This window comes from Micromonospora sonneratiae (assembly GCF_042679305.1).
Lineage (GTDB): Bacteria > Actinomycetota > Actinomycetes > Mycobacteriales > Micromonosporaceae > Micromonospora_H > Micromonospora_H sonneratiae.
The window spans coordinates 129,586-187,256 of the sequence record NZ_JBHTMP010000005.1 but is presented as its reverse complement, the minus strand read 5'-3'; the positions used below and the strand labels follow the sequence as shown (position 1 = coordinate 187,256).

At 68.2% G+C, this 57,671-nt stretch carries 43 protein-coding genes (1 of these 43 running past the window's edge); 24 read left to right on the top strand and 19 right to left on the bottom strand.

Annotated features, from left to right (window positions below; all coding sequences use genetic code 11):
* On the top strand, positions 1–91 hold the 3' end of the coding sequence (locus ACFQ4H_RS05440; RefSeq protein ID WP_377567599.1) for a M48 family metallopeptidase. It extends 1,169 nt beyond the left edge of the window; 91 of the gene's 1,260 nt are visible here — the last part of the coding sequence; its start codon lies off the left edge, out of view; the stop codon is at positions 89–91.
* On the top strand, positions 88–1,233 hold the full coding sequence (locus tag ACFQ4H_RS05435) for a glycosyltransferase family 4 protein (RefSeq protein ID WP_377567597.1): 1,146 nt from the start codon (positions 88–90) through the stop codon (positions 1,231–1,233). The genes ACFQ4H_RS05440 and ACFQ4H_RS05435 overlap by 4 nt, the downstream gene beginning before the upstream one ends.
* 119 nt (positions 1,234–1,352) lie before the next feature.
* Here ACFQ4H_RS05435 and ACFQ4H_RS05430 read toward each other — a convergent pair whose 3' ends face one another.
* The gene (locus ACFQ4H_RS05430) at positions 1,353–4,454 is read right to left on the bottom strand and encodes a DNRLRE domain-containing protein (protein ID WP_377567595.1); all 3,102 of its coding nucleotides are present in this window, start codon (positions 4,452–4,454) and stop codon (positions 1,353–1,355) included.
* A 446-nt stretch (positions 4,455–4,900) separates the two neighbouring features.
* Between ACFQ4H_RS05430 and ACFQ4H_RS05425 the strand changes: the two genes are divergently transcribed.
* From ACFQ4H_RS05425 to ACFQ4H_RS05415, 3 genes are all read left to right on the top strand, one after another.
* On the top strand, positions 4,901–12,688 hold the full coding sequence (locus ACFQ4H_RS05425; protein ID WP_377567593.1) for a ricin-type beta-trefoil lectin domain protein: 7,788 nt from the start codon (positions 4,901–4,903) through the stop codon (positions 12,686–12,688).
* Positions 12,689–12,690: 2 nt separating this feature from the next.
* Positions 12,691–13,014 (top strand): hypothetical protein, encoded by a 324-nt coding sequence (locus ACFQ4H_RS05420; RefSeq protein WP_377567591.1) that lies wholly within the window; start codon positions 12,691–12,693, stop codon positions 13,012–13,014.
* Positions 13,015–13,590: 576 nt separating this feature from the next.
* The gene (locus ACFQ4H_RS05415) at positions 13,591–14,010 is read left to right on the top strand and encodes a hypothetical protein (protein ID WP_377567589.1); all 420 of its coding nucleotides are present in this window, start codon (positions 13,591–13,593) and stop codon (positions 14,008–14,010) included.
* A 213-nt stretch (positions 14,011–14,223) separates the two neighbouring features.
* Here the strand turns inward: ACFQ4H_RS05415 and ACFQ4H_RS05410 are convergent, their stop codons facing one another.
* Positions 14,224–14,973, bottom strand: coding sequence for a protein phosphatase 2C domain-containing protein (locus ACFQ4H_RS05410; protein ID WP_377567587.1), 750 nt, complete (start codon positions 14,971–14,973; stop codon positions 14,224–14,226).
* Between the two features lie 31 nt (positions 14,974–15,004).
* On the bottom strand, positions 15,005–15,943 hold the full coding sequence (locus tag ACFQ4H_RS05405) for a hypothetical protein (protein ID WP_377567585.1): 939 nt from the start codon (positions 15,941–15,943) through the stop codon (positions 15,005–15,007).
* A 229-nt stretch (positions 15,944–16,172) separates the two neighbouring features.
* Between ACFQ4H_RS05405 and ACFQ4H_RS05400 the strand changes: the two genes are divergently transcribed.
* Genes ACFQ4H_RS05400 through ACFQ4H_RS05390 form a run of 3 tightly spaced genes read left to right on the top strand, consistent with a single transcriptional unit; the run spans position 16,173 to position 20,591 of the window.
* Positions 16,173–17,057: an AAA family ATPase gene (locus tag ACFQ4H_RS05400; protein WP_377567583.1), complete on the top strand. Its 885-nt coding sequence runs from the start codon at positions 16,173–16,175 to the stop codon at positions 17,055–17,057.
* Positions 17,058–17,106: 49 nt separating this feature from the next.
* Positions 17,107–18,219, top strand: coding sequence for a vWA domain-containing protein (locus tag ACFQ4H_RS05395; RefSeq protein WP_377567581.1), 1,113 nt, complete (start codon positions 17,107–17,109; stop codon positions 18,217–18,219).
* Positions 18,216–20,591, top strand: a complete 2,376-nt coding sequence (locus tag ACFQ4H_RS05390; RefSeq protein ID WP_377567579.1) for a CHAT domain-containing protein — start codon at positions 18,216–18,218, stop codon at positions 20,589–20,591. Before ACFQ4H_RS05395 ends, ACFQ4H_RS05390 begins: the two co-directional genes overlap by 4 nt.
* On the opposite strand, the gene ACFQ4H_RS05385 is transcribed toward ACFQ4H_RS05390, so the two are convergent.
* Together ACFQ4H_RS05385 and ACFQ4H_RS05380 are read right to left on the bottom strand one after the other, a co-directional pair.
* A complete protein-coding gene (locus ACFQ4H_RS05385) occupies positions 20,579–22,138 on the bottom strand; it encodes a CATRA conflict system CASPASE/TPR repeat-associated protein (protein WP_377567577.1) in 1,560 nt (519 codons plus the stop codon). The genes ACFQ4H_RS05390 and ACFQ4H_RS05385 overlap by 13 nt on opposite strands.
* Positions 22,128–22,487, bottom strand: a complete 360-nt coding sequence (locus ACFQ4H_RS05380) for a CATRA system-associated protein (RefSeq protein ID WP_377567575.1) — start codon at positions 22,485–22,487, stop codon at positions 22,128–22,130. Before ACFQ4H_RS05380 ends, ACFQ4H_RS05385 begins: the two co-directional genes overlap by 11 nt.
* A 192-nt stretch (positions 22,488–22,679) precedes the next feature.
* On the opposite strand from ACFQ4H_RS05380, the gene ACFQ4H_RS05375 reads away from it, so the two are divergent.
* From ACFQ4H_RS05375 to ACFQ4H_RS05365, 3 genes are all read left to right on the top strand, one after another.
* Positions 22,680–24,029 carry a hypothetical protein gene (locus tag ACFQ4H_RS05375; RefSeq protein WP_377567573.1) on the top strand — a complete coding sequence of 450 codons (1,350 nt, stop codon included), beginning with the start codon at positions 22,680–22,682 and terminating at the stop codon, positions 24,027–24,029.
* A gap of 505 nt (positions 24,030–24,534) precedes the next feature.
* Positions 24,535–25,158 carry a TetR family transcriptional regulator gene (locus ACFQ4H_RS05370; RefSeq protein ID WP_377567571.1) on the top strand — a complete coding sequence of 208 codons (624 nt, stop codon included), beginning with the start codon at positions 24,535–24,537 and terminating at the stop codon, positions 25,156–25,158.
* On the top strand, positions 25,155–26,831 hold the full coding sequence (locus tag ACFQ4H_RS05365; protein WP_377567569.1) for a carboxylesterase/lipase family protein: 1,677 nt from the start codon (positions 25,155–25,157) through the stop codon (positions 26,829–26,831). Before ACFQ4H_RS05370 ends, ACFQ4H_RS05365 begins: the two co-directional genes overlap by 4 nt.
* Here ACFQ4H_RS05365 and ACFQ4H_RS05360 read toward each other — a convergent pair.
* The 6 genes from ACFQ4H_RS05360 to ACFQ4H_RS05335 form a co-directional block, all read right to left on the bottom strand.
* On the bottom strand, positions 26,828–28,507 hold the full coding sequence (locus ACFQ4H_RS05360; protein ID WP_377567643.1) for a putative bifunctional diguanylate cyclase/phosphodiesterase: 1,680 nt from the start codon (positions 28,505–28,507) through the stop codon (positions 26,828–26,830). The genes ACFQ4H_RS05365 and ACFQ4H_RS05360 overlap by 4 nt on opposite strands.
* Before the next feature lie 94 nt (positions 28,508–28,601).
* Positions 28,602–29,411 carry an SAM-dependent methyltransferase gene (locus ACFQ4H_RS05355; RefSeq protein ID WP_377567567.1) on the bottom strand — a complete coding sequence of 270 codons (810 nt, stop codon included), beginning with the start codon at positions 29,409–29,411 and terminating at the stop codon, positions 28,602–28,604.
* A 202-nt stretch (positions 29,412–29,613) separates the two neighbouring features.
* Positions 29,614–30,186: a hypothetical protein gene (locus tag ACFQ4H_RS05350; RefSeq protein ID WP_377567565.1), complete on the bottom strand. Its 573-nt coding sequence runs from the start codon at positions 30,184–30,186 to the stop codon at positions 29,614–29,616.
* Positions 30,187–30,276: 90 nt separating this feature from the next.
* On the bottom strand, positions 30,277–30,945 hold the full coding sequence (locus ACFQ4H_RS05345; RefSeq protein ID WP_130460771.1) for a response regulator transcription factor: 669 nt from the start codon (positions 30,943–30,945) through the stop codon (positions 30,277–30,279).
* Positions 30,946–30,952: 7 nt separating this feature from the next.
* Positions 30,953–32,581: a sensor histidine kinase gene (locus ACFQ4H_RS05340; RefSeq protein WP_377567641.1), complete on the bottom strand. Its 1,629-nt coding sequence runs from the start codon at positions 32,579–32,581 to the stop codon at positions 30,953–30,955.
* Between the two features lie 71 nt (positions 32,582–32,652).
* A complete protein-coding gene (locus tag ACFQ4H_RS05335; RefSeq protein WP_377567563.1) occupies positions 32,653–34,452 on the bottom strand; it encodes an AMP-dependent synthetase/ligase in 1,800 nt (599 codons plus the stop codon).
* 227 nt (positions 34,453–34,679) lie between these two features.
* Here ACFQ4H_RS05335 and ACFQ4H_RS05330 point away from each other — a divergent pair, with 227 nt between their 5' ends.
* The 4 genes from ACFQ4H_RS05330 to ACFQ4H_RS05315 all read left to right on the top strand — a co-directional run bounded on the left by ACFQ4H_RS05330 (position 34,680) and on the right by ACFQ4H_RS05315 (position 37,845).
* On the top strand, positions 34,680–35,135 hold the full coding sequence (locus ACFQ4H_RS05330; protein ID WP_377567561.1) for an SRPBCC family protein: 456 nt from the start codon (positions 34,680–34,682) through the stop codon (positions 35,133–35,135).
* A 40-nt stretch (positions 35,136–35,175) separates the two neighbouring features.
* Positions 35,176–36,057, top strand: a complete 882-nt coding sequence (locus tag ACFQ4H_RS05325) for a hypothetical protein (RefSeq protein WP_377567559.1) — start codon at positions 35,176–35,178, stop codon at positions 36,055–36,057.
* Between the two features lie 82 nt (positions 36,058–36,139).
* On the top strand, positions 36,140–37,087 hold the full coding sequence (locus tag ACFQ4H_RS05320; protein WP_377567557.1) for an ROK family glucokinase: 948 nt from the start codon (positions 36,140–36,142) through the stop codon (positions 37,085–37,087).
* 23 nt (positions 37,088–37,110) lie between these two features.
* Positions 37,111–37,845 (top strand): endonuclease/exonuclease/phosphatase family protein, encoded by a 735-nt coding sequence (locus ACFQ4H_RS05315; protein WP_377567555.1) that lies wholly within the window; start codon positions 37,111–37,113, stop codon positions 37,843–37,845.
* A 31-nt stretch (positions 37,846–37,876) separates the two neighbouring features.
* Here ACFQ4H_RS05315 and ACFQ4H_RS05310 read toward each other — a convergent pair whose 3' ends face one another.
* Positions 37,877–38,524 (bottom strand): TetR/AcrR family transcriptional regulator, encoded by a 648-nt coding sequence (locus ACFQ4H_RS05310; protein ID WP_377567553.1) that lies wholly within the window; start codon positions 38,522–38,524, stop codon positions 37,877–37,879.
* Between the two features lie 92 nt (positions 38,525–38,616).
* Here ACFQ4H_RS05310 and ACFQ4H_RS05305 point away from each other — a divergent pair, with 92 nt between their 5' ends.
* On the top strand, positions 38,617–39,033 hold the full coding sequence (locus tag ACFQ4H_RS05305; protein WP_377567551.1) for a VOC family protein: 417 nt from the start codon (positions 38,617–38,619) through the stop codon (positions 39,031–39,033).
* Between the two features lie 105 nt (positions 39,034–39,138).
* On the opposite strand, the gene ACFQ4H_RS05300 is transcribed toward ACFQ4H_RS05305, so the two are convergent.
* Positions 39,139–40,140 (bottom strand): DMT family transporter, encoded by a 1,002-nt coding sequence (locus tag ACFQ4H_RS05300; RefSeq protein WP_377567549.1) that lies wholly within the window; start codon positions 40,138–40,140, stop codon positions 39,139–39,141.
* Positions 40,141–40,240: 100 nt separating this feature from the next.
* Here ACFQ4H_RS05300 and ACFQ4H_RS05295 point away from each other — a divergent pair, with 100 nt between their 5' ends.
* From ACFQ4H_RS05295 to ACFQ4H_RS05285, 3 genes are all read left to right on the top strand, one after another.
* Complete coding sequence (locus tag ACFQ4H_RS05295; protein ID WP_377567547.1) at positions 40,241–41,131, top strand: LysR family transcriptional regulator; 891 nt, start codon at positions 40,241–40,243, stop codon at positions 41,129–41,131.
* A 161-nt stretch (positions 41,132–41,292) separates the two neighbouring features.
* Positions 41,293–42,717, top strand: a complete 1,425-nt coding sequence (locus ACFQ4H_RS05290; RefSeq protein WP_377567545.1) for a flavin-containing monooxygenase — start codon at positions 41,293–41,295, stop codon at positions 42,715–42,717.
* 82 nt (positions 42,718–42,799) lie between these two features.
* Positions 42,800–43,591: an alpha/beta hydrolase gene (locus tag ACFQ4H_RS05285; RefSeq protein ID WP_377567639.1), complete on the top strand. Its 792-nt coding sequence runs from the start codon at positions 42,800–42,802 to the stop codon at positions 43,589–43,591.
* A gap of 61 nt (positions 43,592–43,652) precedes the next feature.
* On the opposite strand, the gene ACFQ4H_RS05280 is transcribed toward ACFQ4H_RS05285, so the two are convergent.
* Together ACFQ4H_RS05280 and ACFQ4H_RS05275 are read right to left on the bottom strand one after the other, a co-directional pair.
* The gene (locus ACFQ4H_RS05280) at positions 43,653–45,068 is read right to left on the bottom strand and encodes an alpha,alpha-trehalose-phosphate synthase (UDP-forming) (RefSeq protein ID WP_377567543.1); all 1,416 of its coding nucleotides are present in this window, start codon (positions 45,066–45,068) and stop codon (positions 43,653–43,655) included.
* A gap of 164 nt (positions 45,069–45,232) precedes the next feature.
* Positions 45,233–46,096, bottom strand: coding sequence for a DUF308 domain-containing protein (locus ACFQ4H_RS05275; RefSeq protein ID WP_377567541.1), 864 nt, complete (start codon positions 46,094–46,096; stop codon positions 45,233–45,235).
* Positions 46,097–46,346: 250 nt separating this feature from the next.
* On the opposite strand from ACFQ4H_RS05275, the gene ACFQ4H_RS05270 reads away from it, so the two are divergent.
* Positions 46,347–47,063 (top strand): lysophospholipid acyltransferase family protein, encoded by a 717-nt coding sequence (locus ACFQ4H_RS05270; RefSeq protein ID WP_377567539.1) that lies wholly within the window; start codon positions 46,347–46,349, stop codon positions 47,061–47,063.
* 85 nt (positions 47,064–47,148) lie between these two features.
* Here the strand turns inward: ACFQ4H_RS05270 and ACFQ4H_RS05265 are convergent, their stop codons facing one another.
* Positions 47,149–50,811, bottom strand: coding sequence for an adenylate/guanylate cyclase domain-containing protein (locus ACFQ4H_RS05265; protein ID WP_377567637.1), 3,663 nt, complete (start codon positions 50,809–50,811; stop codon positions 47,149–47,151).
* Between the two features lie 211 nt (positions 50,812–51,022).
* On the opposite strand from ACFQ4H_RS05265, the gene ACFQ4H_RS05260 reads away from it, so the two are divergent.
* Entirely contained in the window at positions 51,023–51,226 is a 204-nt protein-coding gene (locus ACFQ4H_RS05260) for a hypothetical protein (protein ID WP_377567537.1), read from the top strand.
* 161 nt (positions 51,227–51,387) lie between these two features.
* Here ACFQ4H_RS05260 and ACFQ4H_RS05255 read toward each other — a convergent pair whose 3' ends face one another.
* Positions 51,388–52,080, bottom strand: a complete 693-nt coding sequence (locus ACFQ4H_RS05255) for a Crp/Fnr family transcriptional regulator (RefSeq protein ID WP_377567535.1) — start codon at positions 52,078–52,080, stop codon at positions 51,388–51,390.
* A 564-nt stretch (positions 52,081–52,644) separates the two neighbouring features.
* Here ACFQ4H_RS05255 and ACFQ4H_RS05250 point away from each other — a divergent pair.
* The 3 genes from ACFQ4H_RS05250 (at position 52,645) to proC (ending at position 55,422) form a co-directional block, all read left to right on the top strand.
* Positions 52,645–53,139, top strand: a complete 495-nt coding sequence (locus ACFQ4H_RS05250) for a polyadenylate-specific 3'-exoribonuclease AS (protein WP_377567533.1) — start codon at positions 52,645–52,647, stop codon at positions 53,137–53,139.
* 256 nt (positions 53,140–53,395) lie between these two features.
* The gene (locus ACFQ4H_RS05245) at positions 53,396–54,424 is read left to right on the top strand and encodes a 6-phosphofructokinase (RefSeq protein ID WP_377567635.1); all 1,029 of its coding nucleotides are present in this window, start codon (positions 53,396–53,398) and stop codon (positions 54,422–54,424) included.
* Between the two features lie 149 nt (positions 54,425–54,573).
* Positions 54,574–55,422 carry a pyrroline-5-carboxylate reductase gene (gene proC / locus ACFQ4H_RS05240; protein ID WP_377567531.1) on the top strand — a complete coding sequence of 283 codons (849 nt, stop codon included), beginning with the start codon at positions 54,574–54,576 and terminating at the stop codon, positions 55,420–55,422.
* 17 nt (positions 55,423–55,439) lie between these two features.
* Here the strand turns inward: proC and ACFQ4H_RS05235 are convergent, their stop codons facing one another.
* On the bottom strand, positions 55,440–56,306 hold the full coding sequence (locus tag ACFQ4H_RS05235) for a DUF4397 domain-containing protein (RefSeq protein ID WP_377567528.1): 867 nt from the start codon (positions 56,304–56,306) through the stop codon (positions 55,440–55,442).
* A gap of 840 nt (positions 56,307–57,146) precedes the next feature.
* Positions 57,147–57,671, bottom strand: a 525-nt coding sequence (locus ACFQ4H_RS05230) for an Ig-like domain-containing protein (protein WP_377567526.1), incomplete at its 5' end; no start/stop codon positions are given.

Sequence of the window (57,671 nt, the reverse complement as noted above, 5' to 3'; positions counted from 1 at the left end):
ACGGTGGGAATACCTCTACTCGGCGTCACATCCGTCCACCGTGGAGCGGATGGCCGCCGCCCGCGCCCATGCCCGAGGAGGCGGCGGGTGAACCGTACGCTGCTGATCACCAACGACTTTCCGCCCCGTCCCGGTGGCATCCAGTCGTTCGTACACAACCTGGCCGTCCGTCAGCCGTCCGACTCGCTGGTGGTCTACGCCTCGACCTATCAGGGCGCGGAGAGGTTCGACGCCGAACAGCCGTTCGAGGTGGTCCGTGAGGCCACACAGATGCTGCTGCCCACGCCGGCGGTGGCTCGCCGGGCCGCCCAGTTGGCCGTCGAGTACGACTGCGACACGCTCTGGTTCGGGGCTGCCGCCCCACTCGGGTTGCTGTCCCGGGGGCTGCGTCGCCGGGCCGGCATCGAACGGGTCGTGGCGTTGACCCATGGTCACGAGGTGGGCTGGGCTGCCCTGCCCGGGGCCCGGGCACTGCTACGGCGCATCGCCCGGGATGCCGACGTGGTCACCTACCTGGGCGAATACACCCGGGTACGGCTCGACCGGGTCCTGCACGGCCTTACCGACCTGCAACGGCTGGCACCCGGCGTAGACATCGACGTCTACCACCCGGGCGTCGACGGCACCGAGGTCCGGGCCCGGTACGGCCTGACCGACCGGCCGGTGGTGGTCTGCGTGTCCCGGCTGGTCCCGCGCAAGGGGCAGGACGCCCTGATCCGGGCGCTGCCCGACATCCGTCGCCGGGTACCGGACGCGGCGCTGCTGCTCGTCGGCGGTGGGTCGTACCGGAAGGAGCTGGAGAAGCTGGCGCGACAGACCGGGGTGGTCGACGACGTGTTCTTCACCGGCGCGGTGGAATGGTCGCAGTTGCCGGCGCACTACGCGGCCGGGGACGTCTTCGCCATGCCGTGCCGGACCCGCCGGGGTGGTCTCGACGTGGAGGGGCTCGGCATGGTCTATCTCGAGGCCTCCGCGACCGGCCTACCGGTCGTCGCCGGTGACTCGGGTGGTGCTCCGGACGCGGTCGTCGAGGGCGAGACCGGTCATGTCGTCGACGGGAGGAACATCCCGCAGCTCGTGGACCGGATAGTGCCGCTGCTCGAGGATCCGGACCTGGCCAAGCGGCTCGGCGTCGCCGGTCGCGCCTGGGTGGAGCGGGAGTGGCACTGGGGGCTCCAGGCCGATCGGATGGCCAGGTTGATGGCTCGGAACCACCAACCCCCGGTTCGCTGAAGGCCAGGCAACCGGCTCCCTCATCACCACTGTGCTGACTCCCTTCGGCCAGCGGACGACCTCCACCGGTGGCGCCTCGTCATAGTTGGCGCTGCCGGTGGAGGTCGTCGCGGTCATGTTCAGCCGAAGGCCTTGACCGCCGTCAGGTCCGTCGACAGGACGACCTTCACCGGTGCCCCGACGTTGGTGGCGGATGGGTAGTAGACCCGGACTCGCCCGTCCTCCCCGGAACGGGCCCAGAGGTCGGGTACCCGGTCTCCGTTCACGTCGGGGATGCTGACGATGGCGTTGACCTTCGCCTCCGTCCAGTCTGTCCCGTAGGAGACGTCTCCGTTGCGGGAGGTGGCGGCCGACTTGAGCGAGTTCAGGTCGACGCTGCCCGCCGTCGATCCCGGCTTTCCGTGTCGGACGTACATGCCGCCGCTGTCCAGGTTGCGCCAGAGCAGGTCGGGCGTGCCGTCCAGGTCGATGTCCGCCACGTTGAGGACCTCCTGGCGGGCCCACGAGGTGCCCTCCATCAGGATTGCCTCCTGGAAGCTCGCTCCCGTGTAGCCGGTCAACGTCCAGAACTGGGTTCCAACCCGTAGGAGCAGATCCGGACGTGTATCGCCGGTGATGTCGCCGACCGCCTTGATCTGCGTCCAGGTCGTGGGATCAGGCACATTGGACGGCAGCAGGATCCGTAGCCGGTGGTCGACATTGAAACTGCCGTACCCGTCACCGGGGTAGAGCCAGAAGCCACCGTCCGGGGTACGGGCGAACAGGTCGGTCGTGCCGTCGCCCGGGTAGACGTCGGAATGCTTGGTGATCAGGGCCGCCTTGCCGCTGGCCGGGTCGTACCAGTGGCCGGGCGGGTTGAGGCGGTTGCCGGTGATGTAGGAGGCGAACAATCCGCTGTACAGGTCACCGTCCACGTCGCCGGCAAACGTTCGCAGGTTGCCGGAAGGGTCGATGACGGTCAGGTCGGGAACTCCGTCGCCGCCAGTGTCACCCGGCCCGTCGGCTACGTCGCGGGGCGGGACATAGAAGGTGTAGGTCTTTAGGGCACTTCGGTTGCCGGCTGCGTCATAGGCGTACACCTCCAGGGTGTTGGGGCCGGCATGCCGTGGTCTCAGGTCGGGCACGGTGGCGGTGCCTGCGGTGGCCGGCACGTACGTAATGCCGACGCCATCCAGGGAGTAGCTGAACTGGGTCGCATCCTCAGAGGTGAAGGCGATGGGGCCGGTTTCGCCGAACTTCACCGTCGCCCAGGTCGCCCCGTCGTTGGTGGCCTCCTTGAACACGTCGCTTTCGACAACCGGGGCCGATGGTGCCGAGGCGTCGATGGTGATGCGGCAGGACTCGCTGCCGGATGGTGGGTACAAGGCCGAGGCGTTGGAGGAATCCTCGGCCCGCACATCCCACGAGTAGGTGGTCTTGTCCTCCAGGGTGGTGGAGGGGATCGTCAGGCTGCCCCTGCCGCTGATCAGGGAGGTGATCAGGGTGCCTGCCGGAGCCGTGGTGCCGGTCTTCCAGAAGCGGAAGCGTAGGCCGTTGAGGTTGCCGTCGGGGTCGGTGGCGGTCGCCGACAACACGATGTTGGTCTTGGCGACCGTGACGCCGTTACCGGGTCCGGCCACACAGGCACCACCGGGTACCGAGTCGACGCTTGTTGGTTCGGTGGGTGGCCGGTTGTAGACGACGTTCAGTTCTGCGGAGGTGACCTTGAACTTACGCCAGGTCACCGTGTCGGACTCGTTGCTGGCGTACATGCCGAACGTAAGGTTCGACAAGCCCTGATTGGCGCCCTGCTGGGCCGCGTTCTTCACGTCGAAGCTCACGTAGTCGTCCGCGCAACTGGTGCCGTAACCATGGGCGAAGGACTGCTTCTGTTGCAGCGTTATCCAGCTAGGTTGCTTGTTCCAGGTGGTGCCCGAAGAGATCGCGCCGGTGAGCCAGAGCTGCATCTCCCGGGCGTCGCAGTTCCAGGAATGGTTGTTGAGCACCTTGAAGCTGGCCGAGCTGACCGTCGCGCCCTTGAGGCTCGCGCTGTAGCCCATCCGCCAGAAGGAGCGGGCCGTCAGTGGGGTGTTCTTCTCGTAGCCGACCCGGGCGTCCGTACTGCCGGAGTTGAAGTTGGTGCCGTTCCAGGTGTTGGTGTTGGGGTGCTGCTTGTAGACGGTTGTCCAGGCCTGCTTGCCGCTGATGAGGGGCGGGTCCAGGAAGACAGGGAAGACCGACTTCTCGTCGGTGAGTAGGCCGGTTGCCGCAGCGTCCAGGTGCAGGCGGGCGTCGCCGGTGCCGTCGCCGTCGAGGCGGGTGGGCATTCGGGCCTGTCGTGCGCCTGGCTCGATGCCGTGGAGGCCGGAGAGCCAAAGCACGTCAGCAGCGGTGGCCACCGAGGTACGGGGTGCGGCTTCCGGGGCTTCCGGGTCCTGACCGGCGGAGTCCCAGGCGTACGGGGTGGGGATCGAGCCGATCTCCTGCCCACTGCCCGGATCGACGACCAGTACGCCGTCCGTGGTGGCGTCGTGTCGGAAGACCGCCGTGTCGGACCGTAGGCCGTAGGTCGGGGCGCTGACCGCCTGGATCGTGGCCGCAGCCCGGTTCTTGACGATCAGCAACTGTCCGAATCCACCGTCCTCGCGGGCGACGACGAGCAGGTCCGTCCCGGGAAGGGCCTCGGGATAGAGGGCACGTGAGCCGTCGAGCACCGGCTCGGGTAGCGGACCGGGCCACGTGTACGCGATGGTGTGCCCGTCGATGTCCATCTCGGCCAGCACGCTGGTGCCGTCCGTACGTCCGGACGTGCCGCCCGAGAAGCGTAGGGGAGTCGGGGTGTTGACGGGCCGGATGTCGAGGCCGTCAGCGTTGTTCCCGGTGCGGGTCAGCGTGTTGTCGATCGGCGTCCACCGGCCCCTGGCGTCCTGCATCCGCTGTGGCGTGGCGTGGATCGTGCTGCGGAGTTGTCCGCTCGGGAGTGCCCAGGTCAGTGAGGTGGCGCTGGTGGCGGTCTCCACGAGCGTCTCCTTGCCGGTCCGGAGCGCTTCGGCCATGGCAGCCGCCGCGTCCCGCAGCGGTGCGACAGGCAAGGGACCGACAGCAGCCTTCCGAGACTTGTCTGCGGTCCCGGGCCACCACAGTGGCAGGACTGCGACAAGTACGGCCAGCAGGACGCCCATGGTGAGGGTCAGCCTGGTCCGCGTGCGTACGAGAGGACTGAGCAGGCGAGGCGAGGTCACGACGGTCTACTCCCGTGGGGCCGGGCGGATAGGAGGACGCGGAAAGGCAACCCTGTCCGGCGGACCGCCGGGCAGAACGCGGGCACACATTGGCACGGCCAGCGGCGCCCGTCTATCCCGAGACCGTTATGAATCCGAGACATTCACTCATTGATCATCAAGGTGGTATGTCCAAAAAGGAGGCTAGATGTAGGTGTTATGGCATTGCGAGATGTTGTATCTGGCGTGGCTTTGTCGACCTTGTGGCAACTCTTGCTATTTGGGCGTACTAGCCCCGAATGCTGTTATGGCATAGATCACTAGAGTCTCGACCCGCTCACTCTCCGTGATTTGAGAGAGATTCGGTACTGACTGAGAATGCTCGCGCACGTGCCGTAGCGGCCCGTGTCTTCGCGGATGTCCGCACCGTCTCTTTCGTCTTCGCACCTGGGTGGGAGTCGACACCAATGCGTGGTACCGGTTTGCTGTCCCGGCGGTCGCCTGGCCGAGGGACTCCGACGCAGTCAGGTCGTCGGTGGGCGCGTCCTGCACGTACCGCACTGGTCGTGGCACTGTCCATGACGCTGACGGTGACGGGTCTGCCCGGCGCGGCGTTCGCCGTACCCGGCCCCGGCATGGGGCGTGAACAGGCCCGGGTCGACCTGCCGGACATCCCGCAGAGCGAGCGGGTCGGCCAGGACGAGAGCGCCGAGACGAACCTGACCACCGCCGACCCGGTAGAGGTGGTGCCGTACGAGCCAGTGGCCGTCACCCCGTGGCAGCAGGACACCGGTGCAGTGGACCTGACCGGCGTCGTACCCGGCGACACCAGGCCGGTCGACGACCTGCCGGTCGCCCTCGGCGTACCGGTCGATGGTGACCCGACCGCCCTTGCCGGCACCTGGACCGTCGACCTCGCCGCCCCCGAGGCGTCCCAGGACGCCGGCGTGCCGGGGCTGGTTATGAAGATCACGCCGCCGGCCACCGCCGACCCGGCTGCCGAGGTCGCCCTCAGCGTGGACTACACGCCCTTCGCCGATCTGTACGGTCCGCAGGCGGCCGACCGCTTCGGCGTCATGCTGCTGCCCGACTGCGTTTACGACGACCCTGACGGCGGTGACTGTGCCACCGGTGGCGGTACGGGCACCGCCCAGGCCGTGTCCAGCGAGGTGAAGCTGGTGCCGGCCGCGAAGGCACCCGCACGCGTCACGGCCGCCCGGAACGAGTCGCAGCGCCGGATCGTTCTGGGCCGGGTGCCGGTCGGCGCACTGCTCGACGCCGGAGGCGCTCCCGCCTCGACCACCAGATCCTCCACGTCGAGCACGGGCGCGAACGTCGTGGGTGTGCTGGACACCGGGGCCTCGGCCGCCGGCGACTTCACCGCCACCCCGCTGCTCTCCTCGGGCTCCTGGGCCGCAGGCTCCTCCTCCGGCGCGTTCACCTACTCGTACCAGGTGCAGGTGCCCGAGACCGCCGGCGGGCTCATGCCGAAGGTGGCCCTGTCGTACTCCTCGCAGTCGGTGGACGGTCGCACCTCCGCCAGCAACAACCAGGCATCCTGGATCGGCGACGGCTGGGACTACAGCGCGGGCGCGATCACCCGTAGCTATGCCAACTGCCGGGAGGACTCGAAGAAGGAGGGGTCGAACAACAAGGAGCACCGGACCGCTGACCAGTGCTGGGGCTCCGAGAATGCCACGCTGTCGCTCGGCGGAATGACCACCGAGCTGGTGTGGGACGCCGCCAAGGGGGCGTGGTTCACCGCCAACGGTGACGGCTCCAAGGTCGAGTTGGTCAAGGACACCACAAAGGCCAACGGCGACGCGGACGGCGAGTACTGGATCGTCACCACCCGGGACGGTACCCGCTACCACTTCGGCCTCAACCGCCTGCCCGGATGGTCCGACAGGGGCACTGCGGACGACGACCCGGTCACCAACTCCGTGCTCACCGTCCCGGTGTACGGCAACCACCCGGGCGAGCCGTGCTACAAGGCCGGCAACTGGGCCGGCTCTGCCTGTATCCAGGCCTGGCGGTGGTCCCTCGACTACATCGAGGACGTCCACGGCAACGCGATGAGCCTGTGGTGGGCCAAGGAAACGAACTACTACGCCCGGAATTTCAACTTCAAGGACCCGGTCCCGTACGACCGTGGCGGCTACCTCACCCACATCGACTACGGGCAGCGCAAGGACAACATCTTCTCGGCAGCCGCCCCGGCGAGGATCACCTTCACCGTCGAGGAACGCTGTTTTGCCGACGGCTCCCTCACCTGCACCGAGGCCAACTTCAGCAGCAAGGATCCCAACAAGTACCGCATCTGGTACGACACCCCGGCTGACCTACGTTGCGCCGCTGGCCAGAAGTGCTGGAACGCCTCGCCGTCCTTCTTCACCCGGAAGCGCCTGGACAAGATCACCACGTCGGCGCAGCGGCGTACGGACACGACCGCCCGGCAGACCGTGGACGAGTACCAGCTCACACAGTCCTTCCCGGTCCTGCGGACCGGTCCCAACACGGCTCTTTGGCTGGAATCGATCAAGCGGACCGGCTACGGCCGCGAGGGTACGAGCGCCACGCTCAACCCGGTGCGCTTCGAGCCCAACGCCGAGGACATGCCGAACCGTGTCACGGACGACGAGCGCCCCGGCTTCTCCCGCCTGCGTATCGCCCGGGTCATCAACGAGTACGGCGGCGAGACCGTCATTACCTACAAGCAGCCCGTCGACGCCTGTGCCACCGGCGTCGGCCTGCCCGGCAAGGGTGACACCGCTGCCTTGAAGGCCAACAACCGGCTGTGCTATCCGAGCTTCTGGCACCCGGATCCGGCTGTGGAAGACATCGACTGGTTTCACAAGTACGTTGTCGACAGCGTCGAGGAACTCCCCAACGTGGACGGCGCGCTGAGCACCGTCACCCGGTACGCCTACACCAACGCGGGTTGGAAGCTCGCCGAGCAGGAGTTCACCAAGAAGTCCACCCGCACCTACTCCCAGTTCGCTGGCTTCGAGCAGGTCACCGTTCGTACCGGCACGGATGATCCGGACATCGGCGGAAAGCAGACCAAGTCCGTCACCCGCTACTTCCGTGGCATGGGCGATACCGTGCCAGTGGAGGACATCACCGGCACCGAGATCGCCATGGACGCCGAGCCCTTCGCCGGCCGCGTCGCCGAGGAGCTCACGTACGCCAGCGCCGACGACGCCGACGAGGAGTGGCTCACCCGCAGTGTCACGTATCTCGAGGCACGTGAACTCGCCAGGCGTACCCGCGACGACGGTCTTAGCCCGCTGCGCTCCTGGCGGGTCACCGAGCCGCGCCAGCTCTCGTACACCAAGTCCTCCGGCACCGGTGACGACGAGCGCACCTTGCGGATCGTCGAGACCAAGACCACCTTCGAGGCCACGTACGGGCTGCCCACGCACATCGAGTCCCTTGGCGACACCGGCAAGACCGGCGACGAGTCCTGCACGCTCATCGAATACGTTCACCAGACCGACAAGAACCTCATCGGGCTTACCAGCCAGGTCCGGACCAGTCCAACGACCTGCGCCAACGTCGACTTCAATGTCCTGACGACGTTGAGCGCCGCCGGCCGCGTCGCCTATGACGGTGCCGCGTACGGCATGCCGCTGGCCAACGACACGCGCGGCCTGGCCTCGCATACCTGGTCACTGAAGGCCGACGGCTCCGGCTTCCAGCCCGACGGCAGCACCAGCTTCGACGCGATCGGCCGCGTGGTCTCGCGTACCGACGTGGACGGCAAGATCTCCAAGATCACCTACGATCCGCCCACCGGCCAGGCCTTCAAGGTCATCGAGGAGAACTCGCTCGGTCACAAACAGATCCAGGAACTGGATCCGGGCCGCGCCGTCACGATCAAGACCACCGACCTCAACAACCGGATCAGCGAGGCCAGGTACGACCCGCTGGGCCGGCTCGTCGAAGCCTGGGCACCCGGCCGTACCCCATCCAGCACGGCTATTCCGGACTTCCGGGCAGAGTACGCCACCCCCGCCGGCAAACCTCCGTACATCACCACCTTCAGCAGGGGGCACGAGAACCGAACCGAAGTCTCCGTCACCCTCTACGACGGTCTCGGACGTGAGCGGCAGATCCAGGAACAGGCCACCGGCGGTGGCCGGCTGATCACCGACACGCTGTACAACAGCTCCGGCGAAATCTGGCAGACCAACAACGCGTACCTCGCCGACGGGTCCCCGGTCGGCACGCTGTTCACGCCACTGGCGGACAGCGTCGTACCCAACATCACCCGCTACACCTACGACGGCCTTGGCCGGGTGACCCGGGAGTTGCCCGTCCTGCGCGGTGTCGAGCAGCCGACGCGGGCCACCAACTATGCGTACGGTGCCGACCACTCCACTGTGATCAACCCAACGGGGGCGGCCTCCTACCGGCTGTACACCGACGCCGTGGGTCGTACTACCCGGGTGGACACCTTCACCGACGCGGCCCGCACCGAGTTCACCACGATGCGGTACCAGTTCGACGCACGCGGCCAGATGGTGAAGGCCACCCACTCCGCGACCCCGGCTCATCATTGGACCTGGAGCTACGACCAGCGCGGCCGATTGGTGACCACCACCGACCCGGACACCGGCACCACCAGCTTCACGTACGACCACCGGGACCGGCAGCTGACCGCCACCAACGCCCGTAACGTCACGACCTGGAACGGCTACGACGAGCTGTCCCGCCCGACGCAGCAGCGGCTCGGCGACAGCAGCGGCCGGCTCTTGGCCGAGTACTCCTACGACACCGTCCCGGGCGGCAAGGGCCTGCCGGCCACCGCGACCCGGTACAACGACGACCTGCCGTACACGCAGACCATCGGTGGCTACACCGACGACTATCAGCCAACCTCCAGCATCCTCACGCTGCCGCAGTCCGTCGCCGACACGTGGGGCCTGCAGACGTCCTACAGGTACGACTACACGTACACCGACACCGGCCTGCCCGAGTCGACCACCCTGCCCGCCATTGGCGCACTGCCCAGCGAAAAGGTGCTTTTCCGCTACAACAAGGATGGCCTGCCGCTGTCGGTGTCCGGTAAGGACTGGTACGGGGCGGAAACTGTCTACTCGCCGTACGGACAGGTGTTGCGCTCCACGCTCGGCGCGCAGCCGTACCGGGTGTGGACCATGGCCTCGTACGACGATGCCAGCGGTGCCCTCACCGACCAGCGGGTCTACCGTGAGCAGGCCGGAGACGCCAGCATCGTCACCGGAAACCTTGTTTCACACCGCTCCTACTCCTATGACGCCGCTGGCAACGTCACCGCGATCCGCGAGGGCTCCGTCGGCATCCAGGAGCGGCAGTGCTTCACATATGACCAGCTCGGCCAGTTGATGAAGGCGTGGACGGCTAGCGACCAGGTGTCCTGTGGCGCTGGTCCGGTCGGCGCGAACGGTGCCGTGAACGTGGCGGCCGGGCCGGATGGCGCGGGCTACTGGCAGGAGTACGAGTACGACCTGCTCGGTAACCGTAAGAAGCTGGTGGAGAAAAACCTCGCCGGCGACACCGCGAAGGACGCGGTTACCACCTACACGTACGGCAAGGCCGATGGCAGCCAGCCGCGCACCCTGACCAAGGTGGCCAGGAACTACGTCACCCCGGCCGGGGCGGCGGTCACTGCCGAGGCGGAGCGGCTGTACGAGTTGACCGGAGAGACCAAGTCGGTCACCTCCATTCAGAATGGCGACCAGCAGAAGCTGACCTGGACCCACGACGGTCAGGTCGAGCGGATCACCGGTGCGGGCAGCAAGGGCCGGACCTCGTACGTGGGCGTGGCAGACAAATGCCTGGACCTCACTCACGGGCTCGCCGAGCCCGCCCGCCCGATCCAACTGTATGCATGCAACGGCACAGTTGCGCAGAAGTGGACGTTTACGCCGGCCCCGAACCAAGCCAATGCCAACCTCGGCACCCTCTCGATCTACGACAACTGGTGCGTCCAGCCGACCGGCACCACGGCCGGGTCGGCGCTGCAGATCCAGCGGTGTGACGGTTCGGCCGTTCAGCAGTTGGAACGTTCGGCTACGGGCCACCTCAAGCACTCGGCTTCCGGTCTCTGCCTGACAGCCAAGGACGGGGGCACGCCCTACTCCACCCCGATCGTGCTGGCAGAGTGTGACGCGGCTGCTGCAGCGCAACAGTGGCGGGCGCAGGACGAGACCCGGCACATGTACGGACCCGGCGGCAATCGCCTGCTGACGGTGCAGGGCCAGCAGGCCACGCTGAACCTGGGCGAGGCGCAGGTGACTGTGCAGCCGGGCGGGGTGTTGGTGAACAGCCAGCGCTCGTACGCGGCTCCGGGGGGCGCGGTGCTGCGCTACGCGTACGGGACTGGCGATGCCAAACTCGCTGCTCTTGCCGGGGACCATCAGGGCAGCCCGTACGCAGAAGTGTTGCTTGCCGACACGATGTCGACGCGGTTCCGGAAGCAGGATCCGTTCGGGAACCAACGGGGTGCTGCACCGCTCGGCATGAACCTGCAGACCAACGCCGGGTTCCTTGGTGCGATCCAGGATGATGCCTCCGGTTACACCCCGCTGGGGGCGCGGTTGTACGACCCGGTGGTGGGGCGGTTCCTGTCTGCCGACCCGGTGTTGGACCTGGCCGATCCGATGCAGTCCAACGGGTACGCCTACGCGCACAACAACCCGGTGACGCATTCGGACCCGACTGGTCTGTCGGTGTCGCTGACCCCTTCCGAGTTGGCGGCGGCGTTGGCGGGCGCGGGTCTGACGGCGGCGCAGGTTGCCGAGGCGCAGGCGAACATGGGCCGGTCGTTGATGTCGGTGATCATGGACGCGGCGTGGTCCATGTTGAAGGACTTCATCGGCATCAACGATGCGATGAACTGCTTCGCCGGTGACATGTGGGCCTGCGGCAGTTTGATCATCGGGGCGGTCCCGTGGGGGAAGATCGCTAAGCTTCCGAAGATTGTGAAGGCCATCGATCGTACGATCGCGGCGATCCAGGCGTGGAAGGCGGCAAAGCGGGCCGCTGAGGCGGTGTTGGCAGCTGCTCGGGCGGCCGAGGCTGCCGCGCTGAACGCCAAGAAGTTGGCGATCGAGCGAGCGAAGAAGGCTGCGCAGGCGGCGAAGAAAAAGGCTGCTGACAAGGTCAATACGATCAGCAACAAGGCTTCCAACGCGGCGAAGAAGACCGGTAATCCGGCCCAGAAGCAGGCGCAGGCCAAGTCCAACCCGAGGGGTTCATCTGCCGCCTCCAGCGGTGCCGGCGGAAAGTCCGGCGGCGGTGCTGGCAAGGAGTCGAAGCCTGGTGGTTCCTCGGGTGGTTCCGCGCGCAGCAACGGCGGTTCCAGCGGCAGCGGCGGTGCCGGGCGAGCGGACGGCGACGGCGGCTCTTGTCTCAACAACAGTTTCGTTCCTGGTACCCCGGTGCTCCTGGCCGACGGCTCCACCAAGCCGATCGAGGATGTCAAGCCGGGCGACGAGGTCGTGGTCACCGATCCGGAGACCGGCCAGACCGAGGTGGAGACGGTCACGGCGGCGATCACCGGCGATGGCGTCAAGCACCTGGTGAAGGTTGTCATCGACACAGACGGTGACCAGGGGGCGGAGACGGCCGAGGTCACCGCGACTGACGGGCACCCGTTCTGGGTGCCGGAGTTGGACGAGTGGGTCGACGCTACCGACCTGCAGTCCGGGCAGTGGTTGCAGACCAGCGCCGGCACCTGGGTGCAGATCGCCGCAATCGAACACTGGAGAGTCCCGCAGGCCACCGTCCACAACCTCACCGTTGCCAACATTCACACGTACTACGTAGTTGTGGGCGATGCGCCAGTTCTCGCCCATAACTGTGGCAAGAGTCTAAATCTCGGATCCGGCGACAATCCAATGGCAGGTGCAATCAATGTCGACCTCCAGTCGGCATCCGGTGTCGATGTGCGAGCAAGCGCCAACGCACTGCCGTTCACAGGAGGCACTTTCGATGCGGTTCACGCGATTAATCCTCGATTCAATGCACTAACCTCGGAAGTGGCTCGGGTGATGCGCCCTGGTGCGTTGCTGACGATTTCGGCTTCGATGTCAAACAAGTTTAGGCCCCGCAACATCTCGGCTAAGCAGTTGGCTGACATGGGATTCGAACTGGTATCGTCTTCTGGTGATCTTGATGCGGCGCATCTATTTGGTGTAATGAAGCGAGAGGATGGGGGCATCATCGATCCGAGTAAGCTGCGAACGTGGGTTTATCGGAGGTTGTAGTCATGGACATTGAACAGGTGATGGACTTTTTAGTGGAGCACAGGGCGCCGAACCTTCCGCCGGAGGCGCTGGCTGAAGTGTTCACGTCCCTATCGTGGTGCCTTAACGACGAAGCGAAGATGATGGCGATCGTACGTAGGTGGCTCAAGCTCGATGATGAATACCGTGTAGCGGTGTCGCTGTGGATGGACGACATATTTCCAGCGGATTCGCGGCAAGGGCTTGTTGCGCTTGCTGCCGATATTAATATGCGGTTTCCGGCGCTTGCTGAGCGGGCTTCTGACTGGATACGTAGATGGGATAACGCCTATGGGGAAAGTCTCTAAAAGATCACATTTTATTCTTGTCGAGTCGGTGGAGCTCGTCGTTGTCTCGCTTGTCGGCGAGATTGAAATGAGCTTTCACTAGTGCCTTGCCCTCGAATATTGATCGTGTAATTCGTTGGTTCTGGGGATTCGTCAGGAAGGCTGTCTCCCGACGCATGAGAGTGGGAGGTAGTGGCCAGTGGGTAGACGACCGGAGGTGTTCGTCCGGCATGTGTCGATGGCCGAGGGGCAATGGTTGCAGCTGTGCTGGGCGGTCGTGGTGCTGATGTCCGTCCAAGGGGAGCCAGCGCCGGATATGTTCACCTATGTCGGCCAATGACTTAGTGTTTCGACCATTTGTTGCTGACGCAGGTCGGTATCCAGCGTCGTTGCGGCGATTCCTCAGCACGGAGTGATCGCTTCAGCGTAGTGGAGGCGAACCTGGCGGAGCAGTCCAAAGAATCCGCCACGGGCGGTTGCGGCTTCGCGTGCTGCTGAAAATTCACGAGTGCTTGCTAACTTCGCAAAAGGTGCCATCAGGCATAGATGGTTGAGGGGCAACGGTTGTAGCGGATCACCCGCACGGCAAAGGACCCGGTGAAGCTGCGGCGGGCGATCGTGGTCCTGATGTCCGCCCAAGGGCAGCCGGCCCCGGACACCCGTGACCAGGGCGTCCGGCATATGATCGCCGCCCTGGACCTGACCACCGGGAAACTGCACTACCGCATCCGCGACCGCAAACGGTGGCGCGAGTTTCTGTCCTTCCTCAAAACCCTGCGCCGCCGCTGGCCAGATCAGAAGCTGTATCTCTACGCATCGTGGCTGAACTGGATCGAGGTCGAGTTCGCCGCCGTCCGCTACTTCACCCTCAACGGCACCGACCACCGCAGCCACCACGAGCAGAACACCGCCATCGGCGACTACATCCGCTGGCGCAACCAACACTCCCGACCCAAATCCGGATTCGCGGTCAACTCCAAGATCCGCCACCCGGATTACCCGTTCGAGGCTGCATGACGAGGCACTAGCGGGCGGGGTATTTCTGCGTCATTATAACGACGCCTCCTCATCCTGAGTGACGAACTTCGACGCGGAGTAGGGGTGAGAATCGCCTGCATAATTGTGGTCGTTAACTGGGGGAGCAGTGTTACATGGTGAGAATCTTCCAGTGCTTGAGGCTCGGGATGGTCACCACGAGCGCGGATCGCGGGTGGCAGGCTGCTGGCCTCTCTAGAATTCGCACAGGGCCAGGGTTGCGTCGTCGAACTGTTTGCCCCGGTGGCCCGCCGCGGCTGGTTGCCCGGTCCGTTCAGCGGCCCGTACCGCGTCGAGCACGCCGCGCGGTCCGGCCGTATCCAGGATCGAGAACACGTCCCGCCAGCTCCGTCCGAACCGTTCCACAAGCCGCGCAGCACCGTCGGTGAGTACGGCTACCCGGCGTACGTCGGAAAGTGGCGTGCTGCCGGTCAGCGCGTGTTGGGCCGCATCGGGGTTGGTGGACGCGACCCAGAAGCCGCCCGGTGCGTTACGTAGCCGGGCCACCGTGACGGCGTCGTACGCCGGGAGTCGGGCGGTCCGGTCGTCGGTGACCACCCGATAGCCACTGTCCACGTCGAAGACGATCGACGAGTCACACAGGACGAAGTGGTCGATGGTGTCCGCGCGGACCCGTAGCATGGCCACGGTTGCCGACGGGCTGTCCGGATTGTCGAGGTCACAGCTGCCCCCGTGCCGGGTACGCAGCACCGCGATCGCCTCCTCGGCGATCCCGGTCAGCGACTCGTCCCCACAACGAGACAAGAGGTCAGCGAGGAGCATGCCCAGCGTGCGTACCAGCCACGGCACGTCGTGCACGCATCCGTTGTCCAGGTGGGGCAGCGGGGTGACGCCGTCGAGTACGACCACGAAGCTATCCGAGGCGACCACGTAGTCCTGGTTGTCCCGCCCGGGGCACGCCTCGGTGGCGAAGCTGACATCCATCGTCACTGCCCCCAGAGCAGTCGCCGGGGTCTCAGAGCTGTACGTGCAGCGTCTGCCGCTGGAGAGTGTGCAGCGACCGGATGGCGGACCGGAGTTCCTGGAGCAGTTCGCCCGGGTGTGACGGTCCGTTTGGCCAGGCACCGAAGCTGCGGGTGTCGAACCCGACCGTGTCGATGCCACAGCGGTGGGGGAGGCCGAGCACCCGGATCGCCTCGGCGTGCTGGAAGGGCACGTAGAGATCGGTGGTGACCAGGAGCACGCGGTCGGTGGCGGCGGGGCGGGTGACCAGTTCGGCCCAGCCCGTGAGGGTGTCCGGGGTGTTCGCCCGCTGGCCGGGGCGGGTCGGTGGTGCGGCGACGACGTTGATCCGCCGACCGTCCGAGGGATAGCTCCTGACCCACCAGCCGTTGCCATCCGCGGTGGTCCCGGTACGGGTGACGACCTCTTCGGCCGACGGGAATGCCTGCCGTACCGCCGTCAGCATGGCGTCGCCCTCGGTGACGATCTCCGGGTCGGCCGGTTGGTTTCCGGGGCGCGCCGGCAGCTCGCGGAGGCTGCCCAGCCCGGTGACGGTGCCGGTTAAGGTGCCGGTGGAAAGTAGCTCGGCGGCGAACTGGGCCCGCGCGCGGCCGGTGATCCGGCCGCCGCCGAGGACCAGGACGTGGTCGTAGCGATCGAAAGCCGGGCGCTGCCGTCCGGCGAGCCCGAGGGCCGGGGCGGCGGCCTCGATGAGCTTCCGCGTGGCATCGTCACGCTCGACGTACCTGGCGTCGACACGTTCTCCGCCGGCGCGGGCGTCCCACACCATCGAGAAGTCTTCCAGGTACGCCAGGCGAGCGTCCACGTCGCCGGGCGGAAGGTCGCCGCCGAAGGCGCGGACCAGGGCGACCATGGCCGCCGAGTCGATCCACTGCGCGATGTCGTGGGCCAGTGCCTCGGGTGCGGCACCGCCGACCGGCCATGCCGGCAAGCGAACGATCGGGAACTGCGTCATTGCATGACCGCTGTCGTTCCGGGCGCCAGCGCGGCGGTGAGATCGATGCCGTGACTCATGGGCGTCACCCTACCTTCCAGGGTGGACTATCACGGTAGTGGATGGAGAGATCTTTTGTCGGTTGCGCGGAGAATGGGAAGCGGGACACCCGGAACAAGCTCATCTCTTTATCGACAGTGTCCGATCACGAAGGCATACTTGGCGGATGGTCGCACCGCACCTGTCGAGCGTGGCGGCCCTTGGTCAGGCGTTGGAGAATGTCGGATATCTGCCAGGAGACGGTCTTGCGGCTGCTGTCTTCCTCGCGGTAAGACTGCGCCGTCCCCTCTTTCTGGAGGGTGATCCCGGCGTAGGGAAGACCGCACTCGCCCAGGCGATGTCGCAGATCCTCTGTGCCGACCTGGTCCGGTTGCAGTGCTACGGCGGAATCGACGCGTCCCAGGCGCTCTATGACTGGAACTTTCCCCGACAGATTCTGCACCTGCGGGCCACCGGCGAACTGGTCGACGTGGCGGGATTGGTGAGTTCGCTCTACAGTCGCGACTTCCTGGTCCAGCGGCCAATTCTGCAAGCCATCGAGAACTGCCCCTCGGTCCTGCTGGTCGACGAGATCGATCGCGCCGATGACGACTTCGAGGCATTCCTGCTGGAGGTGCTGGAGGAGAACGCGGTGAGCATTCCGGAGCTGGGCACGATCCGGGGAGAGGAGCCGCCGCTGATCATCCTGACCTCGAACCGTACCCGGGAGGTCCACGACGCGCTCAAACGCCGCTGCCTCTACCACTGGATCGCCCATCCGGACGTGGGTCGCGAGGTCGAGATCCTGCGCCGCCGGGTGGCCGACCTTCCGGAGCCTCTGGCGCACGATATTGCGACCGCGATGGCTCGGCTCCGCTCCGCCGACCTGGTGAAGACCCCGGGAGTGGCGGAATCACTCGACCTGGCGCGTGCCGTACTCGAACTCGGCGGGAGCGGCCTGACCCCGGAGATCGTCGACGCCACGCTCGGCACCGTCGCGAAACACCATGAAGACCTGGCCAGGGTACGCCGCGAACTCCTCTCCGGGCAGGGCCGGAATGTCCGGTCGTGACGGGGCAGGTACCACCGGAACCGACCCGATTCCCGACTTGATGGGACTGGTGAACGCACTCCGAGTCGCCGGCATCCAGGTCGACACCGGTCGCGTCCTCGTCGCGATGGACGCGCTCACCCGACTCGAGCCCCTCGACCGGACGGCCGTCTACTGGGGTACGAGGCTCACCCTCTGCTCCCGCCAGTCGGACCTGCCGGTGTTCGACGAGGCGTTCGCCAACTGGTTCGACGCTCGGGCGGTGGCGGAACCGGACAGTGCCGCAGCGGGAGCATCGTCCACCAACGGCGAAGGGCCGCCCCATGGCGAGGGGGTTCCGGTCGCCGAGCCGACCGGGGACATCACCGACCCAGCGGACGGCAGCACCGACCCGGCTCAGGCCACGATCGCCTCGGGCGCGGACGCGACCGTGTCCGAGATGCTGGCGCACCGCGATCTGCGTACCCTCACCGTCGCCGAACGGGCCGAGTTGGACGCGTGGATCGCCCTGCTCGGCGCGGTCGGCCCGACGTACCGGTCGAGGCGCCAGCGGGACGGTGGTCGGCGGACGATCGACGGAAACCGCACTGTCCGCACGATGATCCGTAACGGCGGCGAGCCCGCCCACCTACGCTTCCGGCGTACGACACCCAAGCCGCGCCGACTGACCCTCCTCATCGACGTCAGCGAGTCGATGCGGGTCTACCGGGAGGCGTTCGTACGGTTCGCCCACGGTGCCCTCTCGGCCCGACCGGCGACCACCGAGGTGTTCACCCTCGGGACCCGGTGCGTACGCCTCACCCCGGCGCTGCGGACGCGTGACCCGGATGGCGCGATGCGTGCGATGGCCGAGTTGGAGTCCGGTTGGGGCGGCGGCACGTTGCTGGGCCGTACCCTCCGGGACTTCCTGCGCCAGTGGGGCGGGCGGAACGTCGTCCGGTCGGCGTACGTCGTCATCGCCTCCGACGGGTACGACTTCGGTCCGGTGGTGATCCTGGCCCGTCAGGTGGAGCGACTGTCCCAACTGACCCGGCTCCTCGTCTGGGCCAATCCCCAACAGGGCTGGCCCGGTTACCAACCGATGGCCCCGGGGCTGCTGGCCAGTCAGCGGTTCGTAGACCGGAACGTGGCCGGGCACAGCTTCGAGGCACTGAGTGAACTGGCGGAGTTGATATCTCGATGACCGGTCCGTCCCTCCACGTCAGCCGGGTGCTGGCCCGAGACGACCTGCTCCAGTTGGCGGCGGACGCGGATGATGCCGTCGGCATCGTCCGCCAGCGGAAGAGCCTGGCCCGTAGCGCCGAGAGCGGGCTCGACGTGTTCGCCGTGGCACTGCGGCACTACCTGAGCGGGGTCGAATCGAGACAGTGGGCGATCCGAGCCCGGGCCTGGTCGTACGCGGGCACCATCGTGTGCTTCTGCGACCTGGTCGGCATCCCGATCGAGACGCCGTACTCGGCCCAGGAGATGTACGCGAGCGCCGCCCGGGAGCTGACGGAGAACGTGATCGACGGCAGGCGGCTGGACCGGGACCTGACCCTGGGTGTCTTCAACACCCACCGGATGGCCCGGAATCTGCGGTTGACCGGCCGGTACGCCGAGGCGCTGAACCTGGTGGTGGTTCCGCCGACCGACCTGTTCGGTACGGGGGCGGAGCCACACTGGGGGCACTACCTGTTCGAGTTCGGCGCCTGTCTCATCTCCAACGGGCAGGCGGCGCAGGTGCCGGACGCGTTGGGGGAGCAGCGGAAGTACTGGGAACGGACCCGGGCTGCCAGCTTCTCGACCCGGCATCGCTTCGAGTTCGTCCTGGCCCTGGCCGAGTGGGAACGGGGGGAGCCGGCGGAGGCGCTGCGTGGTCTGCGGGTGGCGTCCGACCGCCTGGGCCCCGACGACCGGCCACGCAACCGGGCGCTGGATGCGCTGCGTGCGTCGCTGGACGAGGCGCGCGACGTGCAGCGGTTGTCGGTGACCCTCGGACTGGCCGAGTGCCTGGTCCTGGGGGAGCCGACCGAAGCGCGGCTGCGTGAGGTGGTCGACCTGGGCGGCCAGGCACTGGAGGTCGCGGAACAGATCCGTGGCCGGTGGCGTGTGATCGCCCGGTCCCGGACCCCGTTGGCAGTGGCGTTCCGCCGGATCTACGGCGACATCGCCCTGTTGGCGTCGCGCCTTCCCGGACCCGATGCGGCGGCACTCGGTTTCCGGGTCTCCCTGTCGGCGAAGCAGACCGGCTTCGCCAGCCGGGTACGCGAGGGACGGCTTCTGATGAGCCCGCATGTCGGGGGACTGCTGGAGGAGATCGTCGACCTCGAGGATCCGCCGGCGGATACGTTGACGGCCGGTGACCGGGCGTCCCGGGACGAGAAGCTGGAGCAGTTGCGGGTCCGGATCGAGGAGGAGGTGTCGCCGATGCTGGCGGACACCGTCCTTCCCGTACCCACCGAACTGCATCGCCTGGTCGAGGTGATCGGCGAGCGACACGCCGTGGACTTCGTCGCGCTGCCGGACAGCCTGAGCGGGCACCGGAAGAACTGGTTCCGGGCGACCATCCAACCCGGTCGCCAGATCGGGTTCGAGCGGTTCGAGCCCGGCCCCGCCTATGCAGCCTTCTTCGAGGGCGGGAGCAGTGCGGGCAGCGAGGGTGACGGAAGCAGCGGAAGCAGCGGGGTCAGCGAGGGCAGCGGGCGAGGACAGGATCCATGGCTCGATCGGCTGGAGCAGGCGACCGCGACGGAGCAGCCCGACTGGCGGGGCCTCGCCCACGAACTGCTGCCGGCAGCCCTGCTCGAGGAGGTACGCGCCAGGACGGTGGCCGATCCGGTGGAGTTGCTGATCTCCGCCCACTCCGCGTTGAGCCTGTTGCCGTGGGCGGCGCTGCGGATCGACGACGCGGGTACGCCACTGGTCGAACGGGCGGTGATCGCCCAGTGTCCGACGCTGACCTGCCTGTCGTACCGGCGACCGCCCGTGGTGACCGGTCCCGTGCTGGTCCGGCTCGTCTCGGCGGCCGAGGGCGGGGTGAACGTCGACCAGGAGCGGCTGGCCTGGGACCTGGACGAGGACCAGGGGCGGGTGCCGCTCAGCCGGTGCGCGGCGGACCGTGGTTCGTCGCCGGTCGTACTGGATGCCGACGTGCCGGCGGCCCTCGCGGATCCGACCGCCGGCTGGGGGTTCGTGCATGTCGCCGCGCACGGCGGTGGCCAGGGACTGGGACAGTACCTCCAACTACCCAGGGAACTCACGGCGGCGCAGGCTTTGGGAATGAAGTGGCCCGCCTCGGTGCTGATGGCGTCCTGCCACGTCGGGCGGTTGGTGAATCCCGAGGACGCCGAGCCGTTGAGTTTCGTCATGGCGCTGCTGACCGGCGGCTCGCAATGCGTGGTCGCCGGCATGGACTGGATTCCTGACGTGTGGACCGGTCGGGCGGCCGGGCGGATCGTGGACGCCGTACGGGACGGAGCCGTCCGTCTGGACGTTGCGCTACGGGCCGTCCAACTCGGCTCCGCCCACCAGCCCAACGCCAGATGGGCGTTGTTGAGCGCCTACGTCCGATGATCCTGTTGGGGTAGCTGGCCGCGTACCGGGCCGTTGGCGGGCCGCGCCCGCCGAGGTCGCGGGATCAGCCGCCGGGCGGTGGACGGGCCGGGCCGTCGTGAGCGTAGCCAGACGGCACCGGCGAGGAGCGACCCCAGCCCGGCGCTGGTCAGCAGGGCCCACCAGGGGTGGAGCGGACGGTGGAGGACCAGGTGTGCGAGGGCCTGGGCGCCGAGCCAACCGGTACTCGCGCCGAGTGCACTGGCTGCCAGGTAGTCGACCGCCCGCAGGGGCAGATCACGTGGCACCCGGCGGGACAGTCGCAGCACGATGGTCGGCAGGGCCAGGGCGAGCGCGCCGAGGAAGGCGATGATGGGCAACTGGAGTACGCGCGGGAGGGGCAGGACGGTGCCGAAGGCCTGCACCGCCGCGAGGATCATCAGGATGGAGCTGATGACGGACGCCTGGACGAGTTGGAGTTGCTGCTGGTGGGTGCCGAGACCACGCTGGACCGCGACTGCGGTCAGGGCGGAGATCTTCTCGGCTCGATCCTGGGAGATCTCCAGGTAGGCGATGTCGTCGGCCAGCCGCTCACACATCGTCTGCGCCAGGGCCAGGTCGGCAGCGAGTGGCCCGGGGACCGCCGGGTCGAGTGAGACGGTGGCGCGCAGGTTTGCCTCCGCCGCCTCGACGCCCCGAGCCGTCCTCCGTAACTGGGCGAGCGTGAAGATGACGCCGTGCGTGCGTACCTGGAGGTCGGTGAGGCTGGCGTCGGCCGCGACCAGTTGGCCCGGTGCGGTGGTCGCGGACTTGTGCAGCTCCAGTAGCTCGTCGACGGCATCGTCCATGTTCAGTCGCAGCCGTCGGATCGCCGTAGCGCTCGCCCGATGGTCGTCATTCTGGTAGCGGAGCTTCGCGGCGTCGAGTAGGTATTGGACGAACGGCCCGAGCTCCCGGTCTCCGGGGGTCCACGCGAAGGCGTCCAGCGCCAGTTCCGCGCTCTGCTCACCGACCAGGACGAATCTGCGTTGCCGGGTACGGGTCGTCGGCACCTCCCAGATCAGGAATCCCTCGGTCGTCCGCGACCGATGCCGGGTCCAGGCGCCTTCTCCGACGTCGGGGAACTCACCGCCGAGTGCCTTCTCGATCGCGGCGATCGTCTCCGGGTCGAGTGGTGCGTCCACCAGTCCCACGTAGACCCGGGCGCTACCCAGGTGGTCCACGCCCGGGGCCACCCGATCCAGCGGAGCCAGTTCGCTGTCCATGGCGGCCCAGGTGCGGGCCGGATCCTGCGGTGCCAGTAGCACGGTGAGGCAGGCGGCATCGCCGGTGCTCGACAGTGCCGCCTGGTGCACCGGTACGTCCTCGGTGGACCGCTTCGCGTAGCCGAGTACGGCCAGCCCACCGGTGGGTACGTCGACGCCGAGCGCCATGGTGCCGCTGTCCGTGTCCGACCGCATCTCCAGGGTGGCGACGAGGTGCTGCCAGGTGTCGAGCAGGGCCGGGGTGACGGTGGGTTGGTCGAGTCGCGTGAACTCGTGCGTCAGCAGGGCGCGACTAACGAACATCCGCACCACTCGGTCGGGTACGGCCGCTCTGACCGTCCCGGTCGATCCGGGTGATCACGTCGGTGATGAGGGGGATCACCTCGTTGATCCGCGGCTCGATCCTTCGGGGTGCGGCGGTCAGCCTCGGGTCGTCCATGCTCATGACCGGTGCCCGGGCCCCGGGCACGATCGCCTCGAACTGTTCGACGATGTCGTCGAGGTCGCGCAGATCCGGCGTGGTGAGCGCGGAGGCCAGGTCCTCCACCGCTCTCGCCGCACGCTGCCAATCGTCCGGAGTGAGCCGCCAGTTGTCGGCGGCTTCGAGGAGGTTTCTCAACATGACCAGGTCTCGGTACAGTTGTTTCGCCATACTCTCCCCATTGCGATGATCGCCTACGGTGAATGCTAGCAGCGCCGGTCAACGTGGACGTGTGCGTTTCCCGGTGGGATGCCGATATCGGGTGTAGTCGGATGTCGGACGAGGCTGACCCGGCTATTGAGGTGGCTGCTTGAGTCGACGAGTATTGCTGGACCTAATCGAGTGGGGAAGGGTCGAACCGTCGTGATGAGTGTCGAGCAACTCCGCGATTACTGCCCGAAGATCCGCCGGAACCAACTGGCTGTCGACGAACATCTGATCACCATGATCGAGGCGGACGTCCAGGAGTACCGCAGCTATCTTCGCGAACCTCGGCCACAGCTGCCACCGGCGGAGTTGGCGGAGCTGCTGCCGTTGATGGGCTGGCTGATTCTGGAAGCGTCACTGTCGCGGCTGTGGGAGATAACGGCCGGCTACGAGGCGCTGAGTGGCCCGCAGCGGGAGCGGAGCGAGGCTGCCGTCGAGCTGATCGCGCGGGCTGCGGACGCCGCCCGGTCGTTGCCGTGGCCCGAGTTCGCGCCGCGGGCACTGGGGGCGATCCGCGCCCAGGCGCTCGCCGCCTCGAAACGGGACACCGAGAGTGGCTACGACGATGCCTGGATCCTCCATCAGGAGGCCAAGGCGAAGCACGACAGCTATCTGGACAGCCACGGCAGCGACCCGGCCAGCGAGCGCTACGTCCGTGATCTCGGCGAGGTGTTGTTGCAGCTCGCGTTGGCCGAGACGGGCACCGCGTGCCGTACGGCGGAACGCGTCCTCGGGCAGTGGGCCGAGGGAAAGGTGGAGGGGACCTGGACCGAGGCGGACAGCGCCCGCTGGACCCAGCGCATGTATCGCCAGTTGGCGGACGGAGCCGAGATCGGCACGCGGGCGTTGGCCATCGCCAGGGGGATCGAGGAGCGCTGGGGCTTCACGCACTACGTGAGCGAGGACCGCCTGGCGCTACAGACGAGCTATCGCCTGCCCGCGATCATGACGGCTCGGGCCATCCTGCTGATGGTCTCGATGGGCCCGGAGATGGAGGCGCTGGGCCGGCTCCCGGGGGACGGCTTCGAGAACTGGGCCGAGGCGAGGGGCGATCTGTTGAAGCGCTTCGAGGATGCCTATCGCTACATCGAGCGGCCGGCCCACAACGAGAACGGCGAGCCGTGGCCCCTGCTCGAGGACCACGAACGGTCGGTGGTCCAGCTTCGTCTGCACCTGGCGTTGCTGGCACCGGGGTACGACTTTGCCGCGAGGACCGTCTTCGATCCGTGTGTCGCGGCCAATCCATTCGACGGCGGGGCGGTGACGGTGATGTCGAGCTGGCTTGCCGCGACCGGTGACCAGGGCAGGCAGCGCGGGGACGCGAACGTGATCGGCAGCGCCACCAAGCCGAGCTTCATCCGGTCGGTCGAGGCCGTACGCAGGGCCTTCGGCGGGTCGAGCGGGTACGCCGAGTGGCGCCGCGAATGGTTCGAACTCGACCGGTACTGCGATGCGGACGGCCGTCGGGGCCGGGTGGACCAGGCACTGGCTGAGGCCGACGGCTGATTCCCTCGGTGCGTTCGACAATCACCCGGTAGTTCACTTGTACGGCTACGCTTCAGGTCGATATCCATTGGTGGCCTGATTTCCGGGAACGGATGGTTGGAATTGTCATCCGGTTGCGGCTGGCGGGGTGGAAGATTTCGGAAGCTGCGACATTTTCCGGTGGATGAACACCCGGGTTGCTGTGTGCTGGGCCTGGGCGATTCCGGGTAGTAGCCAAAAAGATGGCATGGTGGTGGCGACGGCGGCAGCCGGTCATCGACGAGCAACCGCTGGCGGCCGGTCGTACGGTCGTGCTGATCGCGCACTGGATGGCGAGCGCAGAGCGCGGACCGGATCCACGTCCTCGACCACGGGGCGTCGATCGACGAGGGCGGGCACGACGAGCCGATGGCCCTCGGGAGCACCTGGGCCAGCCTGTTCAACCTGTTCGGCCTCCAGGCCGACGCCTACCGGGCAGTGTCGGAAACCGGGTAGCGCTCTTACCTGCTCGTGGTAGCTTTTACTCGTGCAAGTAAAAAGTCAGCCACCGAACCGTCGAACCGTCACCAACGAGGCCCGGCGGGCACAGATCATCGCTTACGCGATCGAGACCATCGCCGAGCTGGGCTACGCCCGAGCGTCCTTCGCGCAGATCGCCAGGCGCGCCGGGCTCAGCAGTACCCGACTGATCTCGTACCACTTCGCCGGCAAGGACGAGCTGATGGTCGAGGTGATGCGGACGGTGCTGGCGGAGTTCGCGGCGTTCGTGCAGAGCCATGCGGTGGCCGACACCGTAGCCGGAGAGTTGCGTGCCTTGATCGAGGCCAACGTGGACTTCATGCGCGACCATCGCGCCCACCTGATGGCTCTGAACGAGATCGCCGCCAACGCGCGTGGCACCGGGGAGGTCGCCGCGCAGACGGCTGCGATCACCGAGTCCGACCTTGCCGGGCTGGCGGAACTCCTCCGTCGGGGACAACGCGCCGGCGAGTTCCGGGAGTTCGACACCCGGGTCCTCGCGGTGGCGGTGCTCGCGCTGCGGGACGCGGTCGTCGCCCAACTCGCCAAGGAACCCGAGTTGGACCTCGCGCCCTACCGGCGCGAGTTGGTGACGCTGATCGAGTTGGCAACCAGGAAGGAGACGTCATGAGAACAACGGGATATCCGAGCGCGCTGGCCGCCGTACTGGCCGGGCTCATCGTCACGACCACAGCCACCGCCGCACCGGCGGCAGGCGGTAAGGAGGCCAGGATGGACAGCAACGACAGCGCCGTGGTGCGCACCGAGGGTGGTCCCGTGCGCGGCCGGCTGACCGGCGAGCACCGGAAGTTCCAAGGGATTCCGTACGCGGCACCGCCGACCGGTGAGCTGCGTTGGCGGGCGCCGCAGCCGGTCGTACCGTGGCGAACGCCCCGGGACGCCACCGAGCCGGGCAGCCCGTGCCCGCAACTCCCGTCGTCCTACGCGGACGTGCGCAGCGTCGACGAGGACTGCCTGTTCCTCAACGTGACCGCGCCACGTGACGCGCCGCGCGGCACCCGTAGACCCGTGATGGTGTGGATCCACGGCGACGGTGCGGTCGGAGCCGGGCACTTCTTCGATGCCGACCGGCTGGCCGCCGACGGCGACACCGTCGTCGTGACCATCAACTACCGGCTCGGTGTCTTCGGCGGCTTCGGCCTGCCCGGCCTCACCGGCAGCGGGACCTTCGGCCTCCAGGACCAACAGGCGGCGCTGCGCTGGGTACGCCGCAACATCGCGGCCTTCGGTGGCGACCCGCGTAACGTCACGCTCTTCGGCGTCTCCTACGGCGCGACGGCCACCACCGCGCACCTGACCGCGCCGGGATCCGAGGGCCTGTTCGACCGGGCCATCGTCGAGAGTGGCTTCGCCCTGATGGACATGCCCGCCGAGTCGATGCACCCGGGTGGCGAGGCACTGCCCTGGTGGGCCTGGCGGCCCGAGTCCGAGGTCGCCGGGATCGGCGCGTGGGTCGCCGGTGAACTCGGCTGTGACCCGGCCGACCCGGTCCGGGCCCTGGCCTGCCTGCGGGCCCTGCCGGTCGAGAAACTGCTGGAGTTCCCGCAGGTCATGAACATCTTCCAGTCGATGGCGTACGGCGGCCGGACCCTGCCGGAGCTGCCCGCGCAGGCGCTGCGGGCCGGACGGTTCCACCGGGTGCCGGTCGTCTCCGGGGCCACCCGCGACGAGCACCGTACGTTCGTCGGGCTGTTCCGGGTGCTGGCCGACCAGCCGGTCTCGGCTGCGGACTATCCGAAGCTGCTGGCCCGGGCGTTCGGGGCGGAGCAGGTACCGATGATCATGCGGAGCTACCCGTTGACCGATGCCGAGTCGCCGAGCCTGACCTGGGCCAGGGTCCTCACCGACCGGCTCTGGGCGAAGTCCACCTTCGAGCAGAACCAGTTGTTCGCCACCCGGATGCCGACCTACGCCTACGAGTTCGCCGACCCGACCCCACCGGTGTCGCTGCCGTTTCCACCGGACTTTCCGCCCGGTGCCTACCACGCCGCCGACACGGCGTACGTGTTCCGGGACGAGCAGTTCACCTCGGCCGCCAGCCCCGGTCAGCTCCGGCTCTCCGATCGGATGATCCGCTACTGGAGCAACTTCGCCCGTACCGGTGATCCGAACGGCCCCGGACTGCCCCGCTGGTCGCGTTTCGATGGCCGGCAGCCGGTGCCGTACGTCCAGTCGCTGGCACCGGACCACCTCGGCCCGGTGGACTACGCCGCGGAGCACCGCCTGGACGTCTGGACCGACCCGTATCGGCCGGGTACGGACACCGGCACCGACGGCTCCTAGGGCCGGTCCTGGTCCAGCCGCTCGGTGATCCGGGCGGCTGGCGCCGGTCTGCCCAGGTGCCAGCCCTGGCCCGCGTCGCAGCCGATGGCCCGTAGTCGTTCGGCCTGGGTGGCGGTCTCCACGCCCTCGGCGGTGACGGTCAGGCCGAGGGCGTGGCCGAGGGCGACCATCGTGGCCAGGATCCGTTCGTCCACATGGCTGGCCGGGTCGTCGGCCGGAGCCCGCAGCCCGGCCACGAACGAGCCGGCGACCTTCAGCTCGTTGACCGGCAGATCCCGCAGGTAGGCGAGATTGGAGTAACCGGTACCGAAGTCGTCGATGGCGATCCGGACGCCGAGGTCGGCCAGGGTGTGCAGGGCCCGTACCGGCTCGCCGGCCGTGGTCATCATCGCGCTTTCGGTGATCTCCAGTTGCAGCCGCTCAGGGGGGAGACCGGTCTGTTCGAGGACCCGGCTGACCTCGTCGACCAGCCCGGCGTCGTGCACCTGTCGTACGGCGAGGTTGACACTGACGAACGGCGGGGACCCGGCCCGACCCGACCAGGTGCTGGCCTCCCGACAGGCCTCGGCCAGCACCCAACCCCCGAGTCGGACGATGAAACCGGTCTCCTCGGCCAGACCGATGAAGCAGTCCGGGCGTAGCACTCCCAGTTCGGGGTGGCGCCAACGGACGAGCACCTCGACGCCGACCACCCCACCGTCGACCAGCGAGGCCAGCGGTTGATAGTCGAGATAGAACTCGCGCCGGTCCAGGGCGGCGGGCATCGCGGCGGAGAGCGCGTACTTGGTCAGTTCCCGCTCGTTACGGTCGGGGTCGAACAGTTCGCATCGCCCCCGACCGGAGGTCTTGGCCCAGCGTAGGGTGATGTCGGCGGCCCGCATGAGGTCGCTCGGGGTGGCCCCTTCGACCGGACGCTCGACGATGCCCACACTGGCGGTCACGCTGAGGATGTGGCCGCCGACGTACGACGGCTCGCGGATCGCGGTCAACGCCGCCTCGGCCACCGCCACCACGTCGTCGGTGCTGGTGGTCTCCTCGACCAGGATCACGAACTCGTCGCTGCCCAGCCGGGCGACGAGGTGCCCATCCACCCCGTGCCGCAGCCGTTCGGCGACCGAGACCAGCAGCAGGTCACCCACCTGGTGACCGCGGGTGTCGTTGACCTCCTTGAACCGGTCGAGGTCGATGAAGCAGACACCCAGTCGGGATCCGGAACGGTCCGACCGGGTGAGGGCCGTGGCCAGCCGTTCGGTGAAGAGCGCGCGGTTGGGCAGATCGGTCAGCGGGTCGTGGGTGGCCTGGTGCCGGAAGCGGGACTCACTTTCCCGGAGCGCCTGTTCGGCCTCTTCCCGGGCGACCATTCCCGCGCGTCGGATGGACTCCTGCTCGTCGAGCGTACGGTCGCGCAGGGCGCGGGCGTAGCCGGTCGCGATGGTGGCCAGCAGCCTGGCCAACCGGTCCTCGACGTCCTCACCGGAGAGTCCGAGGTCGCGGAGCAGTCGCAGGTGGATGACCTCGATGGTGCGGCCGAGCCCTTCGGCCGAGGCGATGTGGTTGACGACGAGTTCGGTGCCGACCTTGTGACCGATTCGCGGGTCGAACGGTTCGGCATGCAGCGCGTAGGCGAGCCGCTCGGTCAGGTTCCGCAGGAACTCCTCAAGCTGTGCCTGCGTCATCGGCAGGTAGCTGGTGTCGGTCACCGCCTTGGCCCAGGCCCGGGCGAAGGCACCCGTTCCCGGCCGGGCCGTGGCCGTCGCCGGCTCTTCCTGGTTACTCACCGAGCCGTCCCACTCCACCGAGGAATACCGCACGTTCGGCGTGCTCAGCGGCGTCCGGGTAGTCCGGTCGCCACTGTGGCACCCAGACCACGCCCGGAGGGACGAGGTCGAAGCCGTCGAAGAGCTTGGTCAGCTCCTGTCGGCTCCGGATGATGAGGTGGCTGTCGGTGCGCTGGTAGACCTGCTCGGCGTCCTGACGTTCCTGATTGGTACGACCGTCGGCACTGGCCTGGGAGAGGGTCAGGTAGCTGCCGGGTGCCAGTGCTTCCCGGATGGTGCGCAGGATGCTGCCGGGGTTGTCCGAGTCGGGGATGAAGTGCAGGACCGCGATGATCATCACGGCGATCGGCTGGTCGAAGTCGAGCAGCGCCCGTACCTGCGGATTGGCCAGGATCCGGTCGGCCCGGCGCAGGTCCTCCTGTACGACCGCCGCCCGGTCGTTTCCATTGAGGATTTCTCGGCTGTGTGCCACCGCCACCGGATCGACGTCGACGTAGACCACCCGGGATTCGGGTGCGATCCGCTGGGCGATCTCGTGCACGTTGCCGACCGTCGGGATGCCCGAGCCGATGTCGAGGAACTGTCGGATGCCGGCGTCGACCAGGAACTGCACCGTACGGCGGAGGAAGGCCCGGTTGGCCTGGGCCATCAGGGGTGCTTCGGGGACAACGTCGATCATCGCCTGGGCGGTCGCCCGGTCGACCGCGAAGTTGTGTGAGCCGCCCAGGTAGTAGTCGTACATCCGCGCCACACTGGGCCGTTCGATATCGATCTTTTCCGGTGCCCAGTCCGGCCGCTGCATTGCTGCCCCTTTTGCCGAGAATGCGACGCTTGTTGCCTGGCAGGTATTCCCCGGTATTCTGCCCGCCACGTGCCCGACTATCCAAGCATCGAAGATTCATGGATGCCGACAGATGCGTGAACTGGGGTTGACGTCGTGGGCGGAGCCGACGTCCGCCTGGGTTCGGTTCCCGCGGTTCAGTTCCGCTCAGTTCCGTCGGGGTTCAACCCTCGGCGGGCTCGTCCCAGAGCGGCGCAACAAACTTGCCGTTGCGGTGGGTGACGATGACGCCGTCCCGAACGGTCAGGATCTCCGTCGGCTCGTCGTCCTCGTGCCAGCGTAGGTAGCCGAAGAACCGCCCCCGGCCGTGGCAGCGCCTGGCCAGCCAGTTGAACAGCCTGGCCACGTTGCCGTGGGAGTCGGGATGGATCTCCCATCGGCACGTCAGTGCCCACCGTCCGCCGTGGGCATCGTCCTCACGCAACAGGGTGGATCCGCCGTGGGCATCGTCCTCACGCAACAGGGTGGAGAGGAGCACGCCCCCGGTCTTCCAGGCCACGCTCGGCGACTGCCCCCACACCGGCTGCGGGCGGTCCACCACGAGCCAGCCGCCGTCGTCGTCCAACTTCGGCTCGCCGGTGTCGTCGTCGAACACCAACGTCGGGAACCTGGTGATGATTGTGAGCTGCTCGGGTTGCGGGCCGAGACCGAGATGCCAGCGGATCTCGGCGACCTCGGCGTCCGACAGATCATCGGGCAGGTCCATGGAGACCATCAGCTCATGGATGTCAGCCATCGCGACACTGTACTTGATCTATGTCGACGGTCGGACGATCCATTGCTGCCGGACGGTTCCAGGAAGGTCACGTCCGGCAGTCGGCACAGGTCAGAACTTCGGTGCGTCGGGTGCTTCGAGCAGCCCCAGCCGCAGCGCGGTCATCAGGGCCTGGGCCCGGTTGGCCGCCCCCAGCTTCTCGTAGAGCTTCGAGATGTGGGTCTTGGCCGTCGACTCGCTGACGAAGAGCTGCTTGGCGATCCCGGCGACGCTCATGCCGTCGGCCAGCAGACGCAGCACCTGACCCTCGCGGGGGGACAGCTGCGGCCCGGAGGGAGCCAGCCGACGCTTCATCGCCTCGGCGAGATCGGCCGCGGTGAAGGCGCTCGGGGACGAGGCGGCGTGGCGGGCTGCGGCCACCACCTCGTCGGCCGGCGCGGTCTTGGGCACGAAGGCGCTGGCACCGGCCTCGAGCGCACCGAAGAGCTGGTCGTCACCGGCGTACATGGTCAGTACGACGATGCCCATCGTCGCGCTGGACTTGCGCAGCGCGCGGGTGGCCTCCAGGCCACTGCCATCCGGCAGGCGGAGATCCATGATCACGACGTCGGGTTGCAGGGCGCCGGCCTGCCGGACCCCCTCCGCAGCGGTGGCGGCCTCGCCGACGACCTCGAACTGCCGGTCGCGCTCGAAGGCGTGGCGCAGGCCCTTGCGGATCAGGTCATGGTCATCCACAAGCAGGACCTTGGTGCGGGTCGTCGGCGTGGGGCTGGTGGTCATGCTCGGGTTACTCCCCTTCTGGTGCGGTGACGCTGTCGCGGACGCTATCGCGCCGGGGCAAGGTGCCGAGCACCACCGCCACGGTCGTGCCGCTGGGGCGTCGCGGTCTGATCTCCAGACGGCCTCGGATACGTTCCGCTCTCTCTGCCATGATCGCAAGACCGTATCGCCCGTCTGGGCGCTGGTCAGCTATGCCCTGACCATCATCCGACACTTCGATCTGTGCGAACGGCGGGTCGACGGCACAGGTTACCCACAAATTGGTCGCCCGGGCGTGTTTGCGCGCGTTGGTTATCGCCTCCTGCGCGATACGCAGCATTTCGGCTTCGGTCGCGGCGGGTAGCCGGGCGGTCGACTCGTCGAGGGACAGGTGCACCCGCAGACCGGCCGAGGCACCGACGGTCCGGGCGTACTCGGCGATCGCCGCCGCCAGCCCGCCCTGCCGATCGACCTCGCTGCGCAGCTCGAACAGGCTCAGCCGCAGTTCGGTGATCACCCGGGTCACCTCGCCGCGCAGGGTGCGCAGTTCCTCCGCGGTCTCCTTCGCATCCTCGGGCAGGCAGGCGAGCGCGTTGTCGATGCCGTACCCGACCATCACGAGTTCCTGCGCGACCCCGTCGTGGATCTCGCGGGCCAGCCGCTGCCGTTCCTCGTTGGTGGCCAGCGACCGGACCTCGTCGAAGAGCAGCGCGGCCTCCAGCCGCAGCGCCGCCGGTCGGGTCAGGGCGGTCACCCGGTCCACCACGGTGGCGGGGTAGGCGCCGGCCGCGTCGGCCTCCAACGTCACCAACCCGACCGTACGCACACCGGCCACCAGCGGTACGACCAGCGCCGACACCTCCGGGCCGGAATGCGAGCGGGACTGTGAACGGTGTGCGGTCTGCGGTTGCTGGCTGGCCCAGGCGTCGGCGATGGCCGAGTCGGCATCGAGCGTCGTCTCCCAGTCGACCCGCTCCACGCCGACCTGGGCGAGCACCACCAGCCGACCACCGCCGCTGGCGGAGAGGACCGCGGCCCGGTCGGTACGGGCCACCGTGCGCAGCTCCTCGAGCAGGTGTTCGGAGATGCCACCCGGGTCGAGGGTGGCCCCCGGGAGCTGCCGGGCGACGCTGCGCAGCTGCGTGAGCAGCCGGGTCGCCTCGACGTATGGCTGGGGCTTGCTCTCGCCTCTGGCCTGCATGACCCGTTGCAGGGTGCTGGCCGCGATCGTGCCGAGTACGGCCAGCGTCAACCACTGGGCGCAGACGGCGAGGTAGCCGGTCTGGCCGATCTGTCGCCCGGCTGCGGTCTCGGTGAGAACGCCGCTGATCACGAGGGTGCCGGCGGTGACCGCCAGCAGCGCGGCACCCTCCCGGGCTCGACGTCCGAGGACCGCCACGGTGAGGGGCACGGCCAGATAGGGCAGGGCCGCCGACGCGCCGAATACGGTGCCGTGGATCGATGCGTCAGCCAGCTGGCTGGCCATGATCCCGACGACCACCACTTCGGCGAATCGGCTGAGTGGGGCCAGCAACCGGTGGCGGGGCGCGAAAACTGCCGGAATCCCGACACCGGCCAGTAGCAGGATCCACCACAACTGGACCGGGTCCTCGGTGGCGACCAGGGTGAGTACGGCGACGAGGGCGAGCATCACCAGACGGGACGCCACCGCCAACGTACGTGGGAACGGCGGACCGAGTGTCGTTGCGGGCACCTGACGGATCGTAGTCAGCTTCCGTAGATTGCGGCGATCTCCGCCGCGTACCTCTTGTGCACGACTTCGCGCTTGACCTTCATCGACGGAGTCATCTCGCCGGTGACCTCGCTGAAGTCCTGCGGCAGGATCCGGAAGGTCTTGATCGCTTCGGCCCGGGACACCGCCTGGTTCGCCGTGTCCACGGCGGTCTGGATCTCGGCGTGCAGGGCCGGGTCGTCGCGCAGTTCGGCGATCGGGGTCGTCTCGGGGCGGCCGTGTTCGGTGAGCCACCTCGGCAGCGCCTCCTCGTCGACGGTGATCAGCGCGGCGATGAACGGCTTGCGGTCGCCGACCACCACACACTGGCTGACCAGCGGGTGGGCGCGGACCTGGTCCTCCAGGACGGCGGGTGCGACGTTCTTGCCGGCCGCCGTGACGATGATCTCCTTCTTGCGGCCGGTGATGGTGAGGAAGCCGTCCTGGTCCAGTTCGCCAAGGTCACCGCTGTGGAACCAGCCGTCGGGGGTGAGCGCCTCGGCCGTCGCCTCCGGGTTGTTCCAGTACCCCTGGAACACCAGATCGCCCTTGATCAGGATTTCGTCGTCTTCGGCGATCCGGACGGTGACGCCGGGCAGGGGGCGGCCGACGGTGCCGATCCGGGTACCGGTGGGCAGGTTGGCGGCGGCGGCCGGGGAGGTCTCGGTCAGCCCGTAGCCCTCGAAGATGTTCACGCCGATGCCGCGGAAGAAGTGGCCGAGCCGGGCGCCCAGCGGCGCACCGCCGGAGATCGCGTTCTCGCAGCGGCCACCGAGTGCGGCCCGCAGCTTGCGGTAGACCAGCCGGTCGAACAGCGCGTGCCACAGACGCAGACCCAGGCCGGGGCCGGACGGCGTGTCCAGTGCCTCGCTGTAGGCGATGGCGACCTGCTCGGCCCGGTCGAAGATCCGTCCCTTGCCCTCCGCCCGGGCCTTCTGGCTGGCCCCGTTGTAGACCTTCTCGAAGACCCGGGGGACCGAGAGCACGAAGGTGGGGCGGAACTGCTGGAGCACGGGTACGAGGTTCTTCACGTCGGCGCTGTGCGCCATCGTGGCCCGGGCCGCCACGACGCCGATCTGGATCAGCCGGGCGAAGGAGTGGGCCAGCGGCAGGAACAGCAGCGTCGAGGCACCGGGGTTGAAGAGGTTGGGCAGTACCGGGATCGCGTTGGCGATGTCGGCGTACATGTTGCGATGGGTCAGCACACAGCCCTTGGGGCGTCCGGTGGTGCCGCTGGTGTAGATGATCGTGGCGATATCGCTGGATTTGAGTGATTTGCGGCGTAGGTCGATCTCGCTCGGGTCGACGGTCGTGCCCTGGGACTTCAACCGGTCCAGGTCGCCCGCGTCGATCTGCCAGACCTGGTCGAGGGCCGGCAGCCGGTCCCGGACCCCGGCCACACACTGGGAGTGGCCGTCGGTCTCCACCAGACACGCCACCGCGCCGGAGTCGGACAGGATCCAGGCCACCTGTTCGGCGCTGGAGGTCTCGTAGATCGGCACGGTCACCGCGCCGGCCGTCCAGATGGCGTAGTCGAACAGGGTCCACTCGTACCGGGTCTTGCTCATCAGGGCGACCCGCATGCCCGGCTCGATCCCGGCGGCGACCAGGCCCCGGGCCACCGCGACGACCTCCTCGCGGAACTGGTAGCAGGTAACGTCGGTCCAGCCACCGCCGGGTGCCGGCCGGACGAACTGCACCGAGTCCGGTGCCGCTACGGCGTTTTCCCAGACCGGATCGGTCAGGTTGGCCGCCTCGCCGACAGTGACGGCCGGTGGGACCGAGAACTCGCGCACCTGTGCTCCTCGCGCTCATGCCGGGTGCCGGTGCGTCGTGGTGACGTGCTCTCTGTCGGCGGTGGCGGAGGTACCGCCGCCGGGACCGACAGACCCGGCAATGCCGAACCTACCCCGCCGGATGGCCACCCTGTCCAGGCAGGTTGCCCGGTCGGCGGTCACCGACCCGGCGAGTCGGTGCGAGCCGGCCGGCCGTCAGCGCCCGATCACCGGGTAGCCTGCCCCACATGGCGGACTTATCCACCCAGTCGATCGTCATCGACGCGCGTCCCGAGCGGGTGACGGCGGTGATATGTGACTTTCTTCGTTACCCGGAGTGGACCGAGGCCGTCAAGAGCGTCGAGGTGGTCCAGGAGTACGAGGACGGCTACGCCAGCCAGGTCCGGTTCGTGCTCGACGCCGGCGTGTTGGCCGACGAGTACACCCTGGCCTACGAGTACGCCGAGGACATCTCCCGGATCCAGTGGCACCTGGTTCAGCCGTCCCGGATGCAGAAGGCGCAGAACGGGTCGTACGACATCTACGACAACGGCGACGGCACCTCGACGGTGACCTACACGTTGGCGGTGGAGCTCTCGGTCGGCATGCTTGGCATGTTTCGCCGCAAGGCCGAGAAGATGATCATGGATACCGCGTTGAAGGCGCTCAAGCAGCGGGTGGAAGCGTCCGGTGTGGCGCAGTGAGTCGGAAGTGAAGAACGGTGGCGGGGTAGAGGAGTCGAGCATGGGAGGAATCGATCCGGGTTCGGCTCGGGAGGAGGCCGAGCGTCTGGTCACCACCGCTCTGGCTGCGGCCCGCCTGGCCGCCTCGGGTGGCGCCACCGGTTCCGGGCAGGGTGGGTTCGGCCCGCTCGGCGAGATCATTTCTACGGTCCTCGGTACGTCGAACGAATCTCCGTCCGCTGGTCAGGGGACGGGTGCCGGCCAGGGGGCCGGTGGAGGGCACTTAGCAACTGGGAGTGCCGAATGTTGCGTGTGTCCGATCTGTCGAGCGGTCACGGCATTGCGGGACCCGAGTCCGGAGTTCGCCGAGCGGCTGGCCACCGGTGCCGGTGACTTCGCCGCCGGAGTGGCCAGCCTGTTGCGGGCCTTCTCGACCGTGGCTGGTCCGGCGTCCCCGGCCGATCCGTCAGGCGAGGCGTCCCGGCAGCCCGACTCGGCTACCGAGCCCGAGTCGGACACTCGATCTGAGCCGGACAGCGAATCCGGGCCGGACAGCGAATCCGGGCCGGACAGCGAATCCGGGCCGGATCCGGTGAGCACCGACAGTGCGACCGGTCACATCGGGGCAGCCACCGAAGGAGCCCAGTGGGACGGGGTGTGGCGCAAGGCCACCCGTACCGGGCATGATTCGTGGGCGGCGCCGGAACAGGATGTCTGGGCAGCCGCGACGCGTGCGGACGCCGAGGGGCGTCCCGGCGGTGCCGGCCAGCCCGCCGACGCTGCCGGGACCGCCGATGCCGTCGGGACCGCGGCACGGACGCCAGCCGGGTCCTCGGGGGCCAGGCCGATGGCCCACAAGGCGATCAAGCGTCCGGTCGTGCCCGCATCACGGATGCCGACATCCGTACCCGAGGGTGATGACGCGCCAGGCGACGGGGCCTGACCACGAAGATGCGTTGGACCGTCGGTAGCCGATCTGGCTATCGACAGACGACGTTGTAGCAAAGCAGAGGGGAGCGGCAGCGGTGACGCTGACCATCGGAGTCGACGTCGGTGGCACGAAAGTCGCCGGTGGCGTCGTTGACGACGCCGGTGCGGTGTTGGCGCAGACTCGACGGGACACCCCCGCCGACGATGCCGCCAAGACCCGCGATGTCATCGTCGAGGTGGTCATGGAGTTGGCCGCTGGCCGCCAGATCGAGGCGGTGGGCATCGGCGCGGCCGGCTGGATCGACGCGAACCGGTCGACCGTGCTTTTCGCCCCCAATCTCGCCTGGCGCGACGAGCCGCTACGGGACCACGTCCGGTCCGCCGTCGGCCTGCCGGTGATAGTGGAGAACGACGGGAACGTGGCCGCCTGGGCGGAGTTCCGCTATGGCGCGGCCCGGCACGCGAACGACTCGATGGTCATGTTCACCATCGGCACCGGTGTCGGCGGTGGCATCGTGATCAGCGGTGAACTGGTACGCGGCTCCCACGGCATCGCTGCCGAACTGGGACACATGCTGGCCGTGCCGGACGGGCACCAGTGCGGATGCGGCCGGCTCGGCTGTATCGAGCAGTACGCCAGCGGCAGTGCCCTGGTCCGCTTCGCCCGGTCCGGTGCCCGGCAGGAGCCACACCGCGCAGCCGGGTTGCTGGAACTCGCCGGGGGCGACATCGAGGCCATCACCGGCCCGATGGTGACCGCTGCGGCGAAGGCCGACGACGCGATCTCCATCGAGGCGTTCGCCCAGCTCGGCAAGTGGCTCGGCATCGGCCTGGCCGATCTGGCGCAGATCCTGGACCCACAGGTGCTGGTCGTCGGCGGTGGCGTGGTCGACGCGGGGGACCTCCTGCTCGGCCCCACCACACAGTCCTTCATGGACTCGGTGGCGCAACGTGGCAGACTTCCGATGGCCGAGGTGCGGCCGGCGGAACTGGGTAACAGTGCGGGTGTGATCGGCGCGGCTGACCTCGCCCGCCGACGGTAGTCGCGGGACAGGTGAGGATGCGGGTGACACAGGGGCAACCGGTCGAGGAGGAACCTGCGGGGATACGTCTGCGGGTGCTGTCGTACAACGTGCACGGCCAGCGTGACGACACCGCCGCCCTGGCGGCTGCGGTGCGTGGGGCCGAGCCGGACGTCGTGATCGTCCAGGAGGGGCCCCGCCGGTTCCGCTGGCGGCACAAGTGCGCCGCCCTGGCGGACCGGTTGGGGCTGGTGGTGGCCGGGGGCGGTCTGCCGGCCCTGGGCAACCTGCTCCTCACCAGCCTGCGGGTCCGTGTCCACCGCACCTGGTACCGGCAGTTTCCACTCACCCCGGGCCGGCACATGCGGGGTGCGGCCTTTGCCGAGTGCACGGTCGGCCGGGCGCGTTTCGTGCTGGCCGGTTCGCACCTGTCCACCGACGCGGCGGAGCGACCGGGCCAGGCCGCCCTGTTGAAGGAGGACCTGGCCGCCGTACGCCTGCCGCTGATCGTCGGCGCCGACCTCAATGAGAACTCCGGCGGTGCCGCCTGGCGTACGATCGCCGACGGCCTGACCGACACTGCGGTGGCCGCCGACCGGAGCGACCGGTGCACCTACCCGTGTGCCAATCCGCGCGACCGGATCGATGCGCTGTTCGTGTCACCGCAGATCGTGGTCACCGACTACGACGTGGTGGACACCGAGCAGACCCGGCGGGCCAGCGACCACTTTCCGGTCCTGGTCGACCTTCTGCTCCCGGTTCCGCTGGCGCACGCCTGACCTTGGTCCACTGGGCCTGCGCCTGACCCGCTCACTCGGCCCGTGCGTGACCGTGTTGCGCGGCCTGGGAACCGACGCCGGGGGGCACCAGGCGGATTCCCTCCAGTAACCGGGTCAGCGCGGCGCTGGCGTCAACCCGGTCGGCCGGGTCGGCCGACTGGGCCAGCCAGAGCGCGGTCTCGTTCATCGCCCCGGACAGCAGCCGGGTCAACGGCGCCACCGGCTGCTGGCTGAGCGTCCCATCCTTGATCAACGAGGTGAGCGCCTCGGTGAGGTGTTGTACCGAGGATGCCTCGTCCATGGCCCGCCATTCCTGCCAGCCGAGCACGGTCGGACCGTCCACGAGCATGATCCGCTGCACCTCCGGGTCGGAGCCGGCGGCGAGGAAGGCCTGGCACCCGGCGACGAGTTGGGACCACGGGTCGGCCTCCGCGTCGGCTGCGGCGGCCACCCGGTCGGCGACATCGCGTTGCACCTGCTCGACCACCGCGCGGAAGAGACCGGTCTTGCTGCCGAAGTGGTGGTAGAGCGCACCTTTCGTCACCCCGGCGGCTCGGGCCACCTCGTTGAGGTTCACCGCGGCGAACCCGTCGCGGCCGAACATTCGTCGCCCCTCGGCGGTCAACGCCGCCATGGTCTCCCGGCGCTGCTCAGCCTTGGTCCGCGATGTCGTACCCACTTTTGCCTCCCGTTTGACATACCCAGGGTACGCAACTACCTTCGCCGCAAGAAACATACCCAGGGTACGCATCTTGTGGAGGAGTGCCAGACATGAACCTGACCAGCTTCTATCCGGTCATCTGCACCCGGCGGATCGCCGAATCCCACACCTTCTACACCCGGCACTTCGGGTTCGAGACGACCTTCGAGGCCGACTGGTACGTCAGTCTGCGGCGACCGGAGCCGCCGCACTACGAGCTGGCGCTGCTGGACCACACCCACGAAACGCTGCCGGCGGCGTACCGGTCCCCGGTGCAGGGGCTGATCCTGAACTTCGAGGTGGCCGATGTGGATGCCGAGTACGAGCGCCTGGTGGTCCGGGCCGGCCTGAAACTGGAGCTTCCGTTGCGGAGCGAGGAGTTCGGGCAGCGACATTTCATCGTCGCCGCTCCGGATGGCGTGCTCATCGACGTCATCACCCCGATCCCACCCGCCGAGTCGTTCGCCGCCCAATTCGTCGAGGCCTGATCCGGCCGGTGGGCTGCTCCCGCCCGCCAACCTGCCCTCCAGGTACGGGAGCAAGGAAGGGCCTCTCTGCGTGCAGAATGCGACCGGAAGGGGTCCTTCCTTGCATCAGGTGCCTGCCCGTCCAGGTGGCGCAGCACACGGTTCGGACTCCGCGCGGTTTCGACGGTTGGTGTGGCCCGGACGTGGTGCGGTGGTGACAGCCAGCGTGGCCGTAGCGGTCTGCGGGGACCCGTTCCGCCGGCGCGTCATTCCGACGCCGACGAGTACGACGATCATCCCCAGGAAGACCTGGAAGCCGGGCTTCTCGTTGAGCACGATCGCCCCCAACGCCACCGAGACCACCGGTAGCAGATATCCGACGGTGGCAGCGCTGGTCGCACCCTCCTCCGCGATGAGTCGGTAGTTGAGGTGGAAGGTGAATCCGGTGCTGAAGACTCCGAGAATGACGACGGCGATCACGCCGGTGGGATTCAGCGGCACTGACGCGGTTCCGTCGGCGGGCAGGGCCAGCGCGGCCAACCCGGTAGCGGCGATCAGCTGGGACGCGGAGATCGCGAGGGGAGCGGTGCCCTCGGCGGTGAGGTTACGTCCCATGTAGGCGAAGGCCACGGCGTAGCTAGCCGCAGCCCCGAGCAGGGCGAGGGTGCCCCAGCTCAGAAGTTCCGCTTTCTGCCACGGCGCGAAGATCAGCAGTGTGCCCGCGAATCCGAGTAGGAGGCCGCCCAGCCGGGCTGGACGGAGTCCGTGCTCCCTGCCGATGGCGACACCGATCAGCAGGGACCACAGCGGAGTGGTGGCGTTCAGCACGCCGGCCACCCCTGAGTCGACGGTCTGCTGACCAATGCTGAACAGGAAGAACGGCAGCGCGTTGCAAAAGAAGGCGGCCACGACGAGATGCCGCCAGGTCGCCCGGTTACGTGGCAGGCGCTGGCGTGCGGTACGGGCCAGGACGAGAAGGACGACCGCTCCGAGCCCGGAGCGAATGAAGGTGATCTGGATCGGGGTCAGTCCGTTGTCCAAGGCCAGCTTGATCCACAGGAAGGCGGACCCCCACAGCAGTGCGAGTACGCCGACCCGCGTCAACGAGTTGCGTCCGCCATTGACCATCGTTTCCGCCTCTCTGGCCGGTAATCCTGCTGTGCACGGTGCCCGAGAGAACCTGACAGGACAAGTGAAAGGTTCTGTACGTACCGTTAAGATTTGCTACATGCTCGACGTGCGGCGCATGCAGGTACTTCGTGCCGTGGTCACCACGGGGTCGGTGACCGCTGCGGCGGCGAATCTGGGATATACGCCGTCCGCCGTGAGTCAGCAGGTGGCGGCGCTGGAGAAGCAGGCCGGGGTCGCGCTACTCGAGCGTGTCGGCCGTGGGGTGCGGCCCACCGCAGCCGGTCGCCTGCTCACCGAGCATTCCGCCATCATCGACAGGCAGATCGCCGAAGCGGAGACGGCGCTGGCCGATCTGCGAGCCGGGCGTACGGGGCACGTGACGATCAGCTATTTCGCCACGGCGGGTGCCACGCTGGTGGCACCTGCCGTCGCCCGGTTGCGCGAGGAGCATCCGGGTGTGCGGATCGACCTCAAGATGTCCGACCCCGAAGACCCGCTACCGGAGGTGACCCAGGGCCGGGCGGACCTCGCCATCGTGGTACGCCCCGACGATCGGCTTCAACAGGGCATCCACCTCGTGCACCTGATCGATGATCCGTACCGGGTGGTCCTGCCGAAGGGGCACCGACTCGCCTCGAAGCGGGTAGTCGACCTGACTGATCTCGCCGACGAACCATGGGTCGGCAGCGAGTGGCCGGGGCCCTGCCTGGACGCGATCCTCGACGGCTGCGCCGCAGCGGGCTTCACCCCGAACTTCGTGGTGCAGAGCGAGGACTACCCCACGGCACAGGGGTTCGTTGCCGCTGGCCTCGGGGTCAGTCTGATCCCCGAACTGGGCCTGGCAAATCGGCACCCGGCCGTGGTCATCCGCAAGGTTCGTGGACCGGAACCGCTCAGGGCGATCTATGCGGCGGTGCGGGAGGCCTCGCTGGGTCAGCCCACGCTTGGCGGGCTGCTTGCCGCACTTCAGTACGCGGTACGGCGGTAGGCGCGTATCCGGCGGTCAAGCCCTGCACGCCTCAAGCCGAGGCACCGGGGCAGAGGGGGATGGCCGGCAAACTGGTGTGGTCACGGGCTGGACAAAGGGTGACCCGAGTCGAGAGGATTCGGCGGCAGTTCGGCTTTCGTGCGGAAACAAGGAGAAACTTGGTGTCTACCTCCGCCGACCATGACAGTTCAGACTTTCTGGTCGAAGACCACCATGCCGGGAGTGCCACCGTCCGACCGGACGGCCGCTCGGTCTACGACCGGGGCGGCACGGTCTGCGTCATCGGGGCCGGAGCCAGCGGCCTGACCGCAATCAAGAACCTCAAGGAGTACGGCTTCGACGTCGACTGCTACGAGCGGGAGACCGGCGTCGGCGGAGCCTGGAACTGGCGGCACGACCGGAGCCCGGTCTACGCCAGTACACATCTGATCTCGTCGAAGCCGTTCACCCAGTTCCCTGACTTCCCGATGCCGGACTCGTGGCCGGACTACCCGCACCACAGCCAGCTTCTGTCCTATCTGGAACGGTACGCCGACCACTTCGACCTACGGCCGCACATCTGGTTCGGCACGGAGGTGGTACGGGTCGAGCCGGTGGACGGGCACCGGTGGGACGTCACCACCCGCAGCACCGGCGGCTACGGCACCGAACGTACCTCCCGATACGCGGCCGTCGTGGTGGCCAACGGACACAACTGGTCCCCGAAGCTGCCGTCGTACGACGGTCTGGACGAGTTCCGTGGCCAGGTCATGCACGCGTCGGCGTACAAGGAGGCGACGCAGCTGCGCGGCAAACGGGTGCTGGTCGTTGGTGCCGGGAACACCGGCTGCGACATCGCCGTCGAGGCCGGACAGCAGGCCGCCAAGTGTTGGCACTCCAGCCGACGCGGCTACTGGTACGCCCCGAAGTACGTGCTGGGCCGCCCGACGGATCAGGTCAACGACCAGGTACTGGCCATGCGGCTGCCGTTGCGGCTGCGTCAGTGGCTGTTCCACCGTACGCTGCGACTGACCGTGGGGGACCTGACCCGCTTCGGGTTGCCCCGCCCGGACCACAAGGTCTATGAGACCCATCCGATCGCCAACAGCCAGCTCGTCTACTACCTCGGCCACGGCCTGATCACACCGGTACCCGAGATCGCCCGGTTCCGGTCCTACAGCGTCGAGCTGACCGACGGTCAGGAGATCGAGCCGGACCTGGTCGTATTCGCCACCGGGTACCTGCCACGGTTCGAGTTCCTGGCTCCGGAGATCCTGGGTACGGACGCGTCGGGCCGCCCGACGCTCTACCTCAACGCCTTCCCTCGGCGCTATCCGACGCTGGCCGTCACCGGTCTGCTACAGCCCGATTCCGGGATGTTTCCGTTGGTCCACTGGCAGAGCGTGGCCGTCGCCCGGCTGCTGAAGCTGCGGGAGACCGCCCCGGAACGGGCGGCTGCCTTCGGGACCCGGATCGAGGCCGAGGCCGGCCGCCGGTTCAACCGGGCGAAGGTCAAGGACACCAGCCGGCACTGGTTCGAGATCGGCCACGTCGACTATCTGCGGGCGTTGCAGCGCACGCTGGACGAGTTGGAGGTGCCAGCGTGAGCGCGAGGAGTGAGCTTGCGAGCCCCGCAGTCGCGAACGGAGGGTGGGTTCGGTGAGCGCGAGGAACGGACAGGTCCGGGTGATGCGGGCGCGGGACTGGGCGCATCCGGTGCGGCCGGTACGCCGGGAGGTGCTCACCGCCACTCCCGAGGTCGACGAGGGCAAGCCGCCGGTGCTGTTCGTACCGGGCTTCGGCCATGGTGCCTGGGCGTTCGCCGAGAACTGGCTGGAGCACGCGGCGTCGCGGGGATTTCCGGCCCACGCGATGAGCCTGCGCGGGCACGGCGGCAGCGGCGCTGCGCCGGAGGCCACGCTGCGGGCGTACGCGCATGACGTGGTCCAGGTGGCTGCGGGCCTGCCAAGTCAGGCGGTGCTGGTGGGGCACGGTGCCGGTGGCCTTGTGGTGGCCCATGCCCTGGCGCGTTACCCGGCCCGGGCCGGGGTGATGGTTGCGCCGGTGCTTGGTGGTTGGGGGACGTTTGGGACGGCGTTGCGCCGCAATCCGATCGGCACCCTTCCCGCGATCGTCGGCGGTCGGCTGCGGCTCAGTCGCCGCCAGTTGTTCAGTCGGGAACTGCCCGTCGCGACCGCTCGCGGCTACGCCGGTCGCCTGGGCCGGGCCGGTAAGCGGGCCCAGTGGCAGTTGCTGATGCAGCGTGACCCGGAACCGGCCGTGGGCAACCCGCCGGTGCTGGTGCTGGGCAGCCCGGACGACCGGGTGGTGCCGGCTGCGGCGTTGCGGCGGGCGGCCCGACGGTACGGCGGCGCACCGTTGCTCTTCCCGGGCATGGGCCACGATCTGATGCTCGACGCCCGGTGGCGTGAGCCGATCGACGCGTTGCTCGACTGGCTGGAGAAGATTCCATCCCGCTGAGCTGCAAGACAGGACCCCTTCTCGTCGGTCTTCGGATGAGAAGGGGCCCTGCAGTACGGCACTAGGTCGCGGTCAGCCGGGCGGCCAGGGTGCCGGTCTCGTCCAGTTCGGTGAGATAGGCCCGGGCCCAGGCCCGGATGTCGTGCTTGCGTAGGTGGGCCCGCATTCCCCGCATCCGATTGGTCGAGTCGCTGGGACTGGCGCGTAGGGCCTGGGTGAGGGTCAGCTTGAGGCCGTCGAGGTCGTGCGGGTTGACCTGGTACGCCTGTGAGAACTCCGCTGCCGCGCCGGCGAACTCGCTGAGTACGAGGATGCCGCTGTCGTCGACCCGGGCGGCCACGTACTCCTTGGCGACCAGGTTCATGCCGTCCCGTAGCGGGGTGACCGCCATGATGTCGGCGACCCGGTACAGGGCGGCCAACTCGGCACGGTCGAAATGCTGGGTCAGGTAGTGGATGGCGGGTTCGCCGACCCGCCCGAACTCACCGTTGATCCGGCCGACCTCACGTTCCACCCGGTCCCGCAGGACCTGGTACTGCTCGACCCGTTCCCGGCTCGGTATGGCCACCTGGACCATCACCGTGTCGCGGACCTTCACGTGGCCGTCGGCGATCAGTTCGCTGTACGCCTTGAGCCGTTGCTCGATGCCCTTGGTGTAGTCCATCCGGTCGACGCTGAGGATGACGTGCTGCGGGTCGCCGAGGTCGTGTCGTAGTTGGCGGGCGCGGGCCACCACGTCCGGTCGACGGGCCAGGGCTTCCATCTCCGTCATGTCGATGGAGACCGGGAAGGCCCCGATCTGCACCTCCCGACCCTGGACGGCGATCCGGTGGTCGGTGGCGGGCAGGTTCAGCACCTTGGCGGCGAGTTGGGCGAAGTTGTGCGCCGCCTGCGCGCGTTGGAAGCCCACCAGGTCGGCGCCGAGCATGCCGTTGAGCAGTTCGGCCCGCCTCGGCAGTTGCATGAACAACTCCGGCGGTGGGAACGGCACGTGCAGGAAGAAGCCGATACGCAGGTCCGGGCGTTGGGCACGGAGTAGACCGGGCACCAGTTGCAGGTGGTAGTCCTGGATCCAGACGGTCGCACCGGGTTCGGCCGCCTGGGCGGCGGCGTCGGCGAACCGCTGGTTGACCCGTTGATAGGCCTCCCACCACCGCCGGTGGTAGACCGGCTGCTCGACGGCGTCGTGGAACAGCGGCCACAGGGTGGAGTTGGCGAAGCCTTCGTAGTGGTTCCGTACGTCGTCGTGGCTCAACGGCACGGTGTGCATGCGTACGCCGTCGATGTCGGAGAGGGCGGGCGCGGGACCGGTGCCGCCGGCCCAGCCCACCCAGGTCGCGGGAACGTGTTGGAGGAGTGGGTGGAGGGCGGTGACCAGACCGCCGGGACTGCGCCGCCATTCGCAGGCACCGTCCGGGGCCACACTGTCGTCAACCGGTAGGCGGTTGGAAACCACCACGAGGGAACTCTGTCGCATCCGGGCACCCCGGTTCCGGGCGAGGGGACCACCGCGAACGCCGGACGCCCGGGTGGCGTGAGGGGGAGGTGACTTACAGCAGTATTCCTACTGAGGTGAAGTTTCGCGAATGTTACACGCGGTTCGAGAAGTGTCGAGTGTCTCGCGAAACGGGCCCCTTCCGGTCAGACGACTGCTCCATCGTCGGGGTCGTCGTCGTCCTCCTCGTCGCCCGGCCGGAGTCGCCAGATCAGGGTGACGAAGCCGGTGATGATGCCGAGGAAGCCGATGATCGTGACCAGGGTGCGGTCGATGGGCAGCAGGTTCGGAAAGAGCAGCAGCGCAAAACCGACGATGATGCCGAGTACGGCCGTGACCGCGAACTTCGACACCTGGGGCAGTGGCGGCGGGGGCGGTGGGGTGTAGCCCTCGTCCGGGTCGTCCGGCAGGTCCGCGCCGAACGTGTCCAGGCCGTCCAGCAGTGACGGGTCGTCCGCCCGGTTGCCCACTGAGATGCCGGATATGTCGGTGGCCGAGAGCAGAGGTCGTACCTCGGTGGTGGCGGGGCCGGGGCGTACGGCGGTGGCGGTCGGGGCCGCCGGTGTGTCGGTCGCCTCGTCAGGGGTCCGATCGGGGACCCCTTCCTGGTCGGCGGGTACGTCCTCGGCGGCCGGCCAGGGGCGGGCGTCGACCTTGACCTCGGTGTCGTAACCGGCGACGATCTTGGCCCATTCGGCGTCGATGTCCGGTTCGTTGCTGGGCGGTGGTGGAGGCATGCCCTCCTCGGCGAGTTGGGTCAGGTAATCACGGGCGGTGGTCAGGTGTACCCGGTCGACGTAGAGGCGGTCCACCGGCCGGGGCGGGACGGTGGTGGTCCTGGTCACCGGATTGAGGTCGGCGGACGGCTGTAGGTAGGCGGCGATGCCACCTGCCGCCAGCACGTCGAGCAGGTGTTCACCGACCCGCGGGTCCACGTCGCCGGCGACGGCGTACTCCGTCGCGTCGAGCCCGTTGTCCCGCCGCCCGCGGCGGGCACCACCCGCTGACACCGGATACCCCTCCCTACCGGCGCTGCGCGCCCGACCGTTGCGACGACGCTGATCCGCGTACGCCGTGCCTTGAATCGTGACACGGCGGCCACCGGTTCCGGGAGTGCGTTGTGGTGTGCCGTGCTTGCTTCGTAGGCTCATTGCCGACAGTTCCGCCCGCCGGGTTGGCGTTCTCGGCGTGGCCGCCCCGGGTCGCCTGACCGGGACGCCCGGCTGGCGTGGGGCACGAGATCTTCGGGAAGGACCACCGGTGCTGTACTGGCTGATGAAGTACATCATTCTCGGCCCCTGGCTGAGGCTGGTCTTCCGGCCGCAGGTCGAGGGGCGGGACAACGTTCCGGACACCGGGCCGGCGATCCTTGCCAGTAACCACCTGTCGTTCGCTGACTCGATCTTCATGCCGCTGATGGTCAAGCGTAAAGTGACATTTGTGGCGAAGGCCGAATACTTCACCGGGAAGGGGATCAAGGGCTGGCTGACGAAGATGTTCTTCGTCGGTACCGGCACCATCCCGGTCGACCGGTCCGGTGGCCGGGCCGCCCGGGCCGCACTGGACACCCAGTTGCAGGTGCTACGGCAGGGGAACCTGGCGGGGATCTACCCGGAGGGCACCCGCTCACCGGACGGCCGGCTCTATCGGGGCAAGACCGGGGTGGCCCGGCTGGCCCTGGACAGCGGTGCGCCGGTGATCCCGGTCGTGATGCTGAACGCCGACGAGATCCAGCCGCCCGGCAAGCTGATTCCCAAGATCAAGCGGGTGAAGATCAGGTTCGGGGAGCCGCTGGACTTCTCCCGCTACGCGGGGATGACCGGCGACCGGTTCGTCGAACGGGCCATCACCGACGAGATCATGTACGAACTGATGGAACTCTCCGGCCGCGAATACGTGGACATGTACGCCCAGAAGGTCAAGAACCAGCAGGCCAGGGTCGACGACACCGAGCCTGCCGAGCCGATCGCCGCGTGATCCGCTCCGGCCGGTCCGGCGACCGTCACGGTCCATGATCGGCGTGGATCCATCGATCGGTCGAGGTTGTGGTCGGTCGGGCCGCTCAGGAGACGAGGAGGGCCCGACCACCACCGTTGCGTCGAGGGGCGCTGCTGAGCAGCAGCAACCCCGGTGCCTCGTTGCGCCAGGCGAACGAACTGACCGTAGAGAGCGCTGACTGGGCTGCGGATCGGTTGCCCGCCCGGTCCAGCTCGCCGGCGGCCAGTGCCAGTGCCAGCATCCGATCGGTGATGGCCGGAATCTGCGTGTAGATCTCCGCTGCGGCCGTGTAGAGCTGCCCGGCCCGTGCATGGTCGCAGTCAGCAGCGGCGACTGCGGCGGTCACCGTACGCAGGGCGGCATCGGCCCACGGCGTCCGGTGACCGACCCGGTCCAGCATGCCGCGCACCCGTACAGCCGCGTCGCGGCTGACCAGAGCTGCGGCGAACGCGGCTGCGGCGACCCACTCACCGCTGGCCAGGGCCGGCACCGCCGACCAGGAATCGGCCAACTCGTCCAGCAGTTCGGCGGCCTCCGCGCGGCGTGCCTCCAGCGCCCGACACAGCGCGCCCATGCCCAGCATGGTCCAGTGCGGTCGGTGGAAACCACTGCGTCGGGCCGTGTCGAGGGCGTCGGTGATGTCGTCGGGGGTCGGACCGGTGACCTTCGGACGGTGCCGACCACCGTCCGTGCCGGACCGTGGCTGCGCATGCTGGTCGTTACCGCCCGGCAGGGCAGCAGTACCGTCGCCGTCCGTGGTGGTGTCACCGGCCGGCCCGTCGATCTCCGGTGCGCCGGGCACCGGCTCACCGCGCAACACGCGTATGCAGGCCCGTAGGCCCCGGACCTGCATGTCCCAGCGCCCGCTCGGAGTGTTGGCGAAGGCATCTGCCGCCACCAGCAGTTTGTCGAACTCGCCTTCGAAGTAGGCGCGCATCGCCTCGGCCGAGTAGCCGGTTCTCAGGGCTGATCCCTGAGCTGCCGCCGCAGCGGTGAGCAGGGAATCGGACTGGATCCAGTCACCCTCCTCGGCGACCGCGTAGGCGAGGTTCTGCATCGCCCGGGGCAGGGCGAGCAGTTGGTTGCTACGGCAGAACTCCATTGCGGCGTGCAGCTCGTCGAGCCCGGCCCGGTTTCCGGCCTGATAGCGGGCCATCGCCACCGTTATCCGTGCCTCGGTCTGGGTTTCGACCAGGCCCAGCCGCGCGGCGATGTCAGCAGCCGCCCCGGCTGAGGCGATCGCTGGATCACGCTCGAAGTTGAGCATGTGCAGCCGGCCCACCTCAGCGTAGGCCTCGGCCTTCTGGACACTGTCGGGGAGCGTTTCGAACAACTTGATGGCCCGATCCAGGTAGGACAACGCACCGGAGCGGTTGGCCTGGAGCCAGGCACCCCGTCCCAACAACGTCCACGCGCGGGCCGCGCTGGCGGGATCACCGTTGATCAGCAGCTGGTCGGCCAGCATGGTGAGTTGCGCGATACCGCCGCCGGACAGGAACTTGGCGCTGTTCCGATAGATGGAGATCTCACTGCTGAGTAGTTCCAGTTGTAGCTGGCCGAGGACGTCACGGTCGTCGGCGAGCCCCAGTGCCCGTTCGGTGTGACTGGCCGCAGCGTCGAGTGCGTGTAGCGCGTACGCCCGTCGGGCCGCGCGGTGCAGCGCCGCACGAGCGGCCGGGGCGTACCGGTCGGTGTTCATGTCGAGGGTACGGGCGATCTCGTGGACGGCCCAGCGGTGATGGGCGAGGACCTCGGCCAGGTCGGTGTCCCGGCTCCGCGACAGCGCGTCCAGCCAGTCGGCGGTGCGCTCGTGCCGGGCGACCCGCTCGGTACGGGGCAGCCGCTGGTAGCAGACGTCGCGCACCAGTACGTGCCGGAACCGGAACTCGGACTGCCCGGCCATGGTCGAGGCCGGCTGCTCGTGTACGAAGTCGCGCTGCTCCAGGCGGCGTAGCGCGCGTTCGACCGACTCGACCGGTTGACCGAGCGCCGCGGCGACCGCCCCCGGCCAGAACTGCATTCCGACCACCGAGGCCGCCAGCAGCACCATGCGGTCCTTGGTGTCGAGCAGGTCGACCCGGTTGGCGATGACGGAGTGCACGCTGTCCGGCATCGGCAGGTCGTGTTGCTTCTCCATCGACCAGCCCCGGCCGGACTGGCGCAACGTCCCCTGCTCGATGAGCATCCGCACGTATTCGTGGGCGTAGAGCGGGTTGCCGTCGGCGACCTCCACCAGCGGGCTGAGCATCTCGGTGGGGAAGGCGGACTGCCCGAATATGTGGGTGTAGAGCGAGGCGATGCCGGTGTTGCGCAGTGGCGGCAGCGTGATGGTCAGCGAGCCGGTGATGGTGCCGGCCCAGCTCGGGTCGCGGTTGACCAGTTCGGGCCGGGCGGTGCAGAGCAGCAACAGCGGAATGTCACGGGCGGCTGCGCCGAGTAGCTCGACGAAACGCAGCATCGCATCGTCGGCCCAGTGCAGATCCTCGAAGACCAGCACCGTCGGCCGGCGGGCCGCCAGCGCGATCAGGAACCTTCGCCAGGCCGACTCGGTCTCCTCGGCGGGCAGGTTGGGGCCGGGTAGGCCGACGAGTGGACGCAGCGCGTCGCCGAGGCGGTCCGCCTCGCCCGGCCCGACCAACTCCTCCAGCGCCGACTTCAGTCGGGCCGCCGCAGCACTGGCCGGATCGGTGTCGAGGATGCCGGCCTCGGCCTTGACGATGTCGGCCAACGCGGCGAACGTGACGTTCTCCCCGAACGGTGGGCAGCGTCCGGTGCGCCAGGTCAACGGTTGGTCGACGAGCCGTTCGGCATGCCGGAACAGCTCGCGGATCAGTCGGCTCTTGCCGATGCCGGCCTGACCGAACACCGCGACCACCTGGGGTATCCGGTCCCGGGTGCACCGGTGCAGAGCGTTGACCAACAGACCCAGCTCGTGCTCACGGTCGATCAGTGGGGTCGTGTCCGGTTCGCGGTCCGGCGGCTGGCGCAGCACGACAGCCCGGGCCAGCCACACCTCGGTCGGCGACGACCGGCCGCGCAGCGTCACCGGGGGCTGTTCCTCGAACTGGATTCCGTCCTTGGTCAGCGCGTAGGTGGTGCCACACACCAGCACCCCGCCGGGTGGCGCCACCGACTGCATACGCGATGCGGTGTTGACCACGTCACCGGCCACGATGGCCTGACCACCATCCCGGGCGGCGGCCACGTCGACCAGCGCCTCACCGGTGGCCACACCCACCCGGAAACGCAGCCCGTCGGCACCGGCCGGGGCGTACCGGGTGAGCACACGTTGCAGCTCCAGCCCGGCACGTACGCAGCGCAGCGCGTCGGTCTCGGTGGCCACGGGCGCACCGAACAGTGCCATCACCGCGTCTCCGATGTACTTCTCCACCACACCGCCGTACTGGCCGACCACCCGCCGGGCTGCCGAGAAGAACCCGGTCTGCATGCCCCGGACCAGCTCCGGGTCGGCACGTTCGACGTACGGGGTGAAGTCGATGAGGTCGACGAAGAGGACACTGACCCGGCGTCGGTCCTCCTGCACCGCGGTCGGCGACTTTGGAACCCCGCTGGGGCGGGGCTTGCCGCACGACGTGCAGAAGGCTGCGTCGGCGGCCAACGGACGATCACAATGTGGACAGGCCTGTGTCAGCTCGGTCCCGCAACCACCACAGAAGCGGTCGTCGGCGGCAGCGGGCCGGCCGCACTGGGCACACGGAGCGGGGATGTCGCCTCCTCCGGTGGTCGGTCAGGTCTGTCGCGTTCGGCCGATTATTGCTGGGCGGCCGATTCGGCAACCGGCGGTCACCAGAGCTGAGTATCGCCTCACTGGTCGAGTGTCGGGAACCCGGCTGTTGGTTAGTGGACAGTCCAACGACCGGTGAATCGGGCTACAGTCAGTCGGCCAAATCATTGATCAGAAGTTGGGAGATAGCTCAATGGTGTACGTCCGGCTTGACGGGGAGTGGACCGACGGCGACGGGGTCAACCACTCCGCGGGGGAGATGGTCGACGTGGACGCAGCCACCCTGGCCATGCTGCAGGCCCAGGGAATCGTGGGTGGCGAGCAGACCGACTGGGTCGGCCCGACCGGCGGCAAGGAAGGCACGGACTGGGTCGGCCCGACCAGCACCCAGCCCTGATTTGCGCGCTAACGAACTAAACGTCCCGGTTACCGATATCGGTAACCGGGACGCTTTTTTATTACGTCGATCGGCAGGGGCTGCAGGCAATTCGGTCTACAGTCGATCAGCCGATCGGCTATTGGGCCAGCGATGGTCGGGTTGACCGTTTGGTCGAGGGCTCAGCGGTCGGCCATGCCGGCCCGGCGACGTAGCGCGGCGACGTCGGTGACGACGATCCGCCGCCCCTCGGTACGGAGCCAACCCCGGCTGGCGAAAGATCCGATGGCCTGGTTGACGCTCTGCCGTGAGCCGCCGGCCATCTCGGCGAGCTGGCTCTGGTTGAGCTCGATCGTGATCATCGGGGCCTGGCTCTCCCCGGCCAGCCGGACCAGGGTCTTGGCGACCCGCCCCGGCAGGTCGAGGAAGACGTGGTCGGCGTTCTGCTCGGTGAGCCGGCGGATCAGGCCACCCAACGACCGCATCACCGCGTCGAGGATGCGTGGGTTGGAGTGGACCAACTCCATGAACGCGCCCCGCGACAGGGCGAGCGCCGCGCAGTCCTCGATGGCCTCGGCCGACGCCGACCGGGTGGAGGCGTCCAGGAGGGACACTTCACCGAGTACGTCTGGTGGTCGGAGCACGGTCAGCACGGCGCGCTCGCCGGTCGGGGCGGTACGGAACACCGCCACCGCGCCCCGGCGGAGCACGATCAGCGACTCGCCCGGGTCGTTCTCCACGAACAGCAGTTGACCTTTGCGGTAGGTGCGGGGCACCGCCGCAGCGATCACCCGTTGCCGCACCTCCGGCTCGAGGCCGGCGAACATGTCCACGCCCGTGAGCGCGTCACCCGGCTCCGGCAGGCGAACCTCCACGGCCCAACCCCTCCCCGGTTAAGGACCACATCTTGCTCCTCGCTGGACTGGGTGTCCGCCGAGTGCAAGGTGAACTGACACCGGTTTTCATCCGGCAGCGGTACACATCAGATCATGACTGCCCTGTCGCGTGCTGTACACCCCCGAAATCGCTTCTGTGACAGTTCTGAGGCCTGACAGCGGTCATTCTGATGTTCAGATCCGCTGCTGGGTGGGGGCCGTACGGGGGCGGTGGCGGGTTGGGGCCGCGGGGTGCCGTGACCGGCCGGAGCAGGCACTGGACGCCTGCTCCGGCCGGGCGCGGACAGCTGGCCGATCGGCCGAGGTGGGCCACTTCGCGGCCAGGGTCGATCGGGAATGTCGGCGATCCGGAATGTGTGGCGACCCGCCGGATGTGATGAACGTCCATCGTTTTCTGGACACATTCTGGTTCTCGCATCATGGTTTTTCGACAGTGTCCGGTTTCCGCTAGTTGTCTCGGCGCACCGGGGTTTCACATCTCCGCCCCGCCGGTTGGCCGCCCCGCCGGTTGGCCGGTGGGCCCGGTCGGCGAAGATGGCGGTGATGGTTTACCGCTATTTCTACGACTGCGAGTTCATCGAGGACGGCCGGAGCATCGACCTGGTGTCGATCGGCGTCGTCGATGAGTACGGCCGCGAGTTCTACGCGGTCTCGACCGAGTTCGACGACTCCCGGGCGGTGCCCTGGGTGCGTCGCCACGTCCTCGACAAGTTGCCCTCGCCGGCGGACCGGGCCTGGCGATCCCGACAGCGCATCCGGGACGATCTCTACGACTTCCTGATGGAGCCGGTACGGGACCGACCGACAGAGCAGTTGGAGTTGTGGGCCTGGTACGCCGCGTACGACCACGTGGTGCTCGCCCAACTGTGGGGGGCGATGCCGGAGCTGCCGAGGGAGATTCCCCGGTACACCAAGGAGTTGCGGCAGCTCTGGGACGACCGGGGGCGACCGCCGCTGCCCGATGCCGCTGCGGACCGCCACGACGCCCTGGTGGACGCCCGACACAATCTGGCCCGTTGGCGGGCCATGGGTGGCTGACCCTTCCGAGCCCTTTCAAGATCGCGGTGATCGGCGGGCCGACTCCGGCGTGTCGTCGGCGTGTCTCGCCTCAGTTCCCTGATCAAGGGGATCTTCCGGGTGGCCGTACAGGGGCAAGCTGGTTTGCCTCCGGCGAGGCGACTACAGTGCGCAATGACGGCCCGCCCCGGGCCGGCAACGACGCCGACGGTCTGACGTGACTTCGAACCTGGGGCTTGATTGGGCTTACCTGATGCTCCAGGAGGATGAGCAGATCATGCGTATCGGCGTGCTCACCGGCGGTGGCGACTGCCCAGGTCTGAACGCGGTCATCCGGGCGGTGGTACGTAAGGGCGTGGCCACCTACGGACACGAGTTCGTGGGATTCCGTGACGGGTGGCGTGGCCCGTTGGAGGGGCTGACCCGGCCGCTCGACATCGCGGACGTACGCGGCATCCTGCCCCGTGGCGGCACGATCCTCGGGTCCTCCCGGACCAACCCGTTCAAGATCGAGAACGGGGTTGAGCGGATCAAGGACAACCTCGCCGAGCAGGGCGTCGACGCGCTGATCGCGATCGGCGGCGAGGACACCCTCGGTGTCGCCACCAAGCTGCACGAGCTCGGCGTCAAGGTCATCGGGGTGCCGAAGACGATCGACAACGACCTCGGTGCCACCGACTACACGTTTGGCTTCGACACCGCCGTCAACATCGCGATGGAGGCGATCGACCGCCTGCACACCACGGCGGAGAGCCACCACCGCACCCTCGTGGTCGAGGTGATGGGCCGGCACGCGGGCTGGATCGCCCTGCACGCCGGTCTCGCCGGTGGGGCCAACGTGATCCTGCTGCCCGAGCGTCAGTTCGACGTCGACCAGGTCGCGACGTACGTCGAGAAGCGGTTCCAGAAGCAGTACGCCCCGATCGTGGTGGTGGCCGAGGGCGCCCACCCGCTCGACGGCCAGATGCAGCTGCACAACCAGGAGCTCGACGCGTTCGGCCACGTCCGGCTCGGCGGTATCGGTCAGTGGCTGGCCGAGCAGCTCGAAGCCAAGACCGGCAAGGAGGCCCGCACGGTCGTGCTCGGGCACATCCAGCGCGGTGGCACCCCGAGCGCGTTCGACCGGGTGCTGGCCACCCGGCTTGGCCTGCACGCGATCGACGCGGCCAACGATGGCGACTGGGGCAAGATGGTGGCGATGCAGAGCACCGACATCGTCCGGGTGCCGTTGGCCGACGCCACCCGCGAGCTGAAGACCGTGCCGCTGGAGCGGTACGCCGAGGCCGAGGTCTTCTTCGGCAGCTAGCAGTGGACACCGGGCGGCCCTGTCGAACGACGGGGCCGCCCTGCTGCGGCTCAACCGGCCGCCCTGCTGCGGCTCAACCGGCCGCCCTGCTGCGGCTCAACCGGCCCGCGCTGCGGCCGGCTCGGGGAAGATCTGGAAGGGGAACGGAGATGGCGGTCGCCGTCGACGACGTACCGGCGGACCGTGCCGGAGTGCACACCGTCGCCGTGATCGGCGCGGGCAAGATCGGTGAGCTGATGCTCTCCGGCCTGCTGAGGTCCGGCTGGCCGGCGGACCGGTTGCTGGCCACCGCCCGCCGTCCGGAACGCGCCGCCGAACTGGCCGCCCGCTACGGCGTACGGGTGGTGGACAACATGACCGCAGTGACCGAGGCGGAAGTGCTGGCCATCTCGGTCAAGCCACAGGACGCGGCCGGGCTGCTCGACGAGATCGGGCCGAAGGTACCCGCCGACAAGTTGGTGATCTCGCTCTGCGCCGGCCTGCCGACGAGTTTCTTCGGCCGTCGACTGTCGGAGGGCACCCCGGTCGTCCGGGTGATGACCAACACGCCGGCACTGGTCGACCAGGCGATGACCGCGATCTCGCCGGGGTCGTACGCGACCGAGGAGCATCTCGCGCTGGCCGAGGAGATGTTCACCCCGCTCGGGGCCACCATCCAGGTGCCCGAGTCACAGCAGGATGCGGTCACCGCGCTGTCGGGATCCGGCCCGGCGTACTTCTATCTGCTGGTCGAGGCGATGATCGATGCCGGCATCCTGCTCGGCCTACCCCGCCAGGTCGCCCATGAGCTGATCGTCCAGACCGCGATCGGCTCCGCGGTGATGCTGCGCGACTCCGGTGAGCATCCGGTCAAGCTGCGCGAGGCGGTGACCTCGCCGGCCGGTACCACCATCTCCGCCATCCGCGAGCTGGAGAACCATGGGGTACGCGCCGCGTTGCTGGCCGCGCTCGAAGCCGCCCGGGATCGGGCCCGGGAACTCGCCGCCCAGTCGGAGTAGGCGTCGATCCATCTTTGTCACTGCGTGTGACGTGCCCGCCGGCGGAGCACGAGCGCCGCTGCTGTCACCACGACCGCCAGCAGCGCCACGACCCCGAGCGCAACCAGGGGGTACGACATGTCACCCTGCTCGGATGTGCTGCCCGTCAGGTTGCCGGCGGGTACGACCATGTCGCCCTCGGCGTCGATCCGTAGTTCGGTGCTGAGCCCGGACTGTTGATCGTCGAGTACCAGCAGGGAGTAGACGACCCCCTTGTCGACGGTCATGTCGCCTGTCGCCGGCGTCATGCCGGTCGCCTCCAGCCGCAGCTTCCAACTGCCCGGCTCCACCTGCGTGTACGGGGTGGTCGTGGCGAACTGGACGCCGCTGGCGATGGTGGGGCCGTCGACCGTGGCCACGTCCAGCAGGGGTGCCCGTACGGATGCCTGGATGACCCGTACCTTCGCCCGGCCCTTCGCCGGAGCGGTCAGGTCGTCGTCGAGCACCCGAAGTCCCAGGTCGGCGTAGCGGCCGACCCCGGCCACCGTGTACGCCTTACCGGCCGTCACCGCCACCTCGGTGGTCAGCACCGGTGGGTCGGTGGCCGGGGCACCAGCGGTACGCATCGCCACCGCGTACCGGCCGGGGGCCAGCGGCAGGTAGTCGGAGAGCACCCCGTAACCGACGGCCGGGAAGACCTGGGGCTCGGCTGATGCGGGCTCGGTGGTGAGGTAGACGTCGACCGCAGGAGTGTCGGGGGACAGGTGCGCCAGCCGGACGTACCCGACCGGGTCGGCACCTGCGGGTGTCGGCGCGATGACGGGCAGGCCCGTTCCCAGCAGTACGGCGCTGAGCAGCGCCACCACCCGTCGGAGCGTACGGGCCGATCGTCCAGGATGGTTCATGCCTCTTGCCTCCTCGCTGGTACGGCCCCTGACCAGCCGATCGCCCGCCGTCGCGGCACTCGGTGTGGTTGTCCCTGGCGGGTGGGCAGCTGATGGCCCTCTCCCACCATGCAGGGCGCTTTCGGGAACAAAGTAGTCGAAGAGAGTCCCGTCAACCGGACTTGAAGGTGAGAGTCGCTTCTTTAGGTAATGTAATCGTTACCGTCGGACGTCGTCGTTGGCTTCATGTCTCCGACGTGGGTGATCCCATTACCGCCAGGCCAAGACCATTCAGCCGACAGCCTGTCGCGTCAGCAGCCTGTCGAGCTGGGTGCGCAGACGGGGCACGTGTACCGTACGCACATCCGCCACCGGCCCGCTCCGCCGCTTCCGGCCCCTGATCGGTGCTGGTAATGCCGACCGTGTTCGCTCCTCACCGGTGGTGTCGGAGGTTGCTGGAGGGAGGAGGGAGCCTGACCACGCACCGAGACGGATTGCCCCGTAACGCGAACCGGACAGTCCGGAAGCTGGCCCGAGGCTCAGTCGAGCCCATGGACCTCCGGGTTGTGTCGGCACGGTGCCGGGATCTCGATGTATCGCGGCAAGGCAGCGGTCGGCCAGGCCCATGCCCTCAGTGACAGCGACGGCGGTGGTCAGCGGCGGATCACCGTAGTCCTGGTCGCGCTCACCACGCGCACCAGCACTCTCGTACCCACGGTGATGTGGCTCCCCGGCGCTACGTCCCGCCGATGGTACGTCGCTCCGACGGAAGCCTCCTGCGGAGAACTCCACTCGGTTACGCATACCCGCTGTCACTTTCTCCTCCAACAAGGGTTACGTTCGCCGTACCTCAGGCGGCGGTCAGGCCCGTCGCCGCCAGCGAACCAGCAGCACACCGGCTCCCACGGAGAGCAGACCAATCAAGGTCAACGTCACCACGCCCACGGGCGTGCCACCGGTGACCGGCAGATCGCGACAGACCACCGTGAAGGTGACCGGAGCCGAAGTGGGTGAGACGATGCCTGCCACGTCGGTCTGGGTCGCCGTGATGGTCTGCTGACCACAGCCGAGCTCCCGATCGACCGTCACGGACCAGGTGCCGTCCGGACCGACAGCGCCGGTCCCGACAACCACGCCGTTGACGGTGACGCTCACCGTTGCTCCAGGCTCACCAGTGCCGGTGACGATTGGCGTCCGGTCGTTGACCTGCTGTCCATTCGTCGGGTTGGTGATTACCGGAGCGGCTGGACCTGTCGTGTCGACGGTGAAGGTGACCGGGTCGGATGGCGGTGAGACGTTGCCTGCCGCGTCGGTCTGGGTTGCCGTGACGGTGTGTGGTCCGTCGGTCAGTGCTGTTGGTGTGTCGAATGACCAGGTGCCGTCTGG

Bases quoted from the DNA above. Each gene is read 5' to 3' on its own strand.
- ACFQ4H_RS05425 (WP_377567593.1), top strand. From the start codon at position 4,901: ATGCGTGGTACCGGTTTGCTGTCCCGGCGGTCGCCTGGCCGAGGGACT.
- ACFQ4H_RS05420 (WP_377567591.1), top strand. From the start codon at position 12,691: ATGGACATTGAACAGGTGATGGACTTTTTAGTGGAGCACAGGGCGCCG.
- ACFQ4H_RS05410 (WP_377567587.1), bottom strand. From the start codon at position 14,973: ATGGATGTCAGCTTCGCCACCGAGGCGTGCCCCGGGCGGGACAACCAG.
- ACFQ4H_RS05400 (WP_377567583.1), top strand. From the start codon at position 16,173: ATGGTCGCACCGCACCTGTCGAGCGTGGCGGCCCTTGGTCAGGCGTTG.
- ACFQ4H_RS05390 (WP_377567579.1), top strand. From the start codon at position 18,216: ATGACCGGTCCGTCCCTCCACGTCAGCCGGGTGCTGGCCCGAGACGAC.
- ACFQ4H_RS05385 (WP_377567577.1), bottom strand. From the start codon at position 22,138: ATGTTCGTTAGTCGCGCCCTGCTGACGCACGAGTTCACGCGACTCGAC.
- ACFQ4H_RS05380 (WP_377567575.1), bottom strand. From the start codon at position 22,487: ATGGCGAAACAACTGTACCGAGACCTGGTCATGTTGAGAAACCTCCTC.
- ACFQ4H_RS05365 (WP_377567569.1), top strand. From the start codon at position 25,155: ATGAGAACAACGGGATATCCGAGCGCGCTGGCCGCCGTACTGGCCGGG.
- ACFQ4H_RS05360 (WP_377567643.1), bottom strand. From the start codon at position 28,507: ATGACGCAGGCACAGCTTGAGGAGTTCCTGCGGAACCTGACCGAGCGG.
- ACFQ4H_RS05355 (WP_377567567.1), bottom strand. From the start codon at position 29,411: ATGCAGCGGCCGGACTGGGCACCGGAAAAGATCGATATCGAACGGCCC.
- ACFQ4H_RS05350 (WP_377567565.1), bottom strand. From the start codon at position 30,186: ATGGCTGACATCCATGAGCTGATGGTCTCCATGGACCTGCCCGATGAT.
- ACFQ4H_RS05345 (WP_130460771.1), bottom strand. From the start codon at position 30,945: ATGACCACCAGCCCCACGCCGACGACCCGCACCAAGGTCCTGCTTGTG.
- ACFQ4H_RS05330 (WP_377567561.1), top strand. From the start codon at position 34,680: ATGGCGGACTTATCCACCCAGTCGATCGTCATCGACGCGCGTCCCGAG.
- ACFQ4H_RS05325 (WP_377567559.1), top strand. From the start codon at position 35,176: ATGGGAGGAATCGATCCGGGTTCGGCTCGGGAGGAGGCCGAGCGTCTG.
- ACFQ4H_RS05305 (WP_377567551.1), top strand. From the start codon at position 38,617: ATGAACCTGACCAGCTTCTATCCGGTCATCTGCACCCGGCGGATCGCC.
- ACFQ4H_RS05300 (WP_377567549.1), bottom strand. From the start codon at position 40,140: ATGGTCAATGGCGGACGCAACTCGTTGACGCGGGTCGGCGTACTCGCA.
- ACFQ4H_RS05295 (WP_377567547.1), top strand. From the start codon at position 40,241: ATGCTCGACGTGCGGCGCATGCAGGTACTTCGTGCCGTGGTCACCACG.
- ACFQ4H_RS05285 (WP_377567639.1), top strand. From the start codon at position 42,800: ATGCGGGCGCGGGACTGGGCGCATCCGGTGCGGCCGGTACGCCGGGAG.
- ACFQ4H_RS05280 (WP_377567543.1), bottom strand. From the start codon at position 45,068: ATGCGACAGAGTTCCCTCGTGGTGGTTTCCAACCGCCTACCGGTTGAC.
- ACFQ4H_RS05260 (WP_377567537.1), top strand. From the start codon at position 51,023: ATGGTGTACGTCCGGCTTGACGGGGAGTGGACCGACGGCGACGGGGTC.
- ACFQ4H_RS05250 (WP_377567533.1), top strand. From the start codon at position 52,645: ATGGTTTACCGCTATTTCTACGACTGCGAGTTCATCGAGGACGGCCGG.
- ACFQ4H_RS05245 (WP_377567635.1), top strand. From the start codon at position 53,396: ATGCGTATCGGCGTGCTCACCGGCGGTGGCGACTGCCCAGGTCTGAAC.
- proC (WP_377567531.1), top strand. From the start codon at position 54,574: ATGGCGGTCGCCGTCGACGACGTACCGGCGGACCGTGCCGGAGTGCAC.
- ACFQ4H_RS05235 (WP_377567528.1), bottom strand. From the start codon at position 56,306: ATGAACCATCCTGGACGATCGGCCCGTACGCTCCGACGGGTGGTGGCG.